The sequence below is a fragment of the Massilia puerhi genome (assembly GCF_009861485.1).
In genome coordinates this window covers 56505-114175 of record NZ_WOFW01000001.1, presented here as the reverse complement: position 1 = coordinate 114175, position 57671 = coordinate 56505, and the positions used below count along the sequence as shown (strand labels likewise).

Here is a 57671-nt window from a genome sequence, read left to right as displayed (position 1 = left end):
CTGTCCATGGTCGAGCGTCACCAGCTGGCGCCGGTGGTCGCCGCGGATTCGGCGCGCGTGGCTGGCGCCATGGATGCGGCCGCCACGCCGGATGACGGCGCGCGCCAGGCCGTCGAGGTATTTGAGCGGATGCAGCTGGGCCTGGCCCGGATAGCACACCGCGGGGCCGGTGTCGTAGCCGAGTCCCGGCACACCCTTGACCAGCTCGGCCTGCACCCCGGCGCGCGCCGCGGCATCGCACTCGCGTTGCAACAGCGGCTGGCCACCCGCGTCCTGTGCGACCAGGTAGCCATCCAGGTGTTCGAACTCGCAGGCGATGCCTTCGCGGCGCACGATGGACTCGACCGTCTGCAGGGCGTGGGCATAGCTACCGGCCACCAGGCGCGTCTGCGCATGGCCGAAACGCCGCTCGATGCCGTGGTACCACTCGTCGGGCGGAAAGAAATGGGCGGCGCTGCGGCCGGTCTCGCCGGCGCCGACGCCAAGCGCATCGATGACGGCCACGTCCTTGTCTTGCAGCGCCAGCAGGTAGGCGGCGGTGAGGCCGGCGATGCCGGCGCCGATCACGCACACCTCGGCCTCTTGCGCGCCCACGAGGGAAGGGAACACGGGCACGGTCGCGGTGTCCATCCAGATCGACGTCGAACTGCCGTTGGTCGCGCCGCGCATGCTGAGCCTCCCGCTGAGGAACGTGTCGATTCGCGCAATTGCAAAAGCCAGTCTAGCGCGCCGACACAAAGGGGGGAGCACGATGTGGCGCCGATGCCGCATCGAATGGCATTTCAGTTGGCAGGCATGCGCTACGCTACTTTTATGGCGTAGTATCAATCTTTATTGCATATTGGAATTAAAATGAAGCCGCTGTCCATGCCCGTGGAATCCCTGCTTCCCAGCGCCATGAAGCTGTCCGAGTTGATCGGCACGCTCAGTTACGCCCTCGACATCACGGAAGGCCAGCCGGCCGGCCATTGCGTACGCTGTTGCTGGATCGGCATGCATATCGGGCGCGCGGCCGGCCTGTCGGAGCAGGCATTGTGGGAGCTGTACTATGCGCTGCTACTCAAAGACCTCGGCTGCAGCAGCAATGCGGCGCGCATCTGCGAGCTCTATCTCACCGATGACCTGGATTTCAAGCGCGGTTTCAAGACCGTGGGCGACAGCTTGCCGCAGGTGCTGGGCTTCGTCCTCAAGCATACCGGGCTCAAGGCCGGACTGGCGGAACGCTTCCGCAGCGTGATGACGATCCTGCGCGACGGTCCTGCCATCGCCCAGGACCTGATCGCTACGCGCTGCCAGCGCGGGGCGGATATCGCGCGCCTGCTGCGCTTTCCCGAAGGCGTGGCGCAAGGCATCTATTCGCTCGACGAGCATTTCAATGGCAAGGGCAAACCGGCCCAGCTGGCCGGCGAAGCCATCCCCGTCATTGCCCGTATTGCCCTGCTGGCCCAGGTGATCGATGTGTTCCACACCGCCGAAGGGCGCGCGGCGGCACTGCGCGAAGCGAGCGCCCGGGCCGGCGCCTGGTTCGATCCGCGCCTGGTGGCGGCGTTCGAGGCGGTGGCGCGGGACGACGCGTTCTGGCATACCCTGGCCAGCCCCGGGATCGACCGCGCCGTCCTGGCGCTCGAGCCGGCCGGCCACGAGGTTGCGCTCGACGAAGACTACCTGGACGATATCGCCGCCGCCTTCGGCCAGGTGGTCGATGCCAAGAGTCCCTATACCAGTGGCCACAGCGGCAGGGTGGCGCTGTACACCGACATGATCGGTGAAGCGCTCGGCCTGTCGCCGCAGCGACGCCGCTGGCTCAAGCGCGGCGCCCTGCTGCACGACGTCGGCAAGCTGGGCGTGAGCAACAGTGTGCTGGACAAGGCAGGCTCGCTCGACCGCAGCGAGTGGGATGCGGTACGCCAGCACGCCGAGTACACCGAGACCATTCTTGGCCGCATTACCGCGTTTGCGGAACTGGCGGCGATCGCCGGCGCCCACCACGAGCGGCTCGATGGCGGCGGCTATCCGCGCGGCCTGGCGGCCGAAGAAATTCGCCTGGAAACCCGCATCATCACGACCGCCGACATCTTCGACGCCATCACCGCGGAGCGTCCGTATCGCGGCGCCATCCCGATTCCCCAAGCGCTCGAGATGATGGAAAAAACGGTCGGCACCGCGCTCGACCCGGACTGCTTCGACGCGCTCAGGCGCGCCGTGGCGAAAGTGCCATTCCCCGCCAACTGATCCTGTTTTATCGCTGTCACCGATGCCTGCCACATGCGGCAGGCACGGTCGCGCGCGCGTGTCGCATTGCCACATGCAGATGTCGCCTTCATGAAAAATTGCAGATTGGATAGCAAGATTTGACAAACATGGCGTTCACGATGCCTCCAGAATGGGTTCATAAATAAATACCAAGAGACGCCCGGACGTCCAGCAAGTCGACAGCAAGGGTGTGTGGAACAACCAACCTGGTTTTGGAGAGACGTATGAACGAGTTGAAGGCACGGCAGTACCAGCGCACCGCGATCGCGGCGGCGGTGGCAGGGGTGGCGATGTCGATGGGGCAGGCGCAGGCCCAGGCGCCGTTGCAGGAGCAGCCGGTCGCCGGACCGCAGACGGTGGTCGTGACCGGCGTACGCGCCGCGCTCGAGCAGTCGCTGCGCCAGAAGCGCAACGCCGACGCCGTGGTCGAGGTGGTGACCGCCGAGGACATCGGCAAGATGCCCGACAAGAACGTGGCCGACGCCATCCAGCGCCTGCCGGGCGTGAATACCCAATCCTCGGCCGGCGGCGAAGGTGGCTTCGGCGAGAACGACCGCGTCAGCCTGCGCGGCACCAGCCCCAGCCTGCAGCAGACCCTGTTCAACGGCCATGCGATCAGCACCGGCGACTGGTTCGTGCTCAACCAGATCGGCGGCAACGTCGGCCGCTCCAGCAGTTTCTCGCTGCTGCCGTCGGAGCTGGTCGGCTCGATCGTGGTCCAGAAAAGCCCCACCGCCGACCTGGTCGAAGGCGGCGTCTCGGGCGCCATCAACGTCATCACGCGCCGTCCGCTCGACTTCAAGCAGCAGCTGACGGTCGAGGCCTCGGTGCAGGCCAACTACAACGACCTGTCGAGCAAGACCGAGCCGCACCTGTCGGGCCTGGTGAGCTGGAAGAACGCCAGCAATACCGCCGGCATCCTGATCCAGGGCTTTTCCGAGAAAGCCGCGGTGCGCCGCGACGGCCAGGAAATCCTGGGCTATACCCCGATCAGCGCGACCAGCGCGGCCGCCATCGCCAACCCGGCACTGGCCGGCGTGGTGGTGCCGACCTTTATCGGCGCGGCCCTGTTCGAGCAGACCAAGAAACGCGAGGGCGGCGCCTTCGACATCGAGGTGCGTCCCAACCGCGACCTGACCCTCGACCTGAACGGCTTCTATTCCAAGCTCGAAGCGCCGCACCAGAACACCAACTCGCTGGCCGCGCCGGCCAACTCGATCAATAGCCTGGGCCTGATTCCCGGCAATCCGGTGGTGCGCAACAACACCCTGGTGGGCGCCTCCTTCACCCGCAACGCCGGCGAGGTCGACAACATCTACCGTCCGGATGCGGGTGGCGAATCGTGGTACCTCGACTTCAATGGCAAGTGGCGCGTCAGCGAGCGCTTCAGCCTATCGGGCAAGGTCGGCAAGACCCATGGCGTGGGCTGGGACCGCGACGACGTCTATTACCAGAACAACGTCGATGGCGGCATGACCTATGCGCTCAACGGCCTGGCGCCGGCCTCGGTGAGCTACCCGGGCGGCAACACCGCCGTGCCCGGCTCGACGGCCTGGGCCGGCGGCGGCGAATCGCAGTCGGTGGACCGCGAAGAATACGCCCAGCTCGACGGCGAGCTGCGCCTGGATAACCCGACCTTCCATACCGTCCGTTTCGGCGCGCGCTGGACCGACCACAAACGCACCGCCGAGCATCCGCTGGAAACCCGTCCCGGCCCGACCGGCTTTACCAACCCGCAACCGGCCTGGAACGGCCAGATGTATCCCGACGATTTCGGCAGCGACATCGGCGGCTACAGCGGCATCCCTTACTTCAAGTACGACGGCGCGGCGCTCGGCGCCTGGGGCGCGATCCCCGGCAACCGCCTGCTCGATTATGTGCTGCGGCATAACTGGATGAACGAATTCGAGGTGGCCGAGAAGACCGCGGCGCTGTACGGCATGGTCGACTTCGGCGGCGACGACTGGAGCGGCAATATCGGCCTGCGCGCGATCGAGACGCGCCAGCGCACGGTGGTGAACCTGCCGGGCGGCCCGACCCCGATCACCGGCTCGGCCTTCGGTCCCTACACGCCGACCACCTTCGAGCGCACCTACCGCGACTACCTGCCAAGCGCCAACCTGAAGTACAACCTGACGCCCGACCTGACCTTGCGCACCGCGCTGGCCAAGACCATCGCGCGCCCCGACTACAGCGCGCTGGGCGGCTCGGTCTCGCTCAACGACGATGCCTTGAGTGGCAGCGGCGGCAATGTCAACCTGGACCCGGTGCGCTCGACCAACTTCGACATCGGCGCCGAGTGGTATTACGCACCGAAGGCGCTGCTGTCGGCCGGCCTGTTCTACATGGACCTGCGCTCGATCGTGGCCCAGGGCACCTCGACCGGCAGCTACTACAACAACAAGCGCGAGACCTTCACCGAGTACCAGATCACGTCGCCCTACAACACCAGCGGCAAGAACAAGGGCGTGGAACTGAGCTGGCAGCAGCCTTTCCTGGACAACTTCGGCATGCTGGTCAACTACACCTATGCCGACGGTGAACTCGATGACGGCGGCGAGCTGCTCAACTCCTCGAAGAACACCTATAACGTGACCGGTTACTTCGAGAACGAGCGCTTCTCGGCGCGCCTGGCGTATAACTGGCGCTCGAAGTACAAGGCCGGCGTGGACCGTGGCGCCAGCCAGCACGTGGACGACATGCCGTCGCTGGCGGCGTCGGTCAATGTCAAGTTGACCGACAAGCTGACCCTGACCTTCGATGCGCTGAACCTCACCAACGAAACCATCAAGATGTACGCCGAGAACGAGGACCGGCCGCGCGCCTTCTACTCGAACGGCCGTACCTTCTACCTCGGCCTGCGCGGCAAGCTGTGATCGACCGGGAAGGCGGCAATGGCCGCCTTCCCGCCTGGAACAAGACCCCGAATTTCATCCCCATTATGGAACGTCCCAGCGGCGGCCCGGCGATCTCGATCGCCTGGGAATGCCTGAGCAACTTCACGCGCGACGACGCGTTCACGGCGCGGCTCACGCTGCGCAATAGCGGCCCGGCGCCCATCGCGCCCGGCTGGACCCTGTGCTTCAATACCTGCCGCAAGATCCTGCCCGAGACCGTCAGCGCGGGCTTTGCTGTCGCCCACCTGAACGGCGACCTGTTCGGCCTGAGCATGCCATCAAGCGCCGCCTGGCTGCCGGGCCAGGAATACGTCGTCGTCTACGAAGCCCTGCACTGGGCGATCAGCATCACCGATGCGCCGCTCGGCTTCTACCTGCTCGACGCCCACGGCCGCGCCTTCGACCTGGGCGACCCGGCGATTGCCCCGTTCACCAGACCCGAGCAGCGCCACCGCATGCAGGGCGACCTGCTGCCGACGGCCGATGCGGCCTGGCGCTTCGGACAGAACGCGGCCCTGTCGCTGTTGAGCCAGGACCAGGTCGGCCGCATCACGCCACGCCCGATCAGGGCGCGTTTCGACGCGCGCCAGTGCTGGCTGGGGCGGTCCACGGCGGTGGCAAGCAGCACAGGACTCGACAACGAGACCGCATTCCTGCATGCGCTCCTGGCGCCACTGCCGGAAACTGCAGGCAGCACCCGGATCGTGCTCGAGACCGATCCCGCAATGGCGCCCGAAGCCTATCTGCTGGAGATCGCACCCGACCGGGTACTGGTGCGCGGCGCCGGCGCCCACGGCGTATTCAACGGCCTGCAAAGCCTGGCCCAGCTGCTGGCGCCAGACGGCGCACTGCCGTGCGGACGGGTGGAAGACGCGCCGCGCTTCGCCTACCGCGGCATGATGCTCGACGTGGCGCGCCATTTTTCCAGCGTCGACACCGTGCTGCGCCTGCTCGACTGCATGGCGCGCTACAAGCTCAATCGCTTCCACTTTCACCTGACCGACGACGAAGGCTGGCGCCTGGCGATCGGCGCGCTGCCCGAACTGACCGAGATCGGCGCGCGCCGTGGCGTGGCGGCGCCGGGCGAGCCGCCGTGCCTGCCGCCGTCCTTCGGTTCTGGCGCCGATACCCGCTCGCCCGCCGGCAGCGGCTTCTACACGGCGGACGAATTCGTGACCATCCTGCGCCACGCGCAGGCGTTGCACATCGAGGTGATCCCCGAATTCAATATGCCGGGCCATGCGCGCGCGGCAGTCGAGGCGATGCGGGTGCGCCATGCGCGCCTGTGCGCCGCCGGCGATCCCGAGGGCGCCGCCGAATACCTGTTGAGCGATCCTGACGACGCCTCGACCTATGAATCGGTGCAGCTGTGGCATGACAATGTGATGTGCATCGCGCTGCCCTCGGTCGAGCGCTTCATCGACACCGTGGTGGGCGAGGTCGCGGCGTTGTACCGCAAGGCCGGCGTGCCGCTGCGCGTGCTGCACACGGGCGGCGACGAGGTGCCGGTCGGCGCCTGGCTCGGCTCGCCCATCTGCCAGGCGCGCATGCGCGCACATGGCTGGCATGAAGCGCGCCAGTTGCGCGACGATTTCCAGGCGCGCTGCCGGGCGATCCTGGCGCGCCACGGCATCGCTTTTACCGGCTGGGAAGAGACCGCGCTGGCCGCGAACCCGGCCACTGCCACCCACGGAGAACAGGTCTATGTCTGGAACAACGGCTGGGGCTCGGGCCAGGAAGACTGCGCCAACCGCCTGGCCAATGCCGGCTACCAGGTGGTGTTGTCCAACGCCGCCAGCCTGTACTTCGACTTCGCCTATGCCAAGCATCCGCAGGAGCCGGGCTACTACTGGGCCGGCTTCGTCGACACCCGGGATCCGTTCGGATTGACGCCGCTCGACAAGCCGCTGCTGCCGGCGCACGACGCGATGGGCCGCGCGCCGGGCGCCGCGCAGGTGGCGGCCCTGGCGCCGCTCGACGCCGATGGCCGCGGGCGCATCGCGGGCCTGCAGGGGCAGTTGTGGGGCGAGAATGCCAGCAGCCGGGAACGGGTCGAATATTTGACGATGCCGCGCCTGATCGGCCTGGCCGAGCGGGCCTGGAGCCCGGACCCCGCATGGACGCAGCCCGCCGAACTGGCGCGCGACTGGAACGAATTCGCCAACCGCCTCGGCCAGCGCGAGCTGGCGCGCCTGGACCGCCTGCCCGAACCATGGCGCTACCGCCTGCCGCCGCCCGGCGCGGTGGTGTGCGACGGCGTGCTGCATGCGAATGTCGACCTGCCGGGCCTGGCCCTGCATTACACTCTCGATGGGAGCGAGCCCGGCGCCCACAGTCCGCGCTACACGGCGCCGGTGACGCTGGCCGGCAGCCGCAGCGTCAAGCTGGCCAGTCTCGATACCCGGGGCCGCGCCAGCCGCATCGTCACCCTGAACCTGGAACTGCCATGACCGCCCTGAACGACGCCCCGGCCGCCGCGCTCAAGCGCCGCCATCCGCTCAGCTGGGTCCCGACCCTGTACCTGGCCCAGGGCCTGCCGTTCTACGCGGTGGCCCTGGTGGCGGGCCAGATGCTCAAGAGCATGGGCGTGCCGAACGACCAGATCGCGCGCTGGACCGGCCTTCTTGGACTGGCCTGGGCCTTCAAGGCGCTGTGGAGCCCGTTCATGGAACTGGCCCCCAGCCGGCGCCTGGCGGTGGTCGCCTGCCAGCTGATCGGCGGCGCCTGCCTGGCCCTGGTGGCGCTGGCGCTGCAACTGCCGATGTGGTTTGCGCTGTGCATCGCGCTGCTGGCGATCGTCTCGCTGGCCTCGAGTACCCACGACATCGTCGCCGACGGCATCTATATCGCCAGCCTCGATGCGCGCGAGCAGGCCGCCTATGCCGGCTGGCAGGGCGCCTTCTTCAATGCGGCCAAGTTCATTTCGCTCGGCGGCCTGCTGATCCTGGCCGGCGCACTGGAACAGCGGCTCGGCATCGAGGCCGCCTGGACCACCGTGTTCCTGCTGCTGGGCGGCCTGATGGCGCTGCTCGGGCTGTACCATATCCGCGCGCTGCCGGCCACGCCGCGCGTTGGCACGGCAGGGCACAGCCTGGCCGGCATCGGCGCCACCCTGGCCGACGTCATCAAGACCTTTTTTGCCAAGCCGGGCATCTGGATGGCGATCCTGTTCATCATCCTGTTCCGCGCCGGCGAAGGGCAGATCCAGTCGATCGGCCCGCTGTTCCTGCGCGATGCGCGCGCGGTCGGCGGCCTGGGCCTCACCACCGCCGAAGTGGGCTGGGCCTACGGCACCGTCGGCACCGCCGCCTTTTTGATCGGCAGTATCGCCGGCGGCTATTTCACGGCCTGGTTGAGCCTCAAGCGCGCCTTGCCGATCCTGATCCTGGCCATGAACCTGCCCAATGCCGCCTTCTGGTACCTGAGCCACGCGCAACCGGAATCGATGGCGCTGATCGTGGCCCTGCTGGGGATCGAGATGTTCGGCTACGGCTTCGGCTTCGTGGGCGTGATCCTGTTCATCATGCAGGTGGTAGCCAGCGGCCGCTACCAGGCGGCCCACTATGCGCTGGGCACCGGCTTCATGCAGCTTGGCTTCGTGCTGTTCCGCACCATCAGCGGCGATATCCAGCAGGCGCTGGGCTACCGCGATTTCTTCCTGTGGGTGCTGCTGGCCAGCGTGCCGGTGCTGGTGCTGAGCAGGTTCATGCGGCTGGAGAGCCAGGCTAGCGCTTCTTGACCGGCAGCGCCAGCCAGCCCTGCCAGCCGCCGTCGCCATCGCGCTCGACCTGCTGGATATGGGGCCGGGTGGCGTCCAGCCGCCACACTGACTGGTGTTCGAGCCAGTCTTCGTACATGGCCCGAAAGCGTGGCCATTCGCCATGGAAGTCGAGGCAGGCATAGCTCCCGGCTGGCAGCAGGCGCAGGCCAAGCGTCGGGTCGTCGCCCGGCGCGGCTGCGCCAAAGCCGAAGTCGTAGCAGTATTCGCGCTCGCCGGTAAAGCCGGGATCCTCGTCGAACACGCCATACCAGGGCGCGCCGCGCGCGAGCCCCTCGCGTTCGCGCTCGCAGATGAAGGCATTGCAGGCCAGCGACAGCGTGGCCCCCGACTGGCCGAAGAAGCGCTGGTAGCGCAGGCTCACCGCGGGCAGGTTGCGCACGGCGACGCGGGCGGCGACGCTGCCCGGTGCGGGCGGGCAGTAGGGCGCCTGCAGGGCGGCCAGGTTGCTCGGCTCGGCCACGAAGAAACTGACGTCGCTCTCGCGCCCGACCTGGGCGTCCATGTAGGCGCGCCAGCCGCCGTCGCGCCACTCCTTGGCCGACATCGCGAACTGCTGGCGGAATGCCTTGGCGAAGGCGGCGTTGGACGGAAACCCGCAGTCCTGGGCGATGCGCCCGACCGGCACGTCCGGCTCGTGGCGCAGCAGGTGGGCGGCGCGGCGCAGGCGGCGCTTGCGCTGGTATTCGACCGCCGAGAAGCCGGTGAGTTCACGGAAGATGCGGTCGAAGTGGTAGCTCGAATAGCTGGCCGAGGCGGCCAGGCTGCCCAGGGCCAGCGGATCGCCCACCGAATCGAGCATCAGGTCCATCACCTCGTACAGGCGCGAATCGCGCGCGCCGGCACGGGTGCGCGATGGGGGAGATGCGGCGGAAAGGGCGTGAGCGGACATCGCATAATGTCATTACAAAACTGAATGAATTATGCGGCCAAACGCGCTGCCGTGGCGAATTGTGTGTGTCCGTGACAACAACGCGTCGCCTGGACGCTTTCAGCCGCCCCACGGCTGGTAGGCGATGCCCTGGCCGATCAGCGGCGCCACCGCGTCGACGTTTTCGGCGCTCTCGCTGAACGCCGCCAGCACGGTGGCCAGGTCGGCGCGCTGCGAATCGAGCACGTCGACCCAGAAGTCGAAGCCGCCCTGTTCCGGCGCCCGGTCCAGGATATGGTTGTAGAGCAGGGTGACGATGGCGGCGTTGTTTGGCGCCGGGCCGTAGATGTCGCGAAATTCGCTGGAAGCGATGAACCATTCGGCGACGCCATGCAGCGTCATGCCGCGGTCGAAAGCAGCGATCCAGTAGCCGAGGCCGCCTTCATCGGGCGTGCGGTCGAAGGCGGCGCGGTACAGGCGGTAGGCCTGGGCCGCGACGCCGTCGATGTCGAGGGCGATGCCACCATCGGCGAACGCCAGGCGTTCGACGCCATCGAGCTGGTCGGTGCCGCCGTAGGCTGCGGCGTCGTCCTGCACCACCCACTTGCCGGCCGCGGCGCCCTGGCTGACCGCATATTCCTCGCGCAGGCGGAAATAGCGTGCCGTGTCGAGACCGGCGCCACCAGACAACTGGTCGTCGCCGGCATCGCCCACCAGCACATCGTCGCCGGCGCCGCCAAGCAGGCGGTCGTCCAGCCAGCTGCCGAGCAGCACGTCGTTGCCGCCGGTACCGGCCAGGTCGAGCGGCATCGTCGAGCCGTTTGGATCGACGCGGCCGCTGAAGTTATCGAGGGTGAGCGCGCTGCGCAAGACATCCTTGAAGGTCAGGATGTCGCGGTAGGCGTTGGCGTCGCCCGCTTCGCTGTTCAGGCGGCCCTGCAGGATGGTGTCGGCGCCGCGCTGGACCAGGCGCAGGTTGCCGTCGGCCGCGAACGGATTGCGGCCGTTGGCCTGCAGCAGCGGCAGCACGTCGAGCATATCGCCGCCGGCGCCAGCTGCGAAGTCGGTGATGGTGTACGCGCCGAAGGTGGAAAACATCAAGGCCTGGTAAGTGTCGCGGCCCGCGCCGCCCTCGGCCGTGACCTGCACCGCGCCGCCGCCCAGGTGGACCGCGATCAAGTCGTCGCCGGCGCCGCCGCGCACCTGCACCGTGCCGCTGGCGGGCTGGCTGCGGCTGCTGTGGACGTCGAGGCGGTCATTGCCGTCGCCGCCATCGAGCAGGACATCGCCGCCGGTAGCCGTCAGGTAGTCGTTGCCGGCGTCGCCATACAGGCGCGCAATGCCGGTGTCGGCGGCCACCAGCTGGTCGTCGCCATCGCCGCCGCGCAGGATGTTATTGCCGGAATAATCGTACAGGAAGTCATTGCCTGCGCCGCCTTCGAGTACGTCGTTGCCCAGGCCGCCGTCGAGGGTATCGTTGCCGGCGCCGCCGCGCAGCAGGTCGTCGAGCCGGCCGCCGGTGATCCGCTCGGCGCCGGGACCGCCGTCGATGGTCTGGCCACGCGACGAGCCGTCCGGGTGGCTGCCTTCGTTGAAGTTGTCCGAGGTGAAGGCGGCAAGCGTCGTGTTGTCGAGCACCACCTGGGTGGTATAGGCGCCGGGGCCAGCCGCGCCATCGCGGTCGATCTGCAGCAGCACCCGGCTCCCGTCCTGCACCAGGCGCGCGTGGCCGCTGCCGAACGGATTGAGGTCGGTCGGGGCGAAGAACGAGAACAGATCCAGCACATCGCCCTTGGCGCCGGTCTGGAAATCGCGGATCGTCACCAGCGCGCCCGCTTCGGTGTATTGCGCGAAGCCGTAACGGTCGCTGCCCGCGCCACCCGTGACCGAGATGGCGCGCGGCGCCCGCTGGTTCGAGAACCACAGGCTGTCGTTGCCGTCGCCGGCGTCGATCTCGAGCAGCGGCGCGCCGACCGGATCGACGCCGGCCGTGACGTGGATCTGGTCGTTGCCGCTGCCGCCCAGCACGCGCCGCACCGCGCTGCCGGCGACATGGAGGCTGTCGTCGCCGGCGCCGCCGTCGAGCAGCGATCCCGTACCACCGAACCAGGCGCCGTCGTCATACAGGTAATCCTTGCCGGCGCCGCCGCGCAGGACATTATTGCCATGCGAATCGCGCAGCTCGTCGTCGCCGTCGCCGCCGTCGAGCGTGTCGTCGCCTTCGCCGCCATCGAGCCTGTCGTTGCCGAAGCCGCCCTGCAGCAGGTCGTTGCCGGTGCCCCCCAGCAGCGTGTCGTTGCCGTCGCCGCCGCGCAGGGTGTCGTTGCCGGCGCGCCCTTCGATCCGGTCATTGCCGCCCAGGCCCTCGATGACGTCGTCCAGCGTATCGCCCACCAGCACGTCGTCGCCGGCGCTGCCCACCAGGGTGGCCCCCTGGCTGCTGCCATTCGGGTTGTAGCCGTTGACGAAGTGCGCGCCGCTCAGCGCGGCCAGCGGCATATTGGCCAGTACCGCCGCCATCATCGGCGCGTGCGCGCTGCCGGCCGCGCCGTCGCGGTCGATGGTCAGGTGCACGTCGGCGCCCGACTGGTAGGCGTTCAGGTAGCCGGCCGGGCCGAAGGCGTTGCCAGTCAGGTCGCTCGGCAGCAGGGCCGTGAAGTCGAGCCGGTCGCCGGCGCCGAGATCGGTGATCGTCAGGTTGATGCCAATGGCGTGGAACTGGTACAGGTCGGCGCCGGCGCCGCCCGTGGCGCGCAGCGCGACGGTCGGCGGCGTCACGTCCAAGCGCAGGGTGTCGTTGCCGCTGCCGCCATCGAGCGTCACGGTGCGCGCCGCATGGTTGTTGCTGTGAATGAAGAATGTGTCGTCGCCGGCGCCACCGAGCAGGGTGTCGCTGCCGTTGCCGCCGAACAGGCGGTCGTTGTCGTCTCCGCCATCGAGCAGGTTGCTGCCATACGACACGCTGCGCAGCTCGTCCTGGCCGCGGCCGCCGCGCAGGATGTCGTTGCCGTCGCCGCCTTCGAGCAGGTCGTCGCCGTCGCCGCCCTCGAGCACGTCGTCGCCGGCGCCACCGACCAGCTGGTCGTTGCCGCCAAGGCCGGCCAGGGTGTCGTCGAGAGCGCCGCCGACCAGCCGGTCATTGCCGGCGCTGCCGGTCAGGGTCATGCCCTTGGTGCTGCCGCGCGGATCGTAGCCGTCGACGAAGTTGGCGCCCGTGAGCTGGTCTGCTTGCACGCCGCGCAAGGTGGCGACATTCAGGTAGGCGCCGGCGTCGAGCCGCTGCAGCAGGGTGTCGGCACCGGAAGCGAGCAGGCGCAACTGGCCGCTGGCGAAGGGATTGCCGGTGTAGCCGAAGTCATTCAGGTAGCGGATGTCGATCTGGTCGCCGCCAGCGCCAGTGGTGAAATCGGTGATCGCCACCTGGACGCCGGCCGCCGGGTCGCTGGCGCGGCGCAACACATAGACATCGCTGCCGGCGCCGCCAGTGATCATGGCCGTGGCCTTGGAGCGGCCGAACAGATTGATGTCGATGCGGTCGTTGCCGGCGCCGGCATCGACGATGGTGGTGGCGCCGTCGAGCGTAAAGAAGCTCAGTTCGATCAGATCGTCCTGCGCCGTACCGGTGATGGAGGTGGAAGAGAGAGGTGCTGCGGCAGGGGCGGCGGACATGGCGTACGGGTCACAAAAGAGGAGCTCCACTATTGCCGATTGTAATGACGCCGTCTAGCGAAAATAGCGGGTCATGCAAAAGGATTAAGATTGATGTAAACACGCAGGAATTCCTGCTGCGCTGCAATATCTAATTAAATCACTTAAAATGATCTATTACTTGAATCACAACGACGTCTACGCGTCTTAGTTGTCACGGAGAAGACATGCAGACAGTGCTCTCGGCAGGTTTCATCCTTGCCATCGTTCTATGGGGCGTGATGTCGCCCGCCACCATGGGGTCGGTGTTCGATACCGCCCTCGCTTCGATCACCCGCAACTTCGGCTGGCTGTATCTGTGGATCGTGCTGGGGATGGTCGTGTTTGCCGTGGTGCTGGCCTTCAGCCGCTACGGCGACCTCAAGCTGGGCGACGACGACGACGAGCCCGAGTTCTCGATCGGCAGCTGGTTCTCGATGCTGTTCGCGGCCGGCATGGGCATCGGCCTGGTGTTCTTCGGCGTGGCCGAGCCGATCTCGCACTATATGGATGCGCCGCCCGGCACCGTCTCGGCCACGCCAGAGGCGGCCGGCGTGGCGATGCGCTTTACGTTCTTCCACTGGGGCGTGCACCCGTGGGCCGTGTACAGCGCGGTGGCGCTGGCGATCGCCTTCTTCCAGTACCGCAGGGGCGGCAGCGCCCTGGTCAGCAGCAGCATCAGCGCGCTGCCCTGGAAGGGCTTTGCGCGCATGTCGGGCCTGTTCAACGGACTGGCGGTGGTGGCCACGGCGTTCGGCGTGGCCGGTTCGCTGGGCGTCGGCGCGCTGCAGATCAATAGTGGCCTGAACAAGGTGTTCGGACTGCAGGTCAGCGATCCAGCCCAGATCGGCATCATCCTGGTCGCCACCGCCATGTTCCTGGCCTCGGCGATCAGCGGCGTGGGGCGCGGCGTCAAGCTGCTGTCGAACGTGAACATGATCATGGCCGGACTGCTGGCGCTGGTGGTGTTCCTGGTCGGCCCGACGGTCGCCATCATCGATACCTTCACCAGCACCCTGGGCAACTACGCGACCGAGTTCGTGCGCATGAGCCTGCGCGCCACGCCATTTCGCGACAGCACCTGGGTCGGCGCCTGGACCATCTTCTACTGGGCCTGGTGGATCTCGTGGTCGCCATTCGTCGGCCTGTTCATCGCGCGCGTCTCGCGCGGGCGCACGATCCGCGAATTCATCGTCGGCACCATGCTGGCGCCGTCGCTGGCCGCCTTCGTCTGGTTCTCGATCTTCGGCGGCACCGCGCTGCACATGGAGATCTGGCAGCACATCCCGATCTCGGACGCGGTGCGCGCCGACACCTCGACCGCGCTGTTCGCGCTGTTCGATGCGCTGCCGTTCGGGACCATCATGTCGGCCGTGGCCACCGTGCTGGTGCTGATCTTCTTCGTCACCTCGGGCGACTCGGCGGTGCTGGTGCTGGGCATGATGAGCAGCGGCGGCAATCCCGACCCGTCCAACAAGTCCAAGCTGATGTGGGGCGCCCTGGTGGCCGGCATCGCGATCAGCCTGTTGCTGGCCGGCGGCCTGAAGGCAGTGCAGACGGCGACCATCGTGTTCGCCCTGCCGTTCACGGTGGTGATCGTGCTGATGATGGTGTCGCTGTGGCGCGCCGTGGGCGAGGACTGGACGGCGCACGAAAAGCGCGAACGCGAACTGCGCCGCCGCATGCGCCAGATGGTCGAGAAATAAGGATGGAAAAGCGCGCCCCAGGACGGGGCGCGCGGACGTGTTACGTCGCCAGTGCGCGCAGCACGAGGCCGGTGATATAGGCGCAGTAGGTGCCGAGCGCGTAGCCGATCACCGCCAGCAGCACCCCTACCGGGGCCAGCGCCGGATGGAAGGCGCTGGCCACCACCGGCGCCGACGCCGCGCCGCCGATATTGGCTTGCGAGCCGACCGCCATGAAGAACAGCGGCGCCCGGATCAGCTTGGCCACCAGCAGCATCAGGCCGCCGTGCACCGCCATCCAGATCAGGCCCAGCAGGAACAACCATGGGCGGTCGAGCAGGGCGTTCAGGTCCATGTGCATGCCGATGGTGGCCACCAGGATGTACAGCATGGCCGAGCCGATGGTCGAGGCGCCAGCGCCTTCGAGCTTGCGGGCCCGCGTAAAGCTCAGCACCAGGCCGATGGTGGTGGCATACACCACGATCCAGAAGAAGCTGGACGTCAGGCTGTAGTCCTGCAGCCGCCATTCGGCCGGCAGGCTCGAGATCCAGGCCACGGTGGGGCCGGTCAGCGCATGCGACAGGCCGGTCGCACCCAGGCCCACGGCCAGCACCACCATGACGTCGGTGAGCGTGGGGATGCGCGCGTGCTCGGCCTTGTAATGCTCGATGCTGTCCTTGAGCGCGGTGATGGCCGAAACATCGGCGCCGGTCCAGCGGTCGAAGGCCTGGGCCCGGCCGGCCAGGAACAGCAGCACCGCCATCCACAGGCTGGCGACCAGCACGTCGACCGCGACGAACTGGCCGAACAGGGTCGCATCGACCTCGAACACTTCCTTCATCGCGGCCTGGTTGGCGCCGCCGCCGATCCAGGCGCCGGTGATGGTGGTCATGCCGCGCCAGGTGTCGCCGGCCACGGTCTCGGGATGGATGAAGTCCATCGCGACGAAGGACACGATGGCGCCCAGCATCACTCCCACGGTGCCAGTGAGGAACATGACGATGGCCTTGGGACCGAGGCGCAGCACGGCGCCGAAGTCGATCGCCACGCACAGCAGCACCAGCGCGGTTGGCAGCAGGTAGTCGCGCGCCATCGGATACAGGGCCGAGGCATTGCCGTCGATGATGCCGGCGGTGTTGAGCAGCGCCGGAATGAGGTAGCACAGCAGCAGCGCCGGCACATAGGTATAGAACCTGCTCCAGGCGCCGGTTTTTTGGGAAGAGGTCCAGAACACGGCGCCGAGGATGACGGCCAGCATGCCGAGCACGACGGCATCGTTGGTGACGAGCGGAGAGACAGTTTGCATCGGAGGTCCAGGTAGAGGGGTGGGTCGAGCGTCCCGCCGCCATGGCTGGACGCGGTAATTCTACCTATTAATTGATAAAAATCATGTACTTACGGCAACGGCCGTAGCAACCAGGAGGGTCGGTTTGGCATTGGTAACAAAACATCACTACTACAACTATTTTTTGGCAGCACTTGCTAGTGCAACGTTCTGTGCGGCGCCCGCGCTGGCGCAAAGCCAGGTGCAGATGTATGGCAGCCTCGACATCGGCATCAAGAAGCGTAGCGGCAGTCCGATGGGAGTCGGGCGCGGCTTTAACAACTGGCTGGGCTGGCGCGGCAGCGAACGCCTGGATGGCGGCCTGGAGGCGACCTTCGTGGCCGAGATGCGTTTCAACCTCGACGACGGCAGCCAGGAGCGGCCGAACAACCTGATGCAGGGCGAAACCACGCTGGGCCTGCGCAGCGAGGCGCTGGGCAGCGTGCGCCTGGGCCGGGCCATGACCCCGCTGTGGTGGGAGATCTGGAAATACGACCCGTGGATCAACAGCGGCGAGAACGCCTCGATGTTCGCCTACCAGACCGGCAGCTATACCAGCGACGGCGTGCGCGACCTCGAGAACGGCTACGCGAATTTCTCGCGCTTCGAGAACGCCGTGTTCTACACCAGCCCGACCGTCGGCGGCTGGCACGTGCATGCGGCGGCCGAGGCCGAGCGCGACCCGCTCGATGTGCGCCGTCCGGCCGGGGTATCGTTCAACTATGCGCAGGGCGGCGTGCTGGGGCACCTCGCGCTCGAGCGCAATGCGAACGACGACCGTATCGGCGTCGTTTCGGTGTCCTGGGAAACCGGCAAGCTGCGCCTGATGGCGTCCAGCGCGCGCCACCTGCCGCGCATCGGCGCGGCCGAAAAGGTGGCGATGGTCGCGGCCAACTACCGGGTCGGCGCCGTCACCTGGCGCACCGGCTACGGCCGCAACTTCCTGCTCGGCCACGACAAGCTGGGTGTCGGCGCGATCCACCACCTGTCGCCGCGCACCGGCCTGTATGCCGATGTGTACCGCGAGCGCGCCGTGGCCGACGCCAATGGCGCGGCGGTCGGCATCATGCACACCTTCTGAGGCGGGCGCGCCGGCTGCCTGAAGTATGGTGCAATCGGCTCCTCATCCAGCGAGCAGGAGTCGAACATGACAGGCACGTTCAAGGCGGGCGACAAGGTGGCATGGAAGTCCTCGCAAGGCACGGTCAAGGGCAAGGTCAAGAAGAAGCTGACCGCGCCCACCGACATCAAGGGCCACCACGTGGCGGCGTCGAAGGACAATCCGGAATACCTGGTGGCCAGCGACAAGACCGGGGCCGAGGCGGCCCATAAACCGGGTTCGCTCAAGAAGGCTTAAGATTCGCTTCACCTTGGCGCGGCATGCTCGGCGGCGGGTCGTTTACGCCATACTGGCGTTCCCCTGTTGCCGGACTACCGCATGCGCATCCTGTTGGTCGAAGACGATATCTCCCTTGGCGAAACCATCCAGGCCTGGCTGCGCCTGGACGAGCACGCGGTGGACTGGGTCCAGCGCGGCGACTCGGCGCAGACTGCGCTGCTGACCCACCATTACGACTGCGTCCTGCTCGACCGCGGCCTGCCCGGGCTGTCGGGCGATGCGCTGCTGGCGCAGTTGCGCCAGGCCGGCAATGGCGTGCCGGTGATTTTGATCACCGCCTTCAATGCCTTGGCCGACCGGGTCGAGGGCCTCGACCTGGGCGCCGACGACTACCTGGTCAAGCCGTTCGAGCTCGAAGAGATGTCGGCCCGCATCCGGGCCGCGGTGCGGCGCGGCGCCAACCAGGTCAGCAATGTGCTGGCGCATGGCGACATCGTACTGAACCTCGATACCAAGGGCGCGAGCCTGGCCGGGCAGGCGGTCGCGCTGACCGCGCGCGAATACAATGTGCTGTACGCGCTGCTGCTGCGCAAGAACGCGATCGTGACCCGGGCCCAGATCGAGGAAACCCTGTACGGCTGGGGCGACGAGGTGGAAAGCAATGCGATCGAGGTGTATATCCACAACCTGCGCAAGAAGTTCGGCGGCGACAGCATCGTCACCGTGCGCGGCCTGGGCTACCGGCTCAAGAACGATGGCGAATAAGGCCGGGGATGCGCCATGGTCGCTGCGGCGCCGCCTGCTGGCCGCGATCGTGGCCGCCAGCACCGTATTGTGGCTGGCCAGCCTGGGCATCGTCACCGTGATCGCCTGGCAGGAAACCAACGAGGTGTTCGACGACGCGCTCGAGGAATCGGGCTATATGATCATGGCCGCCACCACCGACTGGAACGAACGCGGCCTGCTGCCGCAGGGCGGGGCGAACGGCGCGCATGGCCGCAAGGTCGACATGCAATACCAGATCGTGGTCGACGGCCGCGTGATCGGGCGTACCGGCGACGCGCCGACCCGGCCGTATGTGTCCAACTTCGACGACGACCACGGTTTCGCCGAGGCGCTGGCCGGCGGCGAGCGCTGGCGCGTGTTCGTGGTGCGCGACGAAGCGCGCAACTTCGAGGTGCAGGTCGGCCAGCAGGTCGAGAAGCGCTTCGATATTCTCGAGGAACTGGCCGAGTCGCTGTGGCTGCCCGTGCTGGGCTTCTTGCTGCTGCTGGCGCTGGCGTGCTGGATCCTGACCGGGCGCGTGTTGAAACCGCTGCGCCGGACCGCCGCCAGCATCGCGGCCAAGACCCCGAGCGACCTGACGCTGGTCGACACCGCCGGCCAGGCGCGCGAAGTGCTGCCGATCGTGCAGGCCCTGAACGGTGTGCTGGGACGGCTCGACGCGGCCCTGCAGGCCGAGCGCCGCTTCACCGCCGACGCCGCCCACGAGCTGCGCACGCCGCTGGCGGGCCTGCACATGCACGTGCAGCTGCTGCAGCGCCAGCATCCCGCGCTGGCGTCGCCCTTCCACAAGCTGCGCCAGGACATCGCGCGCCTGACGGCGCTGGTCGACAGCCTGTTGACCCTGGCGCGCCTGGACCCGTTGGCGCGCGAACAGCTGGTGCGCCAGCCGGTGCCGCTCGCGCCCCTGTTCGAGCGCGTGGCCGCCATGCATGCGCAAGAGGCGGCCGCGCGCGGCATCGCGCTGGCGCCGCGCTGCGAGGTGAACGAGGTGCAGGCCGATCCGCAGATGCTCGAGATCGTGCTGCGCAACCTGGTCGACAATGCGCTGCGCTACTGCCCGGACGGCAGCCGGATCGAGCTCGAGGCCGTGCCGCACGCGGGCGGCGTGCGTATCGCGGTGCGCGACGACGGTCCCGGCGTCGATGCCGACAGCCGCCGGCGCCTGACCGAGCGCTTCTTCCGCGTGCTGGGGCAGGGACAGCAGGGCAGCGGACTGGGACTGTCGATCGTCCAGCGCATCGCCGACCTGCACGGCATCGCGCTCGCGTTCGGGCCGGGGATCGACGGCCGTGGCCTGGGTGTGACGCTGGATTTGCCGCCTGAAGACTTCTTAAGATCGGTTTAATGTCCGACCGTTGTAATGCGTCTGTGCCTGCCAGCGAGTGCAGGCAATTCCGACAGACCACTACCGAGGACCGACCATGAAACGCTTTTATCAATTCTCCTGCATCGCCGCACTGCTCGCCGGTTCGGCCGTCGCCGTCGCACAGAATGGCGCCACCACGACCGTGGCGCCGGCCGCCAAGCCCGCACCATCGGGTTATACCGGTCCATCGGGCGCGCCCTTGATGACGGCCAAGGACTTGCTGGCCAAGGGCAAGGACGACCAGTACGTGCGCCTGAAAGGCAAGCTGACCAGCCACAAGGGCGACGAAGACTACGAGTTCACCGATGCCAGCGGCAAGATCATGGTCGAGATCGATTCTGACCGTTTCCCGCAGGGCGTGACGGTCGACCACAACACCCTGGTCGAGCTGACCGGCGAGTTCGACAAGGAGATGTTCGGCGAATCGAAGCTCGACGTCGAGCAGATCAAGGTTGTCAGCAACTAAGCCGCGCGCTGGGCGGCGTCGGCGATAATGGCGGTTTGACCGCCACGCCGCGCCGCCCATGTACTTCGACTATGCCGACCTGACCAGCCGTTTCGACGCCGGCACCCTGCAGCGCGGAGAAGATTACGCGCGCCGGGGCAAGGTGAGGACGGCGCGCCGCGACGGCGACAAGCTCCTCGGCGAAGTCGGCGGCAGTGGCGGCGAGCTGTACCGCCAGACCATCCGTTTCAGTACCGATCGCGGCGGCATCGCCTTCCAGGGCAGTTGCAGCTGTCCGATGAGCTACAACTGCAAGCACGTGGTGGCGGTGCTGCTGGCCGACCTCGAACGGCATCGCCACGAGATGGCGCAATCGCCGGCGGCCATCGCGGCGCGTGCCGAAACCTGGCTGCAGCAAATCGCGTCGTTGTCCCAGGCGCCGCCGCTAACCGCCGCCGTCACCGAAGGCGTCTCCTTCAAGCTGGCCTGGGTGCTGGCGCCCGATGCGGCCGGCGGCGCGCCGCGCCTGCATCTGCGCCGCGCGCGCCTGCGCAGGAATGGCGACATCAGCGGCACCACGCCGATCCACGATGTGCACGCCTTGCTGCGCGCGCTGCCGGCAGCACGCGACCCCGGCGACGAAGAACTGCTGCGGCAATTCGCGGCGCTGCAGGCGGGCGGCCTGGTGGCGAGCGATGCCGAGGCATCGGGACCATTCGCCGCACGCCTGCTGATCCGCCTGTGCGCCGATGAAAGGCTGCTGCTGGCATGGTCCGACGACGACCTGCGGCGTGGCAAGCTGGTCTACCTGCGTCCCGGCCCGCAGCGCGCGGCCACGCTCGGCTGGCGCTCCTTTGTCGATGACGACGCCATCCGGCTCGACTGGTTGTCCCAGGATGGCGTTTCCCTGGTAGTCCTGCCGACCGCGCCGCCCCTGTACATCGATGACTACATGCTGGGAGAGCTGACGCTGCCAGCGTCGCTGGCGGCGCTGCCGCCGGCCACGCTCGTCAAACTGGTCGCCCAGGCGCCACGCCTGCAGCCCGAGCAGCGCGCCGGCCTGGCCGCGCGCCTGGCCGAGCTGGGCCTGGAGCACCTGGTGCCCCCGCCGCAGGCCATCGCCACCCGGCGCCGCGACGACATCGCCCCGACGCCGTGCCTGCTGCTCGACAGCATGGAAGCCGGCTGGCGCCGCGACCATGAATGGCACGACCACGCCCTGCTGTATTTCGAGTATGCCGGCCAGTCCACCCTGGATGTCGACGAACCGGTGCTGCGCTCCGTGCAGGACGGCGTGGTCCACCTCATCGAACGCGACCAGGCCGCCGAAACCGCCGCTGGCGCGGTCCTGGCCGGACTGGGCTTCCATACGCCGCCGCCTGGCTCGCCCCTGAACGACTTGCCGGGCGTGCTGACCCTGGCCGACGAAGCCGCCTGGGTCGTGTTCGCGCGGCGCGACATCCCGCGCCTGCGCGCGGCCGGCTGGCAGATCGAGATGGAAGGCGATTACCGCTTCGACCTGGCCGAGGTCGACGACTGGTACGCCGAACTCGATGAAGAAGGCGAGGGTGGCAATGCCTGGTTCTCGCTCGAACTGGGCATTGTCGTCGACGGCGAGCGTCATGCACTGTTGCCGCTGCTGGTACAGATGGTGCGCGCCGCACCGCGCACATTCGACGCGGCCGCGCTGGCCGCGCGTGCCGACGACGACGATCTGCTGGTCGAACTGACGAACTTCGAGCGCGTCGCCTTGCCGTGGGGCCGGGTCAAGCCGATCCTGGCCACCTTGGGCGAGCTATACTTCGGCGAGCGCCTGGGCGATGGTGTGCGCCTGCCGGTGATGGACGCGGCGCGCCTGGCCGAACTGGAGCGCGCCGCCCGGCTGCGCTGGCTGGGCGGCGAGCGCCTGCGCGCCTTGGGCCGCAAGCTCGATACCTTCGGCGGCATCGCGCAGGTCGCGCCGCCGGCCGGCCTGCAGGCCGCGCTGCGGCCGTACCAGCTCGGCGGCCTGGCCTGGCTGCAGTTCCTGCGCGAATACGGCTTCGGCGGCATCCTGGCCGACGACATGGGGCTCGGCAAGACGGTCCAGACCCTGGCCCACATCCTGCTCGAGAAAGAAGCCGGCCGCCTCGACGCCCCGGCGCTGGTGGTGGCGCCGACCAGCCTGATGCCCAACTGGCAGGCCGAAGCCGCGCGCTTCGCGCCGGGCCTGCGGGTGCTGCTCCTGCATGGCAAGGAGCGCGCGGCGCAGTTCGACGCCATTCCTCATGCCGACCTGGTCCTGACCACCTATGCCTTGCTGGGCCGCGACGAAGACGCGCTGCGCCGGCACCGCTACCACCTGCTGATCCTGGACGAAGCGCAGTACATCAAGAACAGCCGCACCAAGGCTTCCCAGACCGCGCGCCTGCTCGAGGTCCGCCATCGCCTGTGCCTGACCGGCACGCCGGTCCAGAATCACCTGGGCGAACTCTGGTCGCAGTTCAACTTCCTGATGCCGGGCCTGCTGGGCGACGAAAAAACCTTCAAGGCGCAGTACCGCAGGCCGATCGAGCAGGAGAACGATGCACTGCGCAAGGACTTGCTGGTGCGCCGCGTTCGCCCTTTCATGCTGCGCCGGACCAAGGACAAGGTGGCCACCGAACTGCCGCCCAAGACCGAGATCATGCTGCCGGTCGAGCTCGGCGGCGCGCAGCGCGACCTGTATGAAACGGTGCGGGTGGCGATGGACCGCAAGGTGCGCGCCGAGATCGACCGCAAGGGCCTGGCGCGCAGTCATATCGTGATCCTCGAGGCCTTGCTCAAGCTGCGCCAGGTGTGCTGCGATCCGCGCCTGGTCGAGCCGGCCAACGCGACCGGCTCGGCCAAGCTCGAGACACTGCTGGACCTGCTCGACACCTTGATGAGCGAAGGCCGCAAGGTGCTGGTGTTCTCGCAGTTCACCAGCATGCTGGCCCTGATCGGCGCCGCCCTGCGCGACCGCGACATCGACTTCGTCGAACTCACCGGCAGCACGCTCGACCGCGCCGCGCCGGTCGCCGCCTTCCAGCAGGGCCAGGTCGGCGTGTTCCTGATCAGCCTGAAGGCCGGCGGGGTGGGGCTGAACCTGACCGCGGCCGATACCGTGATCCACTACGACCCCTGGTGGAACCCGGCCAGCGAAAACCAGGCCACTGACCGCGCCTGGCGCATCGGCCAGCAGCAGCCGGTATTCGTCTACAAGCTGATCGCGCGCGGCACGCTGGAAGAAAAAATCCAGGAGATGCAACGGCGTAAAGGTGAACTGGCCAATGCGGTGCTGTCGGACGAAGGCGAGAGCGAGCTGGCCCCTGGCCTGGGGGCGGACGACTTGCGCGCCATTTTTTCGCTGGCGGCGCCGGGCAAGGACGCCTGACTCAGTCCTGCACCACGGTCACGCGCGCAAAGCGCAGGTTCTCGAACACCTTGATGCGCCCGGTCAGCGGCCACCAGTCGTACAGGAAGATCTGCGCCGGCCGCCACATCGCCACCCAGCCGATGATGGTCAGGCTTTCGCGCGCGATCCTGGCGAAGTGGCCACTGGAAAAGGTCTCGATGGCCGCCGCCAGCAGCAGGCAGCTGACCACGAAGGCCAGGCCGATCACCAGGCTGGTGCGGCCCTGGCGCAGCAGCTGCGTCAGTTCGCCGCGCACCAGTTCCACCTTGTAGCCGTAGTAGTTATGGATCGCGTCGGCGACGATGTCGCTCGCCTGTCCGACTGGCGGCAATTGCTCGACCTGGATGTTGAGGTGCAGGCGGCTGGCGGGCGGCAGCGACAGCGCCCAGTTCTCGATATACGCTTCGCAGGCGTGGTCCAGATCCTTGTTCAGGAAAGGCGCGGGGTCGAGCGAGTTGAACAGTTGCTGCAGTTCGCGTACGCGCAGGTCCAGCGTATGGGTCGGTTGTTCGTTGATGTGCATGCGGCAAGCGTAGCGCAGCGCATCCCGGGCGGCAACTTATCCACGTACACGCTGCGGAAAGCATTCCGCCAGCCAGTCGATGAACACGCGCAGCCGATGCGTCAGGTGGCGGTTTTGCGGATAGACCACGTGGAAGGGAAAGCCGGGTGGGCGCCAGTCGGCGAGGATCTCGACCAGCGTGCCGTCGCGCAGATGCTTGCCGGCGCAATAGCCGAGGGTCTGGACAATGCCAAGTCCGGCCACGGCGGCGGCAAGGTGGGCGTTGCTTTCATTGATGCCGATGCGGTGTTCGACCTTGATTTCCATGCTCTCGCCACCGCGCGCGAACCTGAACGGCAGGGCGCGGCCATTGGTGGTGAGCACATAGCTGACCAGGCGGTGACCGTTTTTCAGTTCGTCCGGATAGGCAGGCGTGCCGAACTGCCGCAAATAGGCCGGCGCCGCGCAGGTCACCATCGTGGCGTGGCCGAGGCCGCGCGCCACCAGCGAGGAATCGCCCAGCTGGCCGCCGCGGATCACGCAGTCGACGTTGTCGGCAATCAGGTCCGCGGCCCGGTCCGAGACGCCCAGTTCGATCCGGATATCGGGATAGCGCGCCAGGAATTCGGGCAGCGCCGGCAGCAGGACGTCGCTGGCGGTCGACGAGCCGATGTCCACACGCAGCTGACCGCGCGGCTTGGTCCGCGCGATATCGAAGGCCGTGTCGATTTCTTCGAGGTCGGACAGGATGCGCGCCGTCTTCTCGTAGTACTCGCGGCCCTCGGGCGTGACCGTGACGCGGCGCGTCGTGCGCTGCAGCAGCCGCGCGTCCAGGTGGGTTTCCAGTTCGCGCACCAGCTTGCTCAAGGTGGCGTTCGGCATATTCAGCGAATCGGCGGCGCGGGTAAAGCTCCCGGCCTCGACGACACGGCCAAAGGCGCGCAAGGCAAGTAGTTGGTCCATGGCGGTATTTAAAGGCGCGATTATTATCTCTGTACGTAAATAATGTATTTCATCTTTCAGGATTTATCAATAAACGGATGGGGACTACAGTGCATTCATGCCTTCGCTACCCGACAGGCAAGACTCGAACCCCCACCACTGAAAGGACTTACCATGACCACCCAACTGAACGGCAAGATCGCCCTCATCACCGGCGGCACCACCGGCATCGGCCTGGCGACGGCGCAGGAATTCGCGGCCCAGGGCGCGCGCGTCTACATCACCGGCCGGCGCCAGGCCGAGCTCGACGCGGCGGTCGCCGCCATCGGCCCGGCGGCAATCGGCATTCGCGCCGATGCGGCCAGCCTGGCCGATCTGGATACCGTGTATGCGCAGATCGCACGCGATACGGGCCGCATCGACATCCTGTTCGCCAATGCCGGCGGCGGCGACATGCTGCCGCTCGGCGCCATCACCGAAGAACACGTCGACCGCATCTTCGGCACCAATGTGCGCGGCCTGCTGTTCACCGTGCAAAAGGCCTTGCCGCTGCTGGTCGACGGCGGTTCGATCATCCTGACCGCATCGACCACCTCGGTCCAGGGCACGGCCGGTTTCAGTGTCTACAGCGCCAGCAAGGCGGCGGTGCGCAACTTCGCCCGGTCGTGGGCCATGGACCTGAAAGAGCGCGCCATCCGCGTCAATGTCATCAGCCCCGGCCCGATCCGTACGCCGGGACTGGGCGGCCTGGTCGACGATGCCAACCGCCAGGGGCTGTTCGACCACCTGGCCGCGCAAGTGCCGATGGGTCGCCTGGGCGAGCCGGAAGAAATCGGCAAGGCCGTGACCTTCCTGGCCTCGAGCGCCGCCAGCTATATCAACGGCATCGAGCTGTTCGTCGATGGCGGCATGGTCCAGGTCTGAATGGTGCTGAAAAAAAGGCCCGCCGGTAAGGGCGGGCCTGGAGCGAACAAAGCGCCTGATTACGCCGATTTTTCCTGGTGCGCGTCAAGCTGCGCGCGTAATTCCTGGCCGTTCGAATGCGTATAGTCCTTGTTGACCTCAAGCTTGATCAGCGCCTTGATCTGCGGATCGATCTTATCGCGCAGCACGCCGAGGAACTCGGGGGAGGCCGCCACGACCAGATGCTGGAAACGGCCGGCCTGGTGCGCCTGCAGCAGATAGCCCGAAATATCCTTGGCAAATTTTTGCGCCTCGTGTTCGGATGGCGTGACGGCGGGCTGGTAATCGTTGCCTGGTGCGCCGGCCGGGGCCGCATGTTCAAATCCACCGCCCTGGCCGCCGCCGATATTGTGGCCGCTATTGTGAGCCGAGCGCGGGCTCATCTTGTCGGTGACGGTGTCCAGCACGCGCTGCTGGGCGGCGGGATTGACCAGGTTGTCCACCTCTTGCAATGCTTGCCCTTTTTCGGCGTCGGAAAAAATGCGCGCACGGCCCGCATTGGCTGCGATGGTCCAGGTTGTTGGCATAGTACCCCCTGTAAAAATGGTGTGATGGTGATCGCCTGCAGCGCCGGCCCGAACGACGTTGAGCCAGAAACTCTGCATGGCGACAAGTGATGATTCAGTATAGCCCTGCATGAAAATAGCTGGCGCACCGCGTTCCATGCCGTGCGCGCCTTGCGCTGTTGAAACAAGCAGAGGATCAATTTCTCTCAGGTGTGGTGTAGCTAACCGACCGTACCGTTCGTGCGCGGCATGATGAAGTCATCATCAACAAGCATTCAAAGGGAGTTCATCATGGGTAAATATTTCTTGGGTTGGCTGCTGGGTATTCCTGCTATCGTGCTCGTTATTTTGTATTTCATCTTCGGCTAATCGATGTGCCGTGCCAACGATAAACGCCACCTCACGGTGGCGTTTGTCGTTGCGGGCGGCGTGAGCATCATGCGGCGCGACGCACCTGCTCCGGTGTGTCTTCCACGGCCAGCTGGGCCGCCGCGATCGCCTGCAGGGCTCCCGCCATGCGCGCCTCGATGCCCAGTTCGCGCGCGATGGGATCGAAGGCGCCGAGCAGGCGCGGATCGCGTCCCGTGACCTGGCCGAAGATGGTCGCCGCCTCGAGGTAGTAGCCGTGCACGCTGCCGTGATAGGCATCCGGCGCCCACAGGTTGACCTCTCCCGGCGCGAGCGCCCGATAGGGATTGGTGCACGCCACGCCGAGCGCGATCGCGCGGTTCCACGCCTGGCCAACCGGTATCACCCCGGTGATCGGGTGCGAGGCGGCGGCCGCCGCGTCGCAGGCATGGCGCACATCCAGCGCCATTCGGTCGATCTGCTCCCCATGCCAGGCGCCGCCGGCGAGCCAGGTCTGGTCGGCGCGCGACCAGGTCGCCGTCAGGCGCACATCGACCGCCGGATTCTGCCGGTGCAGGGCCTGGGCCAGCAATCCGCTGAACCGGATCAGCTTGGCGGGATTGCCGGGATCGTCTTCATCGAGCGTGCTATAGCCTTGCAATAGTACGATGTCCCACGGTTTGACGATGGTCGCATGCCGGGTGTCGTGGTGAAAATCGAGGCCCTTGCCGCCTTCGGTTTCCAGGCTCACGTCGTAACGCAGGCCGACGGCGTCGGTCATCGCCTTGAACAGCGCCGGTACGCCACCGAGACCGGTGCCATTGAGGTCGCTGACCGTGTGCGGGCGGAAGTCCTGGACCAGCGGCGCGGCGCCTGCGGGATCGCCGTAGGTGAAGCTGTTGCCGACGAAGAGAATCTTCGTTGCAGATGAAGGTTGTTGGCGGGCCATTGGAGCGCGGATGGGAAAGGAATGGCTTATCTTCCGTGCCCCTTCGGGGCTTGGCAAGCGACTTATTCAAGCAAGCAAATGCGATTCCTGTCGGGCCAGCATGCTAGTCTTGCCATTCGTCCAATAACAACCTGGAATCCAATGAACGCCATTCTTCCCGTCCTCGCCATCGCGACCCTGGTCGCCGGCTGCGCCGCCACCCCAACGCCTGTCGACTCGCGCGACCAGTTCATGGCCACCCTGCAGGGCATGTGCGGCCAGCGCTTCGAAGGCGCGCAGTCGTATGCGGCCGACCCGAACAATGAATTCGTGGGCAAGAAAATCTCGACCCAGGTCAATTGCAGCCCGACCGAGATCCGCATGCCGGTGCAGGTCGGCGAAGACCGTTCGCGTACCTGGATCTTCACCCGCCCGCAGGCCGGGCTGGAACTGCGCCACGATCACCGCCACGCCGACGGCACGCCAGACAAGGTGACGATGTATGGCGGCATGGCCAAGGAGGGCGGCAGCGCGCGTTCCCAGGCCTTCCTGGCCGATAAATACACCGCCGACCTGGTCCCCGGTGCAGAGACCAATATATGGACCGTGAGCCTCAGCGAAGACGGCAAGACCTTGACCTACCGCCTCGAGCGCCACGCCAAGCCGCGCGCCGAATTCGTGCTGCAGCGCGTGCCGGGATAAGCCGGCGCGGGCACTTGCCGGTCTGGACAGTAGCATGTTGCAGTGCGCAACGTTGCGACGTGATAATTTGCAAATAGCTATACTCGGTGGGTCGGCGACGTCGTCCCATCCTGAAGGAGCTTCATGCAGTTCAGATCGGCACAACTATCCATGCGTTTCATCGTCCCGCTGGCCCTGGTGCTGGCGCTGTTCGGCTACTTCGCGATTCCATGGATGGAAAGTCTCACCGTGCGCTGGTTCGTACGGGATCTCGATACGCGTTCCCAGCTGGTGTCGAGCACGCTTCAACAGCCGCTGCTCAACTACCTCGCGGACGACGATTCCGCGCGCATCAATGACGCGTTCAGCCGCGCGATCCAGGACGAGCGCCTGTATGCGCTCGCCTTCTGCAATCCCGCCGGAACGCTGCTGTACCAGACCGATACCTACCCGGCCTCGCTCGGCTGCCGCCAGGGCGCCGATGGCGAGGATGCCAATCCCGTGGTGCGCCTGCCGCGCGGCCCGGTGCACGTCTCGAGCCGCGAGCTGAGCCAGGATGGCGTCGTCGCCGGCCGCCTGGTGCTGGTGCAGGACATGAGCTTCATCGAGCGCCGCAGCGAAGACACCAAGAAATACATCGTCGGCCTGTTCGTGGTACTGGCCGGCGCCATCTCCCTGATCACGGTGCTGATCGCGCACCTGAGCTGGCATGGCTGGCTCAATGGCGTGCGCGAGATGCTGCGCGGCGAACTGTCGCCGCGTGCGCCGGGCCCGATGCCGCCCGAGATCGCGCCGCTGGCCAGCGAGCTGCGCGCCCTGCTCAACGAGTACAACCGCGAGCTGCAGGGCAGCGGCGTCGAGTCGCAGACCTGGGGCGCCGACACCCTCAAGACCCTGCTCAACCAGGACCTGGCGGGCGACGAGATCCTGGTGGTCTCGAACCGCGAACCGTACATCCACGTGAACACGCCCGATGGCGTCAAGGTGCAGCGCCCGGCCAGCGGCCTGGTGACCGCGGTCGAAGCCGTGATGCGCGCCTGTTCCGGCACCTGGATCGCGCACGGCGCCGGCTCGGCCGACCGCGCCACGGTCGACGCCAGCGACCACGTGCCGGTGCCGCCCGAGCATCCGAGCTATACCCTGCGCCGGGTCTGGCTGTCGAAAGAAGAAGAGCAGGGCTATTACTACGGCTTTGCCAACGAAGGCCTGTGGCCGCTGTGCCATATCGCCCACGTGCGGCCGGTGTTCCGTTCATCGGACTGGGCCGAATACGTCCGGGTCAACCAGCGCTTCGCCGACGCCGTGGTGCAGGAAGCGCGTTCCGACAACCCGGTGGTGCTGGTCCAGGATTACCACTTCGCCCTGCTGCCGCGCATGGTGCGCGCGGTGCTGCCGAAAGCGACCATCATCACCTTCTGGCATATCCCCTGGCCCAATCCGGAGTCGTTCGGCATCTGCCCGTGGCGCGAAGAGATCCTCGACGGCATGTTGGGCAGCACCATCCTGGGCTTCCATACGCCGTTCCACCGCAAGAACTTCCTCGATACGGTGGACCGCTATCTCGAGACCCGCATCGAGAACGAGGCCTCGACCGTCAGCTACGGCAACGAGCTGACCCAGGTGAAACCGTATCCGATCTCGATCGCCTGGCCCGAGCCGGTGCCGGGCGAGTGCGATGTGGCGGCCTGCCGCGCCCGGATCCGCCAGTCGCTGGCGCTGCCGCCCGACCAGTTGCTGGGCATCGGCGTCGACCGCCTCGATTACACCAAGGGCATCGTCGAGCGCTTCCAGGCGGTCGAGCGCATGCTCGAACTGCATCCCGACATGATCGGCAAGTTCACCTTCGTGCAGATCGCGGCGCCGACCCGCTCCTCGCTCGACGAATACCAGAATTTCGAGGCACGGGTGCGGGCGCTGGCCCAGCGCGTCAACCAGCGCTTTTCCAACGGGAGCTACCTGCCCATCATCCTCAAGACCGAGCACCACGAACAGGCCCAGTTGCGCGAATACTTCCGCGCTTCCGAGGTGTGCAGCGTGACCAGCCTGCACGACGGCATGAACCTGGTGGCCAAGGAATTCATCGCCGCGCGCGACGACGAGCAGGGTGTGCTGATCCTGAGCCAGTTCACCGGCGCCGCGCGCGAGCTGCACGAGGCGCTGATCGTCAACCCTTACCATATCGAAGAAGGCGCCGAAGCCCTGTACCGCGCGCTGCGCATGCCGGCCGACGAACAGCGCGAGCGGATGCGCAGCATGCGCCTGCGGGTGCGCGACTTCAATGTCTATCGCTGGGCCGGCCGCATGCTGCAGGACGCGGCCCGCCTGCGCCAGCGCGAGCGGGTGCGCTCGCGCATCAATACACTGAGCCAGAACCGGGTACGAAAGGGGGATGCATGACGACACAAGACGAACAGGCGGCGCTGGCGCTGCTGGACACTCCCGATTGCGCGCTGTTCCTCGATTTCGACGGCACGCTGGTGGACATCGCGCCGCGGCCCGACGAGGTCGTGGTCACGCCCGAACTGCTGGCCGCGCTCGGCGCGCTGCAGGGGCGCCTGGCGGGGCGGCTGGCCATCGTGTCCGGCCGTCCGATCGCCGAGCTCGACCGGATGCTGGCGCCGCTGGTGCTGCCGGCCGCCGGCGTGCACGGCATGGAGCGGCGCGGGGCCGATGGCGTGCTGCGCCAGTTGCCTGCGCCTGATTTCACGGAGGTGCGCACCCAGGCCCACGCCCTGGCCGCGCGCCACCCCGGCCTGTGGGTCGAGGAAAAGCATGGCGCGCTGGCCCTGCACTACCGGCAGGCGCCGGAACTGCAGGCGCTGTGTGTCGAGGCCATGGAAGCCGCCGTGCGCACCAGCCTGGGCTTGCTGCTCATGGAGGGCAAGATGATCGTCGAGATCAAGGCCGCGGGCGTGAGCAAGGGTACGGCGATCCGCGATTTTCTCACCGAGGCGCCATTCATCGGCTTTCGACCCTTGTTCATCGGCGACGATACCACCGACGAGGCCGGTTTTGATCATGTAGAACGCGTCGGCGGGATCGGCCTCAAGGTCGGTCCCGGCTCGACCGTGGCCAGCAGCCGCATCGCGTCGAGCCAGGCCGTGCGCGAGCTGCTTGCGCGGGCGGCCGTCACGTCAACCATTGGAAAGGATCCAGCATGAACGATGTTTCCCAACACCCGGGTTCGACCGCAGTGCACGAAGCGCCGGGCTCCCTCGATTGCGGCGTGGTCGGCAATTGCGCCTTCAGCGCCATGATCGACCGCATGGGCCGGATGGTGTGGTGCTGCCTGCCGCGCTTCGACGGCGATCCGGTCTTTAACGCCTTGCTCGACCCGAGCGAGAACGGCGGCCTGTGGAGCATCGAGCTCGAGGATGTCGCGCGCAGCGAGCAGGTCTACGAGCCGAACACGGCGGTGCTGCGCACGCGCCTGTACGACGGCGCCGGCAACGGCATCGAGATCACCGATTTCGCACCGCGCTTCCTGAGCCGCGACCGCATGTTCCGCCCGCTGATGCTGGTGCGCCGCGTGAAACCGCTGGGCGCCGGCGTGCGCGTGCGGGTCAAGCTGCGGCCGCGTTTCGACTACGGCGCCAAGGTGCCCGAGGTGACCCAGGGCAGCCACCATATCCGCTACGTCGGCCCGGACCAGACCCTGCGCCTGAATACCGATACCTCGCTCAGCTATGTGCTGGCCGAATCGTTCTTCCTGCTCGACCGGCCGATGAACTTCATGCTGGGGCCGGACGAGACCCTGGCCGACGGCATCCAGGACACCGCCCACCGCTTCGAGAAGGAAACCATCGCCTACTGGCGTACCTGGTCGCGCCGCCTGGCGCTGCCGCTCGAATGGCAGGACGTCGTGATCCGGGCCGCCATCACCCTGAAACTGTCGCTGTACGAAGACACCGGCGCCATCATCGCCGCCATGACCACCAGCATCCCGGAAGCGCCCGGCAGCGAGCGCAACTGGGATTACCGCTTCTGCTGGCTGCGCGACGCCTTCTTCGTGATCCGGGCCCTGAACAGCCTGTCCGAGGTCGGCACCATGGAAGACTACCTGCGCTGGCTGAGCAATGTGGTGGCGCGCGCCAAGGGCGGGCATATCCAGCCGCTGTACGGCATCGGGCTCGAGGAGCAACTGCCGGAGTCGATCGTCGACCACTTGCCGGGCTACCGCAACCACCGCCCGGTACGCATCGGCAACCAGGCGCAGGAACACTTCCAGCACGATGTGTACGGCAATATCGTGCTCGGCGCGGCCCAGGCCTTTTTCGATCATCGCCTGTTCCGGCGCGCCGGCCACGCCGAATTCCGCCAGCTCGAAGCGGTGGGCGAGCAGGCTTTCCGGGTCTGGGCCGAGCCGGACGCCGGCATGTGGGAACTGCGCACGCGGGCCCGCGTGCACACCTCGTCGGTGCTGATGAACTGGGCCGCCTGCGACCGCCTGGCCAAGATCGCCGAAGAGCTGGAACTGCCGGATCGCGCCGCCTACTGGGCCGAACGCGCCGAGCTGATTCGCAATCGCCTGCTGACCGAAGCCTGGAGCGAAGAGCGCCAGGCCTTCGCCGAGAGCCTGGGCGGACGCGACCTCGACGCCAGCGTGCTGCTGATGGCCGAGATCAATTTTATCGACCCCAAGGATCCGCGCTTCGTCGCCACCGTCGACGCGCTGGAAAAATCCCTGTGCGATGGCCCCTATATGCGGCGCTATGAAGCGCCGGATGACTTCGGCGTGCCCGAGACGGCCTTCAATATCTGTACCTTCTGGCGCATCGATGCGCTGGCGCGGATCGGACGCACCAAGGAAGCACGCGAGGTATTCGAAGCCATGCTGGCGGCGCGCAACCACCTGGGGCTGCTATCGGAAGATACGCACCCGGTCACCGGCGAGATGTGGGGTAATTTCCCGCAGACTTATTCGATGGTGGGGCTGATCAACTGCGCCATGCGCCTGTCGAAGTCATGGAATAGCGTCGTCTAGCGTGAACAAAAGTTCAATAACGCAACTCGCAAAAAGTTGCGTTATTAACTACGAAATCTTATTATTTTACTTTTAACGAATGCGTTAGTATCGCAGGTGCGCTGACGCCTGCGGCCCGTCAATTGGGCGCGGAAGGGGTGAAAAAGGCTTGCCAACAGGAACGCACGATTGAAATTTCAACCAGATTGCTTGAGGTATAATTTCCTGCTTAAAAAATTATCCATCAGGAAACAGTCGCCGCTCCCTTGGGGATTGCGCAAGCGTGTTGTCCGGATCGACCCGTCCCACGTACATGGTAGTAATAATATAGATGACTATAAAAGTTCTTACCGTTTTCGGAACGCGGCCGGAAGCAATCAAGATGGCTTCCGTCGTGCGCGCCCTGTCCGCATCTCCCGATGTCGAGGTCAAGGTCTGTGTCACTGCCCAACACCGGCAGATGCTGGACCAGGTACTGGACCTGTTTTCGCTGACACCCGACTTTGACCTGAACCTCATGACGCCGGGGCAAGACCTGTCGGACATCACGTCGAAGGTGCTCATCGGCATGCGCGGCGTGCTGCGCGAGTGGCGTCCGGATTACGTGTTTGTTCACGGCGATACTACCACGACATTCGCGACCAGCCTCGCCGCGTATTACGAGAGGATACCTGTCGGCCATGTGGAAGCAGGTCTGCGTACCGGGAACATCTACTCGCCCTGGCCCGAAGAAGTCAACCGCTGCCTCACCGGCGTGATCGCCAGCCTGCATTTCGCACCGACCGGGCACGCCCAGCAGAACCTGCTGGCCGAAGGCGTACCGGCGGCGAACATCTGCGTGACGGGCAATACCGTGGTCGATGCCTTGCTCGACGTGGTGGCCCGCCTGGAAACCGATACCGCGTTGAGACGCGAGATGGAAGCCCAGTTCAGCTTCCTCGATAGCAAAAAGAAACTGATCCTGGTAACCGGCCATCGGCGCGAGAATTTCGGCAGCGGTTTCGAGAATATCTGCCGGGCGCTCGATGAAGTCAGCCGCATGCCGGACGTCGAGGTGCTGTATCCGGTGCACCTGAATCCGAATGTGCAGGAGCCGGTGCAGCGTATCCTCAAGGACAATCCGAACGTGCACCTGATCGATCCGGTCAGCTATCTGCCTTTCGTCTACCTGATGAACCGCGCGACGATCCTGCTGACCGATTCCGGCGGCATCCAGGAAGAAGCGCCATCGCTCGGCAAACCGGTGCTGGTCATGCGCGACACCACCGAGCGCCCCGAAGCCGTGGCGGCGGGCACGGTGCGGCTGGTCGGCACCGGCGTCGAGTCGATCGTCGGCGGCATCCGCACGCTCCTGAACGACCCGGCTGAATACCAGCGCATGAGTTCGGCCACCAATCCCTACGGCGACGGCACCGCCGCGACCCGCATCCTCAACTTTTTAAGAGAAAAACATGAGCAGCACGTTTGATACCATTTCGATGATCGGTCTGGGTTACATTGGTCTCCCGACCGCTGCGATGTTTGCGTCCCGTAAGAAGAATGTCATCGGCATCGACATCAACCAGGATGCGGTCGATACCATCAACAGCGGCCAGACCCATATCGTCGAGCCCGACCTCGACATGATCGTCGCCGCCGCCGTTAACCAGGGCTACCTGAAGGCCTCGACCACGGTGCAGCCGGCCGACGCCTTCCTGATCGCGGTGCCCACGCCGTTCCGCGGCAACCATGAACCCGACGTCAGCTATGTCGAGGCGGCGGCGCGCTCGATCGCGCCGGTGCTCAAGAAGGGCGACCTGGTGATCCTGGAGTCGACCTCGCCGGTGGGCACCACCGAAAGCCTGGCCAAATGGCTGGCCGAAGAGCGTCCCGACCTCAAGATTCCACTGGGCCCGAACGACGAAGCCGACATCAACCTGGCCTACTGCCCCGAGCGCGTGTTGCCCGGCAAGGTGATCCACGAGCTGGTGTCGAACGACCGCATCATCGGCGGCATCACCAAGGCCTGCTCCGAGCGCGCCATCGCGCTGTACCAGACCTTCGTGCAGGGCGAGTGCATCGAAACCAATTCGCGCACCGCCGAGATGTGCAAGCTGACCGAGAACTCGTTCCGCGACGTGAACATCGCCTTCGCCAATGAGCTGTCGGTCATCTGCGGCAAGCTCGGCATCGATGTGTGGGAACTGATCGCGCTGGCCAACCGCCACCCGCGTGTCAACGTGCTGCGTCCGGGCCCGGGCGTGGGCGGCCATTGCATCGCGGTCGACCCATGGTTCATCGTGCACAGCGCGCCTGAACAGGCAAAGCTGATCCGCGCGGCGCGCGAAGTGAACGACTACAAGCCGCACTGGGTGCTCGAGAAGGTGCGCGAAGAAGTCGACGCCTACCTGGCCGCCAACCCGGAGCGCAAGGAGTCGGACGTCACCATCGCCTGCTTCGGCCTGGCCTTCAAGCCCGATATCGACGACCTGCGTGAAAGCCCGGCGCTCGACATCGCCGCCGAGATCGCGAAAACCCACAATAGCCGCGTGATCGTGGTCGAGCCGAATATCTCGGCCCTGCCGGCCAGCCTCGACAAGGGCGAACTGCGCACCCCGCAGGATGCGCTGGCGCGTTCGCAGATCGTGGTCATGCTGGTCAACCACAAGCCGTTCCTGGCGCTCAAGGAATCGCTGTTCGCCGACAAGGTGATCATCGATACCTGCGGCTACCTCAGCGCGACCGGCCGTTAAGCGGCAAGGAATGTAATATGCGTGTCCTCCACGTCCTGGATCATTCGATTCCGCTGCACAGCGGCTATACCTTCCGCACCCGATCGATCCTGCGCGAACAGCGCGCGCTGGGCTGGGAGACCTTCCATGTGACGGGTTCCAAGCAGAACGCGGGCGCGCTGCGCGAAGAAACGGTCGATGGCCTGCACTTTTACCGCACGCCGCTGGCCGGCGGGCCGCTATCGAAACTGCCGGTGCTGAACCAGATGGAGGTGATCGACGGCCTGGAGCGGCGCCTGGCCGAGATCATCCCGCAGATCAAGCCGGACGTGCTGCACGCGCATTCGCCGTCGCTCAATGCGATCGCGGCTCTGCGCGCCGGCAAGAAATTCGGCATCCCCGTGGTGTACGAGGTGCGCGCCTTCTGGGAAGACGCCGCGGTCGACCACGGCACCGCCAGCGAGGGTGGCCTGCGCTACCGCCTGACGCGCGCGCTGGAAACCCATGCGCTCAAGCGCGCCGACGCCGTCACCACCATCTGCGAAGGCCTGCGCCGCGACATCGTGGCGCGCGGCATCCCGGCCGACAAGATCACGGTGATCCCGAATGCCGTCGACATCGACAAGTTCGCCGTCGGCGGCGTGGCCGACCAGGACCTCAAGGCCAGGCTCGGGCTGCATGGCGCGCGCCTGATCGGCTTCATCGGTTCCTTCTACGCCTACGAGGGCCTGGACATCCTGCTGCGCGCGGTGCCGGCCTTGACTTCGACGCGGCCCGACCTGCGTGTCTTGCTGGTGGGCGGCGGTCCGGAAGACGCGCGCCTGCGCCAGCTGGCCAAGGACCTGGGCATCGTCGACAAGGTGGTGTTTACCGGCCGGGTGCCGCACGAGCAGGTGCAGACGTATTACGACCTGCTCGACGTCCTGGTCTATCCGCGCCTGTCGATGCGCCTGACCGACCTGGTCACGCCGCTCAAGCCGCTCGAGGCGATGGCCCAGGGCCGGGTGCTGGCCGCGTCCGACGTCGGCGGCCACCTCGAGCTGATCGTCGACGGCAAGACCGGCGTACTGTTCAAGGCCGACGATCCGCAGGCGCTGGCCGACAAGGTCGGCGCCCTGGCCGATGCCCAGGCCGACTGGCCGGCGCTGCGCGCGGCCGGCCGCCAGTTCGTGGAAAGCGAGCGTAACTGGAAAGCCAGCGTCAGCCGCTACAAGAACATCTACGGCCGCCTGACGGGCGCTGCGGCTTGATGAAGATCCTGACCTTCAGCACGCTGTTCCCCAACCGCGAAAAGCCGGGTCACGGCATTTTTGTCGAAACCCGGCTGCGCCACCTGGTCGCCAGCGGCCAGGTCGAGGCGCGGGTGGTGGCGCCGGCGCCGTGGTTTCCGTCGCAGAATCCGCGCTTCGGCCAGTATGCGCGCCAGGCCAGGGTGCCGCGCAGCGAGGTGCGTCACGGCATCCAGGTCGCGCATCCGCCGTATCTGGTCGTGCCCAAGATCGGCATGAACCTGGCGCCGGCGCTGCTGTTCCAGTCGGCCAAGGGCACGATCGCGCGCATGATCGACGAAGGTTTCGACTTCGACCTGATCGACGCCCATTATTTTTATCCGGACGGCGTGGCGGCAGCCATGCTGGCGCGCTACTTCAACAAGCCCTTCGTGATCACGGCGCGCGGTTCGGACATCACGCTCTTCCCCCAATTCGCGCTGCCGCGCAAGATGATCCATTGGGCCGCCAGCCGCGCCGACGGCATCATCACCGTCGCCAATGCGCTGCGCGAGGAAGTGATCGGCCTGGGCATCGACCCGGCGCGCGTGGTCGCGCTGCGCAATGGCGTCGACCTGCAATTGTTCCGCCCGCCGGAACAGCGCCAGGAAAAACCGTTCACCCTGGTGACCGTGGGCCACCTGGTGCCGGTCAAGGCCCAGGAGCTGAGCATCGGCGCCTTGCCGCTGCTGCCGGGCGTGCGCCTGGTGATCGCCGGCGACGGCCCGAACCGCGCGATGCTCGAGAACCTGACGCGCGAACTGAAACTCGACGACCGCGTCACCTTCCTGGGCGCCGTCTCGCAGCAGGAGTTGCGCACGCAGTATGGCGCCGCCGATGCGATGGTGCTGTCGTCCAGCCGCGAAGGCTGGGCCAATGTGCTGCTCGAATCGATGGCCTGCGGCACGCCGGTGGTGGCCAGCCGCGTGTACGGCACGCCCGAAGTCGTGGCGGCGCCTGAAGCCGGCGTGTTGATGGACGAGCGCACCCCGCAAGGCGTGGCCGACGCCGTCAACCGCCTGCGCGCCAACTATCCCGAGCGTGCCGCCGTGCGCCGCTACGCCGAACGCTTCAGCTGGGACGACACCACGGCCGGCCAGTTGCGGCTGTTCCGCTCCATTCTCAAGCAGGGCGAGTCGCTGGCCCTGGCCTGATCCTTACCCGCCGTCATGGACGGGTCATATTTCACGATTACATTCGCCTGCATAGCGTGACCCAAGGGGCGTGTGCATGGCGTGGAACGATTCGATAGTCAGGGCGGCGTTGACCGGCGCCGGGAAGTGCGCGTCGTGAGGGAGGGCGACTTGCAACGCAGTATCGCCGGCAAGACGATCGTCGTGCTCAGCGTTCCTGCCGGCGCCGGCCATACCCGCGTCGCCGAAGCGATCCGCGCCCGCGCCGCGGCCGACCATGGCGAGGTCAAGGTGATCCACCTGGACGCGATGGCCTTCGCCACGCCGCGCCTGCGCAAGGTGTACACCGATCTCTACCTGCTGCTGATCGGCCGCGTGCCCGGCCTGTGGCGCCACGTGTACCGGCTGACCGACCAGGCGCGCGCGGACGGACTGTTCAACCGCCTGCGGCGCTGGATCGAACGGCGCGACTGCCGGCAGCTGGCCGACCAGATCGCCGCGCTGGCGCCGGACGCCATCGTCTGCACCCACTTCCAGCCGGCCGAGATCCTGTCGCAACAGATCGCGGCCGGCGCTCTGGACTGCCCGCTGTGGGTGCAGGTAACCGACTTCGACCTGCACCGCATGTGGATCCATCCGCACGTGGTCGGCTATTTCGCCGCCAGCGACGAGGTGGCGTTTCGCATGCGCGAGCAGGGCATTGCCGCGCACGCGATCCACGTCGCCGGCATCCCCACCATGCCGGCCTTCTCGCTGCAGCACGATCGCACCGAATGCGCGCGTGCGATCGGCCTGGATCCCGCGCTCAAGACCATCCTGCTGATGGGTGGCGGCGCCGGGCTCGGTGGCTTGAGCCGGGTGGCGGACAAGCTCCTGTCGATTTCCGGCCACTTCCAGCTGATCGCGCTGGCCGGCAGGAACGCGGCCGAGCTGGCGGCCCTGCAGCGCCTTGCCGTGCGCCATCCGGGCCGGCTGGTGGCGCAAGGCTACACCGATCGGGTCGAGCGCCTGATGGCCTGCGCCGACCTGGTGGTGACCAAGCCCGGCGGCGCCACCAGCGCCGAATGCCTGGCGATGGGCCTGCCCATGATCGTCAATGCGCCGATTCCCGGACAGGAAGAGCACAACGCGAACTATCTGCTCGAACACGGCGTGGCGCTCAAGGCGACCGACCTGTCGACGCTGGAATACCGGATCCGCTACCTGCTGGCGCATCCTGCCAAGTTGCACGAGATGGCCGCGCGCGCGCGGGCGCTGGGCAGGCCGCACGCCGCCTTGCAGGTGCTGGAAACCGTGCTGGTCCAATGCAAGAACAAGAGTGAAGAGGCTTATGGTTGAGTTGTCGGAAGCTGGCCGGGTGGTTTCGATGGTGGGCGCGGTCCTGGTGGCGGCCTACCTGTTCGCGCGGGTCGAGGTGGAGATCGAGGGCGAGGCCGGCTGGGCGGCGAACCTGCCGACCTGGCGCATCGAGCAGCACCCGCTGCTCGACATCTTCATGGGCGGGCGCGCGCTGACCGGCTACCACTTGTGGATGTTCGCCTTCATCGGGCTGATCTTCCACTTCCCGCTGTTCTTCATGGGGCAGTGGTCGCTCAAGCTCGAGGCCTGCGTGGCGGCCTCGATCATGCTGTTCTGGATCGTCGAGGACTACCTGTGGTTCGTCATCAACCCGGCCTTCGGCTGGCGCCGCTTCAAGCGGGAACTCGTGCCCTGGCATAAGCACTGGGCGCTGGGCGCCCCGGTCGACTACTGGATATTCGGCGCCATCAGCCTGCTGCTGTTCTGGTACGGATCCTGAACCAGCACGCCCAGGTCGAGCGCATGCCGGATGCGGCAGCACAGTTCGGCCGAGGTGCGTGAAATCAGTTCGTGCGGGATATCGAACTTGGTGGTCAGGCGGTCGTGGTCTTCGAAGCCGTAGGAGACCATGAAGGGGTGCATGCCGGTGCCGATCGCGGCCTCGAAATCCTTGTGCTCGTCGCCGCAAATATAGGCGCGCGCCGGGTTGACGCCGAACTGTTCGCGGGTGGCGCGAAACTGCGCGGTCTTTTTTTCCTTGAGCGGGATATGGACCAAAAAATCCAGCTCGGCGATATCGATCTCGTGGCGCAGGAACAGCTGGCGCAGGGTTTCCAGCGGCTCGATGGTGACGTTGCGGGTGACGATGCCGACCGTGATGTCGGGCGCGGCGATCAGTTCGCGCAGCAGGTCGGGGATGCCCTCGTACAGCCTGGCCTCCTGGCGGTAGATGTCGGTCAGGGTGTCGATCAGCTGGGCGCGGCTGTTCTTGCGAAGGTTTTTGCGGATAATCGACGGGAATTCCTTCAGGCCACCCATGTACTTGAGCAGCTTGTGCCGTTTCTGGAACCGGGTCTCATCCCCGATCATCAGGCCGTGGTGGGCGAATGCGGCTTCGATGGCCGAGAAGGCATCGATGGTCGTGCCGTCCGCGTCGAGGATCAGGAGCTTCTTGTCGCTTTTGTACATGGTGGCCTCGCTTTACGGTGCTGGTTGACCGATCCGGCGTGAACACGTGCCGGAGCTCGCTGTTGACCATCATCGGGCCGTGGAATGACAGGCGTGTGACAAAACGGCAGCGGGCACGCCGTTAGCGCGGCGCTACTGGCGCAGGCAGGTTCGGTGACGTTTTTCCGACACATCAACGTCACGCGAACCTGGTTTCGGTTCAAGCCCTGGCGGCTGGCTTCAGGCGGAAGCTCACGCCCATGCGATTGAACGCGTTCATGGCGGCGATGGCGATCGTCAGGTCGGCCAGGTCGCGGGCGTTGAATGCGCTCGATGCCGCGGCGTAGGCTTCGTCCGAGACGTGGGTTTCGCTGACGCGGGTCACTTCTTCGGCCCAGGCCAGGGCCGCGCGTTCCTGGTCCGAGAACAGGTAGGCGGCTTCGTGCCAGACCGGCACCAGCACCAGCTTGTCGACCGACATGCCTTCCTTGACGAGGTCGCGCGAGTGCAGGTCGATGCAATGGGCGCAGCCGTTGATTTGCGAGACGCGCAGGAAGACCAGGTGAATCAGCAGGGAGGGCAGCTTGGTGTTCTTCGTGACGTAGTGATGGACGCCGCTCAGGGCTTGCGCGCCCTCGGGCGAGGCCTGGAACCAGTTTTCGCGTTGCATGGTCTTGTATCCTTGAAGTTGGTTGAACTGACTGGACGAGTGACGGGGCGGGTTTGTGACATGGCCTGGACATTCAATCGGCCAAGGCATTTTTTCTCGAATCGGTACACTGGCCCGTATCGAAGACAACACCGGGACCAGGATGCGCTATATGGATTTCAGTACATGGCAGGGCGCGATGACGACCATCATCGGGCTTGCGGTGTTTACCTTGCTGGGGGTGGGGATTCGGATCCTCATGATGCAGACCATCCAGCAGCGGCGCGAGCGCATGAACCGCCAGATCAACGAGCGCCTGAAAACCCTGATCGCCGCATACCGGACGCTCGGCGGCTCGTTCACCGGGCAACTGACGGTCGATCCGACGCATCTGCGCGATGTGCGCGAGCGGGCCCAGTCGGGCGACGAGGGGGCGGGCGAGGGGGCGGCCAGCTCGGATCGCTCGCGCCGTATCCGCGACGCGGTCGAAGCGGCGCTGTCGGATATCCTGCTGCTCGGTACCGAAGAGCACTGCCGGCTGGCGGCGCAGGCGGCGTCCGACCTGGCGGCGGGGCGGCCGATCCATACGGCGCAGCTGGTGGTCAGCCTGCGTACTTTCATTCGCACGGCGCTCGATCTCGATCCGATGCCCGATGAGCTCATGATTCCGTTACAGGGACCGACGCGCACCCAGGGCGGCGCCGGGCGTGGCAAGGGGGACGCTGGGGGCGGGGGCAATCGTGGCGCTGGCGGCGCCGATGCCGGAGGGGGCGGTTCGGGTATGGGGACTGCGGCGATGATGGGGCGCAGGGACGGTGGGCCGGAGGCTTGAGCGCGAGGCTTATTTCTGGCCGTGCATGCGCTCCGGATGAATGACCAGTCGCTTTGCCAGGTCGTCCAGGACTTTGCTGTGGTACAGGTCCATGCATTTCAAGAAGTCGAACCGAACGCCCTTGATCTCCGATTCGACGAGCGGATTGCTGTAATCCCGCGCCAGGTAGTTATCCACCAGCGACTTGACTGCATCCGGACTCTCTTCCATATCGTAGTAAGTCCAATCCCGTAACGCACTGATACTGCTCCCGGCATCGGTGGAGACGCTGGCGTCGTTCCGGTACGCCTGCGTCAAGCAGCTTGCCAGCACCATGTCCTTGTAATTCTGCGTATGTGTGCGGGTGACAGCCTGGGGCGATGTGATGGCACGCTGCGTGGCATGGGCCCAGGGTGACAACAACATGAAGGCAATCATTACCAGGTAATAGGTCGGCCTCATGCAAGCTCCGAAAATGTGTAGGGTCCAGCCAGATCATGCGTCGCAGTAGCGCGCAGGGGATTTGAACGCGTGGACGGCAGAGCCGTCCACCCTACGCTTGTTGAAATCATAGGGGTCATGGCGGGAACCGGCATTGATCCGGTCCAGACATTGTCAGCCCGACCTCAAGCCTCGCCCGCCAACGGCAACGGCGTCACCGTCACCCGCACATCGAGCTGCTGCTTGCCGCCCCCGAGCACGATGCCGCGCATCGGCGTGACGTCGCTGAAGTCGCGGCCCCAGCCCAGCGTGATGTGTTCGTGCTGCACCAGGCAGCGGTTGGTGGGATCGAAGTCGATCCAGCCCAGGGTCGGGCAGAACACCGACACCCAGGCATGCGAGGCGTCGGCGCCGATCAGGCGCGGCTTGCCCTCTGGCGGGTGGGTCAGGATGTAGCCGCTCACGTAGCGCGCCGGCAGGCCGATGCTGCGCAGGCAGCCGATCATCAGCTGGGCGAAATCCTGGCACACGCCGCGCCGGCCGCGCAGCACCTGCTCGAGCGGGGTGGAGATGTCGGTCGCCTTGCTGTCGAACTCGAAGTCCTCGAAGATCCGGTGCGTCAGGTCGAGCGCCGCATCGAGTTGCGGCCGGCCGGGCGTGAAACTCTGGCGCGCATAGGCCTCGAGTTCGGGGAACCAGGCCACATGGGGCGAGGCGTACAGGTAGCGGCAGGCTTCGAGCGTCGGCGCGCTCTTTTCCTTGCCCATCATGTCGCGCACGGTTTCCCACGGCAGCGTGCCGGCGATCTGCGCCAGGGTATAACGCGCGCGCAGCGAGACCGTCGATTCGGCATGCACCAGCAGGCTGTCATGCGGCAGCGTGAGCGCCACGTGGCGCACGCAGTTGCCGAAGAAATCGGTGCCGTCGCGGCTCTCGTTGACCACCGGGTCGAACCAGATCAGGTGCGAGTCGGTACGCTGGCAGGCGAACGAGCGCGGCGTCAGGTGCAGGTATTGCTGCGACAAGGCCACCGTGCTGCTGTATGTGTAGCGCGTTTCGTGCACCACCCGATAGCGCGCGCAGACCTCGGCGCACCCCGTCCAATCGTTCATGAGGTACGGTTCCTTTGACGGCCGTTGTCGGTATAGCTGAAGAACTGCACGCTGATCTGCTCGGACAGGGCGGCGCTGGCCAGCCCGATCCGGTGCAGCAGGTCGCCCAGCAGCGCATTGCCATGATTGAGTTCGCGGTCCGGGTCGAGCGCCATCAGCTCTTGCTTTAACTGCGCCAGTTGCTGTTCACCGCAGTCGCCCTTGCGGTGCGCGATCTTGGTGAGCGTGCCCAGGATGCCGTTGAGCTGGAATACGATCGAGCGCGGATTGGTTTCGTCGAGCAGCAGCAGGTCGAGTACCGGCAGCCATTCGGGCTGGGCGCGGTAGCGGGTACGGTAGGTGATGCTGCTGTCGGACAGTTCGAGCAGCCAGTCGAGATTACCGTTGGCATCCATCGCCAGGGCGCGCTGCAGCACGACGCTCTGGAACTGCAGCCGTTCCAGGCGGCGCCCGACCGACATGAAACGCCAGCCCAGGTCGCGCGTCATGCCGTCGAGCGCGAAGCCCGACAGCGTCATCAGCGCGGCGGCGGCATCGTCCAGGATCGTCATGACGCCCGATTGCGATGGCCTCTCGCCGACGAGCGTGGTTGGCTGCACCATCCGGTTCAGCGCGCGCCAGTTGTCGGCCGAGAAGCGTTCGTGCAGCTGGCCGGCGATACGGTGCAACTGCTGCTGCTGGCGCGCCAGGCCGGGCACCGTGGGCGAGACCACCGCCAACAGCAGGGCTGACTCGAGCTCGGCATCGGTGAAGATGGGGCCGGCCGCGCTGGGGTCGGCCGCGGCGGGTCGACTGCCCTCGTCGATCAGCCCGAACCAGATGCACAGCGCCTCGACGGTCGGCCATTCTGCGCCGCGCTGGTCGAACCGGTCGTTGAACAGGAACTGGAGCGCGACCCGCAGCAGGCGGCAGATATTGTCGCTGCGTTCGGCATGGCGCCCGAACCACAGCAGGTTCTCGGCGACCCGGCTCGACAGGTTGGTGTCTTCGCGCACCAGGTCGCGGCCGGTGATGCGGCGTTGCTGCGGGCGATGCACTTCGGCCCGGGCCCGGGCCTGGACCCAGGTATCCTTGCTGGCGCCGCCCATCTGCATGGTCAGCACGCGCGCATCCGGGCCGGTGGCGACCCGGGTCAGGCCGCCCGGCATCACGACATAGCCGTTCGGGGTGGCGCAGGCGAACACCCGCAGGCCGACGGCGCGCGCCTGCAGGCCGGGCGCGCTGCTGTCTTTCCACACAGGCGCCTGCGACAGCCGCACCAGTTCCTGGGCGACGTAGTGATCGGGATTGGCGCGCAGCCGGGCGATGAAGGCCGCGCGCGCCTCGCCATCGAGGTCCTGGCCGAACACCGCCGCTTGCGGCAGTTGTGAAAAACTCGGCTTGATGACCAGGCGATCGAGCTTGGCGATGACGGTGTCGAGCGCCGCCGGCTCGCCGCACCACCAGGTGGCCACCGAGGGCATCTTGAGCGGCTCGCCCAGCAAACGCTTGGACAGCGCCGGCAGGAAGCCGAGCAGGGCGCCCGATTCGAGCAGGCTCGAACCGAGGCTGTTCGCGACCAGCACATTGCCGCGCATGGCGGCCTGGGTCAGCCCGGCCACGCCCAGCATCGCATTGTGCGGCGCGCCCGATAATTCGAGCGGGTCGCAGGCTTCGTCGTCGACCCGGCGCATGATCACATGCACCCGGTGCAGGCCGGCCAGGGTCTTGAGATAGACCACGCCGTCGCGCACCGTCAGGTCGCCGCCCTCGACCAGCGGCAGGCCCAGGTAGCGCGCCAGGTAGGATTGCTCGGTATAGCTTTCGGTGCGCGGGCCTGGGGTGAGCAGAACGATCAGCGGCGCCTCGCCTTCGCGCAGCGGCGCCGGGTTGTCGCCGCTGGCCGCGCACATGCGGCCCCAATGCACCAGGCTGTCGTGCATGGTGCGGAAGAACCGGGACAGCGGCTGCACCTTCAGTTTGCGCAGCAGGTCGGGGAAGGTGGGCGCGATGATCGAACGGTTCTCGAGTGCGTAGCCGGCGCCCAGCGGCGCCTGGGTGCGGTCGGCCATCACCCACCAGCGGCCGTCGGGCGCGCGCGCCAGGTCGACCGCGTATAAATGCAGGGCGACGTCGTCATGGTGGCGCATGCCGTGGCAAGGCCGCAGGAAGCCGGCATGGCCGTGGACCAGCGCCGACGGCAGCAGGCCCTCGGCCAGCATCTCCTGTTTGCCGTAGACGTCGCCCAGGATCCGGTTGAGCAGGGTGGCGCGCTGGATCACGGCCGCCTCGATCACGCTCCATTCCTCGTGCGGCAGGATCAGCGGCAAGACGTTCAGGTCCCACGGCCGCTGCTTGCCGTGGAGGTCGGCCGTGACGTTGTAGCTGACCCCGTTCTCGCGCACCTGGCGCTGCACCATCTCCAGGCGCTGGCGCATCATGGCTGGTGCTTCGTGCTCCAGGTTGGCGAGCATCGCGCGCCAGTGCGCGCGCGGCGCCTTGGCCGCGTCGAGCATTTCATCGAAACCATCCGGCGCGGCCAGATAATGGGCTAGTAACTGATTGGGCATGAAATTCGCTGGTCGTTCGGTATGAAACTGTAGGTCAAACCGGCTGCCAGCGCAAATCGAGCGTCATCGGGAAGCCCGGATTCGGGTCTTCCTTGCGCACCGTGAACGGGCCCGGGGTGTGACCGTGAGGCCAGAAACGCGCCATCCGGCGCGCCTCGGCGGCGTTGGCATTGACCGGCGAGCCGGTTTCATTGCGCCCGCCCGGATGCACCACGTGATAGGTGCAGCCGCCGATCGAACGGCCATTCCAGGTGTCGACCAGGTCGAAAGTGAGAGGGGCCTGCACCCGGATGCTCGGGTGCAGCGCCGACCACGGGCTCCAGGCGCGAAAGCGCACGCCGGCCACGTACTCGCCCGGAACCCCGGTCGGGTGCAGCGGCAGCAGGCGCCCATTGCAGGCCACCACGTGGCGGCCGTCGGTCAGGCCGGAGACCTTCAGCTGCATGCGCTCGACCGACGAATCGACATAGCGCGCGGTACCGCCGGCCGAGACTTCCTCGCCCAGCACATTCCATGGCTCGATCGCCTGGCGCAATTCCATCTCGACGCCCTCGTAGGTGACGGTGCCGAAGCGCGGGAAACGGAACTCGATGAAAGGCTCGAACCAATGGTCCTCGAAGGCATAGCCGGCCGCGCGCAGGTCGCGCGCGACGTCGCGCATATCCTGGGCCACGAAGTGCGGCAGCATCCAGCGATCGTGCAGCGCGGTGCCCCAGTGGACCAGCTTGGCCTGGCAGGGTTGCTTCCAGAAGCGCGCCACCAGCGCGCGCAGCAGCAGCATTTGCAATAGGCTCATGCGTTCGTGGGGCGGCATCTCGAAGGCGCGGAATTCCACCAGGCCCAGGCGGCCGGTAGGGCCGTCCGGCGAATACAGCTTGTCGATCGAGAACTCGGAGCGGTGGGTGTTCCCGGTCAGGTCGACCAGCAGGTTGCGCAGCAGGCGGTCGACCATCCACGGCTTGTCGCCCGGGTGCAGGGTGGGCAGTACCTGGTCCATTTGCTGGAACGCGATCGCCAGCTCGTACAGATTGTCGTCGCGCGCTTCATCGACCCGCGGCGCCTGGCTGGTCGGCCCGATGAAGGTGCCCGAGAACAGGTAGGACAGGGCCGGGTGGATCTGCCAGTAGGTGATCAGGCTCTTGAGCAGGTCGGGCCGGCGCAGCATCGGGCTGTCTTCGGCCGTGGCGCCGCCCAGGGTGGCGTGGTTGCCGCCGCCGGTACCGGTATGGCGGCCATCGTGCATGAATTTCTCGGTGCCCAGGCGGGTCAGGCGCGCTTCCTGGTACAGGGTCGTGACGTTGTGTACCAATTCGTTCCAGCTGGCGGCCGGATGAATATTGACTTCGATGACGCCAGGGTCGGGCGTCACGCTGAGCAGCTTGATGCGCGCATCGCGCGGCGGCGCATAGCCTTCCAGGCGCAGCTTCATCTTCAGCTTGGCGGCCGTGGCCTCGACCGCCGCGACCAGCGCCAGGTAATCCTCGATGCGCTTTTGCGGCGGCATGAAGATATACAGGCGCCCGGCGCGCACTTCGACGCACAGCGCGGTGTGGATCACGTCGCGCGCGGCCGGCTCGGGTGCGGCGGCGGCCGGCTTGGCGGCCTTGTCCGCACCTTTGCCGGCGGCCAGGCCGAGGGTCGGGCGCTTGTCCTTTTTCACGGCCGGCAGGGCGCCGCGCGCGGCGAACGGGTCGACATCGAAGCCGGGATCGCGTTCTTCGGGCAGCACCCATGGCAGCGTGGCCAGCGGCAGGCGCAGGCCGATCGGCGAGTCGCCTTCGATCAGGTACAGGTGTTCGCGCCGCAGCGGCCAGCGCGAGGTGCGCCAGCTGCTGCCGAGCATCGTGGCCGGGTCGAACTCGCGCGCTTGCAGCGGCAGCACATAGCCGGCCACCGTGCCCAGCCCGCGTTCGAGCAGGCGCGCCAGCCGGCGCCGTTCCTCGGGCGCCTTGAGGTCGGCCTCGAGCGGGTCGAGGTTGCGCGGCAGCGCCTGTTCGCGCTGGGCCTGCAGCAACACGTCTTCATAGGCGGGAATCGCGCTGCCCGCGGGCAGGCCGAGCGCCTTGACCAGTTCCGCCACGAAGCGGCCGGCTTCGTCGCCGCCATAGCCGTCGTCGAGGTGTTCGTCCGAGAACAGGGACGGGTCGGACCACATCGGCTGGCCGTCGACGCGCCAGAAGATATTCAGCGCCCAGCGCGGCAGCGGCTCACCCGGATACCATTTGCCCTGGCCGTAATGCAGCATGCCGCCCGGCGCGAAGTGCTGCTTCAGGCGGTGCATCAGATTGCCCGCCAGCTCGCGCTTCTTGTCGCCGTGCGCCAGCGTGTTCCACTCCGGGCCATCCATATCGTCGATCGAGACGAAGGTGGGCTCGCCGCCCTGGGTCAGGCGCACGTCCTGGTTGACCAGGTCGGCGTCGACCTGCTGGCCCAGGCGGTCGATCTTTTGCCAGTCGGCCTCGGTGTAGGGCTTGGTCACGCGCGGATCCTCGTGGATGCGGGTGACTTTCATTTCGTGGACGAAGGTGACTTCGGCCTTGTCGCTGAATCCGGTCACCGGCGCGGCCGAGGCCGGCATCGCGGTGCAGGCGAGCGGAATATGGCCTTCGCCGGCCAGCATGCCCGAGGTCGGATCGAGCCCGATCCAGCCCGCGCCGGGGACGAACACCTCGGTCCATGCATGCAGGTCGGTGAAGTCTTCGAGCGGGCCGCTGGGGCCGTCGAGCGCGGCCTGGTCGGCGGTCAGCTGGATCAGGTAGCCGGACACGAAGCGCGCCGCCAGCCCCATCTCGCGCAGGATCTGCACCAGCAGCCAGCCGCTGTCGCGGCATGAGCCGGAGCGCTTTTGCAGGGTCTCTTCGGGCGTCTGCACACCTGGTTCCATCCGCAGCAGGTAGGCGATATCGCGCTGCAGGCGCTGGTTGATGGCGACCAGGAAGTCGTTCGTGCCCATTGGCTTGGCCAGCAGTTCGCGGTGCGTCGTTGCGACCCACTCCTTGAGCAGGGGACCCGGCGCCTCGGTCTGCAGATACGGACCCAGTTCCGTCCTGAGCGGGGCAGGATAGGAGAACGGAAAGACTTCCGCATATTGTTCGACGAAGAAATCGAATGGATTAATGACGGTCATGTCGGCCACCAGGTCGACCGTGAACTCGAGGACGTCGGTCTTTTCGGGGAACACGAAGCGGCCGATGTAATTGCCGTAAGGGTCTTGCTGCCAGTTGATGAAGTGCTGTTCCGGCTGCACCGACAGCGAATACGACAGGATCGGGGTGCGTGCGTGGGGCGCCGGGCGCAGGCGCACCTCATGCGGCGACAGGGCAACCTGGCGGTCGTAGCGGTAGCTGGTCTTGTGATGGAGCGCGATGCGGATAGCCATGCGGAATGCCTTTCGGGGGTGCGGCGCGGTCGAAGTGCACGCGACATATGGTGCGCAAAAATTGAGCGCGGTTCAGGAGTGTTTAAGCATGATTCGTACCCACAATATAATCGATTAATAAAATTGAAACGCACCGCTGGCACGTTTCTTGATAGTACTTGGGGACAGGAGGAATCGATGCCGAACTTTTATGATGAAATGTATTCCACTGCGGCAACCGTGCGGCCTCATTACGGCCCGTTTGCCGACTGGCTCGCGCAACAGCCGACCGGGCTGATCGAGCAGAAGCGGGCCGAGGCCGAGCTGAACTTCCAGCGCGTGGGAATCACCTTCGCCGTCTACGGCGACGACGCCGGCAAGGAACGGCTGATTCCCTTCGATATCATCCCGCGCGTGATCAACGCCGCCGAATGGGCGCGCCTGCAGACCGGCCTGGTGCAGCGCGTGACGGCATTGAACCGCTTCCTGCACGATGTCTATCATGACCAGGCCATCCTCAAGGCCGGCATCATTCCGCCCGAGCGAATCCTGAACAACGCCCAGTACCGGCCCGCCATGCAGGGCATCAAGCTGCCTTCCGACATCTACGCCCACATCGCCGGGGTCGACATCGTGCGCGCCGGCGAGGGCGAGTTCTACGTCCTGGAAGACAATCTGCGGGTGCCGTCGGGCGTGTCGTACATGCTGGAAAACCGCAAGATGATGATGCGCCTGTTCCCGGCGCTGTTCGCGCGTAACCGGGTAGCGCCGGTCGAGCACTATCCCGACCTGCTGCTCGACAACCTGCGCACCGTGGCGCCGCAGGGCAGCATCGACCCGACCGTGGTCGTGCTCACGCCGGGCATGCACAATTCGGCCTATTTCGAGCATGCATTCCTGGCCCAGCAGATGGGCGTGGCGCTGGTGCAGGGGCAAGACCTGTATGTCAGCGACGACACCGTCTATATGCGCACCACGCGCGGGCCCAAGCAGGTCGACGTCATCTACCGCCGCATCGACGACGACTATCTCGATCCGCGCGCCTTCCGTCCGGAGTCGACGCTGGGCGTGCCGGGCCTGCTCGACGCCGTGCGCGCCGGCCGGGTGACGCTCACTAATGCGATCGGCACCGGCGTGGCCGACGACAAGTCGATCTATCCGTATGTGCCGGACATGATCAAGTTCTATTTGAGCGAAGAGCCGATCCTGAACAACGTGCCCACCTACCAGTGCCGCAAGAAGGACGAACTGGCCTATACGCTGGCCAACCTGGCGGACCTGGTGGTCAAGGAAGTGCACGGCGCCGGCGGCTACGGCATGCTGGTCGGGCCGGCCTCGACCCAGGCCGAGATCGAGGCTTTCCGCGCGCGACTGCTGGCCAATCCGGAAGGCTATATTGCCCAGCCCACGCTGGCGCTGTCGGCCTGCCCGACCTTTGTCGAGTCGGGCATCGCGCCGCGCCATATCGACCTGCGGCCGTTTGTCCTGTCGGGCAAGAACGTGTCGATGGTGCCGGGTGGACTGACCCGGGTAGCGTTGCAGGAAGGATCGCTGGTAGTCAATTCGTCGCAGGGCGGCGGCACCAAAGATACCTGGATACTGGAGAACTAGCATGTTGAGCCGCACCGCCGATCATTTGTTCTGGATGGCCCGCTATACCGAACGGGCCGAAAATACCGCACGCATGCTCGATGTCCGGGTCCAGTATTCGCTGATGCCGCAGTCGGAGCGCGCCGAGCAGCAGGGCTGGCGCACCATGCTCGGGGTCTCTGAACTGAACCAGCAATTCGACGCCAAATACGCCACCTTGTCGCAAAAGGATGTGATCGACTTCATGGTGCGCGATCCGGACAACCTGTCCTCGATCACCAGCTGCCTGCGCGCGGCGCGCGAGAACGCCCGCGCCGTGCGCGGCACCCTGCCGACCGAGGTGTGGGAAACCGAGAACACCACTTGGCTGATGCTGCAGCAGCACCTCAAGAACCGCATGTTCGAGCATAGTCCCGGCCAGTTCCTGGAATGGGTCAAGTACCGCTCGCACCTGTCGCGCGGGGTCACGCTGGGCACCATGTTCCAGGACGAGGCCTTCAATTTCATCCGCATGGGTACCTTCCTGGAACGGGCCGACAATACGGCGCGCATCCTGGACGTCAAGTTCAGGTTCCTGGCGTCCGACACGATCCAGGCCGGGGCCCAGGGCGAATTCTATTACCTGGCGGCGCTGCTGCGCTCGGTATCGGCATTCGAGACCTATCGCAAGGTGTATCGCGACGCCATCACGCCGAAACGGGTGGCGGCGCTCCTGATCCTGCAAGAGAAAATGCCGCGTTCGCTGGTGGCCTGCATGTGCGCCGTCGTGGCCAATCTGCAGGACGTGCGCAACGACCTGTCGCGGGACACCGAGCGCCAGGCGCAGGAACTGCACGCCATGCTGCAAACGGTGTCGATCGGCGCCATTCTGGACGAAGGCCTGCACGAATTCCTGACGCGCTTCCTGGTGGCGGTCGAAGAGCTGGGCAATGGCATCAGTCGCGATTTCCTGCTGCCGGCGGAGTCGGTGCCGGCGCCGGCCCCGACCCAGACGCAGACGCAAACCCAGACCCAAACCCAGACCCAAACCCAGACCCAAACCCAGACCCAGACCCAGACTGGTTAGGCCGACGCACCAATATATGGCGCGCCGCACTGTTGTGACGAGAATGCCGGCGTTCGCGTCATGACGGTGCATGGCGCGCCTCGTTAAAACAGCGTCCGGTGCGCGGCCGGCCGGCGCTTACGCCTTGTTCGTCTTTATCTGCGCACGCACCACCTTGTGCACGAATTCCAGCTTTTCCAGTACCGGCGTACTGAGCTTGAATGGGTAGGAATCCGGCATGCCGATGCTGCGGTTCAGGCTGTTGAGCACATAGGTCAGCGCGAACCAGTCGTGCAGGGTATCGTCGAACGATTCCGCCTTCATGGGCAAGGTGATGCTGTCGAGCGCCGGTTCGTCGGCCTTGCGCGGCTTGAGCGCCAGGCCGCAGGCATGCGCCGTTTCGAGCGTATCGATCATGTGCAGGTAATGGGCCCAGGTCTCGGCCCAGTCTTCCCACGGGTGCGAACTGGCGTAGCTGCTGACAAAATTCGACTCCCAGTCGGCGGCTGGGCCTGCGTCGTAGTGGCGCTTGAGCGCTTCGCCATAATCCTGGCGCTCGTCGCCGAACAGGGCGCGAAAGTCGTCGATCCAGTCACTCTCGGCCACCAGCCGGTCGAAATAATAATGTCCGCTCTCGTGGCGGAAGTGTCCCAGCAGCGTGCGATAGCGCTCGTGCATCTGTTCGCGCGTGCGCTCGCGCTCGGCCGGGTCGGCTTCGGCGATATTCAGGGTGATCAGGCCGTTGTCGTGGCCGGTCATCACGCACCCGTCGCTCACGCTGTCTTCCAGGAACTGGAAGGCCAGGCCGGTCTCGGGTTCGGTTTCCTTCGAGGCCGGGGTCAGGTTCAGCATCGCCAGCGAAAACAGCAGGCGGCGCTTGGCGGTTTCGAGGCGCGACCACAGGATGTGGTTTTTTTCGGTCGACAGCGCCGGAATGACGACGGTCAGCTGGCACGATTCGCACAAATCGTGCGGGTCGTCGGCGGGCAGCATCCAGTTGCAGACATTGTGCTGCACATAATTGCTGCATTGCTTGTACAGCTTGCCCTTGTCGACCGGGTTCAGGCTGCGCCAGAGATTGTCCTCGGCCTGCTCGAAGCTGTTGATGCTGCGGGTTGCGGGCTGGTAGCCCAGGGTGCTGTCGCAGTTAAAACATAGCGTGTTCTCGAAAAATACCTGTTGTGAACACTTGTCGCAATGAAAGGTTTTCATGACATGAATGGTGAGTGGGAGGGATCGACATAGGATGAATAATTTAACAGTAAATATGGTCGCGTTCGTTACATGTAAGACAACGCCTCATAGCCTGTGCTGGTGTCGGCAAGATGTGCGATCGATGCCACAGCATTCATTGGCGTAGCGCAGAGGCGTGCAGGTTCCAGTGCCGGCGCCGATCGTGCGCGCCGGGTACGGCGCATGATCGAGTCCGTCGCCCGGCACAGTGGCATCGCGATCCGGGCCTGGTCCAACCTCACTGGAGTCAACATGGTTTTTGTTCGAACAATCCTGCTGCTGATAATGCTGGCATGCGCGCAGTTGGCGCCAGCGGCCACCCCTGCCGGCTACCGCGTCATCCATCTTGGTCCTGGCACGGTCGCGACCTACCCGGCCATCAACGCCGCCGGGCAGGTGGCGTTCACCCTGGTGAGCGCAGGCCGCACCTCGGGCTATTTCTACGATGGCAGGTCGACGCACGATATCGGCTCACTGGGCGGCGCGGCCAGCTATGCAAACGGCCTGAACGAGGCCGGGCAGGTCGTGGGCACGTCGGTCAATCGCGACGGCATCGAAAACGCCTTCGTCTGGCGCGCCGGCAGCGGCATGCTCGGCATCCTGCCGGCGTCCGACGGCGGCCGCTCGTATGGCTGGGCGATCAACAACCGGGGCGTGGTGACCGGCTCGTACGGCGACACCGGACGAGCGTTCCGCTGGAGCCTGGCGGGCGGCCTGGAAGACCTGGGCGTGACCCCGGCCTTTCCCGAGCCCGCATCAGGCCGCGTGCTCAACGATGCCGGCCTGATCGCCGGCGTGACCACCATCGACGACGAGATCACGCGCGTATTCGCCTGGACGCGCGCGAGCGGCGTGATCGACATCGACACGCTCGGCAGCGTCGAATCGACGCCCGTCGCGGTCGGGGCAGGGGGCGAAGTGGCGGGCAACCGGCTCGCATCCTGGGACGATGGCGGCGATCGCCCCTTCCTGTGGACGCGCGCGAGCGGCATGCTGGACCTGGGGATCGGGCGCGGCACTACGGCCTGGGTCAACGCGATGACGCCTGGCCTGCATATCGCGGGCGGAATCGGATTTGCCGATGGACGCCAGCGCGCGATGTCGTGGACGCGCCGCGGCGGCATGCGCGAACTGGGCACCCTGGGCGGCCGGACCTCGGTCGCGCGCGCCGTCAATGCCCGGGGCCAGGTGGTCGGCTTCGCCGAGAACAGGGCCGGGGCCATGCGCGCCTTCGTCTGGAGCGCCGGCGCCGGCATGCGCGACCTGAACCGCCTGCTGCGCCATGCGCCGCCGACGCTGGCGCTGGAGCATGCGCTGGCGATCAATGACCGGGGGGAGATCGTGGCCAGTTCGAATGCTGGCCTGGTGCTGCTCACGCCCGAGCGCGGGCGCCGCGGCGGGCATGCGGTCGGGCCGATCGTGGCGCCGCGCACGGTGGCGGTTGGCGCGCCGCTACGGGCTTCGGTATCGTTCGTCGATGGCGACCGGGTCGGCACGCGCGGCGTCGACTGGGCCTGGGGCGATGGCAGCGCGGCCCCGGCGCGCAGGATCGAGGAACGCGCCGGCGTGGCCAGCGCCAGCGCCAGCCACGGTTTCGCGGCGCCAGGGCGCTACACGGTGACGGCCACGGTGCTCGACCGTCAGGGTCGGCGCACCGTGGTCAGCCGCGAGGTCGAGGTGACCGCGCCCTAGTGGCTCAGCTTTTCTTCTGGGCCGCGATCCAGCGGTCGGTCGCCGCTTCGAGCACGTCGAGCGGCACCGCGCCGTGCGACAGCACCTCGTTATGGAAGGCGCGCAGGTCGAACGACGAACCCAGGGTTTTCTCGGCGCGCGCACGCAGTTCGCGCAGCTTCAGTTCGCCGATCTTGTAGCTCAGGGCCTGGCCGGGAATCGCGATATAGCGTTCGACTTCCTGCACCGCGGTCACTTCGTTCTGCGGCACGTTGTCCCTGAAATAGGCGATTCCCTGCTCGCGCGTCCAGCCCTTGGAATGGATGCCGGTGTCGACCACCAGCCGCACGCCGCGCCAGATTTCGGCGGTCAGGCGGCCGACCCACTGCCAGGGATCGTTGTACATGCCGATTTCCTGGCCCAGCATCTCGCTGTACAGGCCCCAGCCTTCCGAGAAGGCGGTGTTGCCGCCGAAGCGGCGGAAGGCCGGCAGGCCGGTCGCTTCCTGCGCCAGGCTGCGCTCGAAATGGTGGCCCGGAATCGCCTCGTGCAAGAAGAAGGCGGTGGTCGTGAAGTTGGTGCGGGTCTCGGGCTTGTAGGCGTTGAAGTAGAACACGCCGGGACGCTTGCCATCGACCGAACCGCGCTGGTAAGAGGCCGGGGCCGCGCTCACTTCGCGGAACGCTTCGACCGGACGGATCTCGAACGGCGCCTTGGGCACGCGCGCGAACAGCTGGTCGACCTTGGCTTCGACGCGCGGACGCATCGCCTCGTAGGCGGCCTGGATGTCCTCGCGCGACTTGAAGCGCAGCTCGGGCGCGGTATTGAGGTGCTCGAAGAATTCCTTCAGCGTACCCTTGAACCCGACCTTGACCTTGGCCTCCTCGAACTGGGCGCGGATGCGCGCCACTTCGCGCAGGCCGATCTCGTGGATCTCGTCGGGGGTGAGCGGGGTGGTGGTCGAGCGGCGCGCCAGGAAGGCATACCACTCCTTGCCGCCGGGCAGGGAACCGATGCCGGCGCTATCGCGCCCGGCCGGCAGGTAGGTGCCCTGCATGAAGGCCAGCAGCTTGCGGTTGGCCGGCGCGAGTTGCTCGCGCACCATCTTGCCGTAGGCCTCGGTCAGGCGCGCCTTGTCGGCGGCGCTGAACGAGTCCGGGAATTTCTTCACCGGGCCCATATAGGTGCTGGTCGCCAGGTCGTCGCTGCCGACGTTTTCCAGCTGCGGCAAGACGCGGCTGATCAGCGCCTTGGGCATCACGATGCCCTGCTTGATCCCTTTCTGCATGTCGAGGATCGCATTGTCGACCGCCGGCGCGTAACCGGCTGCGCGCTTGAGCCAGTTGTCATAATCCTGCACGGTCTGGAATGGCTGCGCCGAAGCGCCCGAGCCCAGCTGGGCCATCAGCAGATGCAGGCCCGAGAACTGGTCCACCGGCACCAGGTCGGATGGGAAGCGCAGGCCGTCCAGGTCTTGCTGCAGGCGATAGCGCAGCAGGTCATAGCTGATGCGGTCTTCCGAGGGCAGCGGCGCCGGATCGAACTGGGCGCTGCGCGCCAGGTATTTTTCGGCCAGCGCGCGGGTCTGGGCCCGGTCTTCGGTGGACGAGACCACGCCGAAACGGTCGTTGTAGCGGTGCTCGCCATTGAAAGTGGCGGCGATCGGGTTCTCGCGCAGGTAGTCTTCCCAGTAGTCGGCATACAACTGGTTCATTTTTTCCGGCGACGCCGGCACTTTGACCTGGGCGATGGCGGGCAGGGCTGCGCACAGCAGGGTGCACAAAAACAGGGGGAGCGAGCGGGTCATGTCTTCTCTTGGTGGTCGAGGCCAAGCAAGAATAACATGTCGCAAAGGCAATGCGGAGAAGCTTGCAGCAACGAGCATGGGCCGTGGCGCTGGAACACCACGTGTATCCTGGCAAGGCGCTGGTGCTAGTGGTCACCGTACCGTTTGC

Annotated in this window: 42 protein-coding genes (1 of these 42 only partly in view); 26 read left to right on the top strand and 16 right to left on the bottom strand. The window is 66.3% G+C overall.

The features are described from left to right. Positions 1 to 669, bottom strand: the beginning of a protein-coding gene (locus tag GNT67_RS00500) for an FAD-dependent oxidoreductase (protein WP_159627570.1). 873 nt of this gene lie to the left of the window's left edge; the window shows 669 of its 1542 coding nt (coding positions 1-669); the start codon lies at positions 667 to 669; its stop codon lies beyond the left edge, outside the window. Positions 670 to 897: 228 nt separating this feature from the next. On the opposite strand from GNT67_RS00500, the gene GNT67_RS00495 reads away from it, so the two are divergent. The 4 genes from GNT67_RS00495 (at position 898) to GNT67_RS00480 (ending at position 8889) form a co-directional block, all read left to right on the top strand. Then, the gene (locus GNT67_RS00495; protein WP_370659214.1) at positions 898 to 2232 is read left to right on the top strand and encodes an HD-GYP domain-containing protein; all 1335 of its coding nucleotides are present in this window, start codon (positions 898 to 900) and stop codon (positions 2230 to 2232) included. Between the two features lie 245 nt (positions 2233 to 2477). Continuing rightward, positions 2478 to 5129 carry a TonB-dependent receptor gene (locus tag GNT67_RS00490; protein ID WP_159627566.1) on the top strand — a complete coding sequence of 884 codons (2652 nt, stop codon included), beginning with the start codon at positions 2478 to 2480 and terminating at the stop codon, positions 5127 to 5129. Positions 5130 to 5194: 65 nt separating this feature from the next. Next, complete coding sequence (locus tag GNT67_RS00485) at positions 5195 to 7600, top strand: family 20 glycosylhydrolase (RefSeq protein WP_159627564.1); 2406 nt, start codon at positions 5195 to 5197, stop codon at positions 7598 to 7600. Then, a complete protein-coding gene (locus tag GNT67_RS00480) occupies positions 7597 to 8889 on the top strand; it encodes an MFS transporter (RefSeq protein WP_159627562.1) in 1293 nt (430 codons plus the stop codon). Before GNT67_RS00485 ends, GNT67_RS00480 begins: the two co-directional genes overlap by 4 nt. Here GNT67_RS00480 and GNT67_RS00475 read toward each other — a convergent pair. Together GNT67_RS00475 and GNT67_RS03035 are read right to left on the bottom strand one after the other, a co-directional pair. Beyond that, positions 8876 to 9820, bottom strand: a complete 945-nt coding sequence (locus GNT67_RS00475) for an AraC family transcriptional regulator (protein ID WP_159627560.1) — start codon at positions 9818 to 9820, stop codon at positions 8876 to 8878. The genes GNT67_RS00480 and GNT67_RS00475 overlap by 14 nt on opposite strands. A 99-nt stretch (positions 9821 to 9919) precedes the next feature. After that, the gene (locus tag GNT67_RS03035) at positions 9920 to 13468 is read right to left on the bottom strand and encodes a DUF4214 domain-containing protein (protein WP_308637846.1); all 3549 of its coding nucleotides are present in this window, start codon (positions 13466 to 13468) and stop codon (positions 9920 to 9922) included. Positions 13469 to 13674: 206 nt separating this feature from the next. On the opposite strand from GNT67_RS03035, the gene GNT67_RS00450 reads away from it, so the two are divergent. Beyond that, complete coding sequence (locus GNT67_RS00450; RefSeq protein WP_159627558.1) at positions 13675 to 15192, top strand: BCCT family transporter; 1518 nt, start codon at positions 13675 to 13677, stop codon at positions 15190 to 15192. Positions 15193 to 15232: 40 nt separating this feature from the next. Here GNT67_RS00450 and GNT67_RS00445 read toward each other — a convergent pair whose 3' ends face one another. Further along, on the bottom strand, positions 15233 to 16477 hold the full coding sequence (locus GNT67_RS00445; protein WP_159627556.1) for a DUF819 family protein: 1245 nt from the start codon (positions 16475 to 16477) through the stop codon (positions 15233 to 15235). 124 nt (positions 16478 to 16601) lie between these two features. Between GNT67_RS00445 and GNT67_RS00440 the strand changes: the two genes are divergently transcribed. The 6 genes from GNT67_RS00440 (at position 16602) to GNT67_RS00415 (ending at position 23825) form a co-directional block, all read left to right on the top strand. Then, positions 16602 to 17576, top strand: coding sequence for a porin (locus tag GNT67_RS00440; RefSeq protein ID WP_159627554.1), 975 nt, complete (start codon positions 16602 to 16604; stop codon positions 17574 to 17576). Between the two features lie 66 nt (positions 17577 to 17642). Next, entirely contained in the window at positions 17643 to 17852 is a 210-nt protein-coding gene (locus tag GNT67_RS00435; RefSeq protein WP_159627552.1) for a hypervirulence associated TUDOR domain-containing protein, read from the top strand. An 81-nt stretch (positions 17853 to 17933) separates the two neighbouring features. Continuing rightward, the gene (locus GNT67_RS00430; protein WP_159627550.1) at positions 17934 to 18599 is read left to right on the top strand and encodes a response regulator; all 666 of its coding nucleotides are present in this window, start codon (positions 17934 to 17936) and stop codon (positions 18597 to 18599) included. After that, positions 18589 to 19965, top strand: coding sequence for an ATP-binding protein (locus tag GNT67_RS00425; protein ID WP_159627548.1), 1377 nt, complete (start codon positions 18589 to 18591; stop codon positions 19963 to 19965). The genes GNT67_RS00430 and GNT67_RS00425 overlap by 11 nt, the downstream gene beginning before the upstream one ends. A gap of 76 nt (positions 19966 to 20041) precedes the next feature. After that, positions 20042 to 20452, top strand: coding sequence for a YgiW/YdeI family stress tolerance OB fold protein (locus GNT67_RS00420; RefSeq protein WP_159627546.1), 411 nt, complete (start codon positions 20042 to 20044; stop codon positions 20450 to 20452). A gap of 58 nt (positions 20453 to 20510) precedes the next feature. After that, positions 20511 to 23825: a DEAD/DEAH box helicase gene (locus GNT67_RS00415; RefSeq protein WP_159627544.1), complete on the top strand. Its 3315-nt coding sequence runs from the start codon at positions 20511 to 20513 to the stop codon at positions 23823 to 23825. A 1-nt stretch (position 23826) separates the two neighbouring features. Here GNT67_RS00415 and GNT67_RS00410 read toward each other — a convergent pair whose 3' ends face one another. Then, positions 23827 to 24369 carry a hypothetical protein gene (locus GNT67_RS00410; protein ID WP_159627542.1) on the bottom strand — a complete coding sequence of 181 codons (543 nt, stop codon included), beginning with the start codon at positions 24367 to 24369 and terminating at the stop codon, positions 23827 to 23829. 36 nt (positions 24370 to 24405) lie between these two features. Then, on the bottom strand, positions 24406 to 25311 hold the full coding sequence (locus GNT67_RS00405) for a LysR family transcriptional regulator (protein ID WP_159627540.1): 906 nt from the start codon (positions 25309 to 25311) through the stop codon (positions 24406 to 24408). 153 nt (positions 25312 to 25464) lie between these two features. On the opposite strand from GNT67_RS00405, the gene GNT67_RS00400 reads away from it, so the two are divergent. After that, the gene (locus GNT67_RS00400; RefSeq protein ID WP_159627538.1) at positions 25465 to 26214 is read left to right on the top strand and encodes an SDR family NAD(P)-dependent oxidoreductase; all 750 of its coding nucleotides are present in this window, start codon (positions 25465 to 25467) and stop codon (positions 26212 to 26214) included. 59 nt (positions 26215 to 26273) lie between these two features. Here GNT67_RS00400 and GNT67_RS00395 read toward each other — a convergent pair whose 3' ends face one another. Both GNT67_RS00395 and GNT67_RS00390 read right to left on the bottom strand, forming a co-directional pair. Continuing rightward, positions 26274 to 26858, bottom strand: coding sequence for a host attachment protein (locus tag GNT67_RS00395; protein ID WP_229407864.1), 585 nt, complete (start codon positions 26856 to 26858; stop codon positions 26274 to 26276). A gap of 337 nt (positions 26859 to 27195) precedes the next feature. After that, complete coding sequence (locus tag GNT67_RS00390) at positions 27196 to 28056, bottom strand: PEP-CTERM sorting domain-containing protein (RefSeq protein WP_159627536.1); 861 nt, start codon at positions 28054 to 28056, stop codon at positions 27196 to 27198. A 141-nt stretch (positions 28057 to 28197) separates the two neighbouring features. On the opposite strand from GNT67_RS00390, the gene GNT67_RS00385 reads away from it, so the two are divergent. From GNT67_RS00385 to GNT67_RS00340, 10 genes are all read left to right on the top strand, one after another. After that, positions 28198 to 28737 (top strand): hypothetical protein, encoded by a 540-nt coding sequence (locus tag GNT67_RS00385; protein WP_159627534.1) that lies wholly within the window; start codon positions 28198 to 28200, stop codon positions 28735 to 28737. A gap of 123 nt (positions 28738 to 28860) precedes the next feature. After that, a complete protein-coding gene (locus GNT67_RS00380; protein ID WP_159627532.1) occupies positions 28861 to 31113 on the top strand; it encodes an alpha,alpha-trehalose-phosphate synthase (UDP-forming) in 2253 nt (750 codons plus the stop codon). Then, positions 31110 to 31877 carry a trehalose-phosphatase gene (gene otsB / locus GNT67_RS00375; RefSeq protein WP_159627530.1) on the top strand — a complete coding sequence of 256 codons (768 nt, stop codon included), beginning with the start codon at positions 31110 to 31112 and terminating at the stop codon, positions 31875 to 31877. The genes GNT67_RS00380 and otsB overlap by 4 nt, the downstream gene beginning before the upstream one ends. Beyond that, positions 31874 to 33700 (top strand): glycoside hydrolase family 15 protein, encoded by a 1827-nt coding sequence (locus GNT67_RS00370; protein ID WP_159627528.1) that lies wholly within the window; start codon positions 31874 to 31876, stop codon positions 33698 to 33700. The genes otsB and GNT67_RS00370 overlap by 4 nt, the downstream gene beginning before the upstream one ends. A gap of 310 nt (positions 33701 to 34010) precedes the next feature. After that, positions 34011 to 35147, top strand: a complete 1137-nt coding sequence (gene wecB / locus GNT67_RS00365) for a non-hydrolyzing UDP-N-acetylglucosamine 2-epimerase (protein ID WP_201447547.1) — start codon at positions 34011 to 34013, stop codon at positions 35145 to 35147. Beyond that, positions 35131 to 36411, top strand: coding sequence for a UDP-N-acetyl-D-mannosamine dehydrogenase (gene wecC, locus GNT67_RS00360; RefSeq protein WP_159627526.1), 1281 nt, complete (start codon positions 35131 to 35133; stop codon positions 36409 to 36411). Before wecB ends, wecC begins: the two co-directional genes overlap by 17 nt. Positions 36412 to 36428: 17 nt before the next feature. Beyond that, positions 36429 to 37640: a TIGR04063 family PEP-CTERM/XrtA system glycosyltransferase gene (locus tag GNT67_RS00355; RefSeq protein WP_159627524.1), complete on the top strand. Its 1212-nt coding sequence runs from the start codon at positions 36429 to 36431 to the stop codon at positions 37638 to 37640. Beyond that, entirely contained in the window at positions 37640 to 38812 is a 1173-nt protein-coding gene (locus GNT67_RS00350; protein ID WP_159627522.1) for a glycosyltransferase family 4 protein, read from the top strand. Before GNT67_RS00355 ends, GNT67_RS00350 begins: the two co-directional genes overlap by 1 nt. A gap of 162 nt (positions 38813 to 38974) precedes the next feature. Next, the gene (locus GNT67_RS00345; protein WP_441295123.1) at positions 38975 to 40129 is read left to right on the top strand and encodes an MGDG synthase family glycosyltransferase; all 1155 of its coding nucleotides are present in this window, start codon (positions 38975 to 38977) and stop codon (positions 40127 to 40129) included. Then, positions 40122 to 40589, top strand: coding sequence for a hypothetical protein (locus GNT67_RS00340; RefSeq protein WP_159627520.1), 468 nt, complete (start codon positions 40122 to 40124; stop codon positions 40587 to 40589). The genes GNT67_RS00345 and GNT67_RS00340 overlap by 8 nt, the downstream gene beginning before the upstream one ends. Here the strand turns inward: GNT67_RS00340 and GNT67_RS00335 are convergent. Both GNT67_RS00335 and GNT67_RS00330 read right to left on the bottom strand, forming a co-directional pair. After that, complete coding sequence (locus GNT67_RS00335; RefSeq protein WP_159627518.1) at positions 40538 to 41278, bottom strand: HAD family hydrolase; 741 nt, start codon at positions 41276 to 41278, stop codon at positions 40538 to 40540. The genes GNT67_RS00340 and GNT67_RS00335 overlap by 52 nt on opposite strands. A 199-nt stretch (positions 41279 to 41477) precedes the next feature. After that, positions 41478 to 41927 carry a carboxymuconolactone decarboxylase family protein gene (locus tag GNT67_RS00330; RefSeq protein ID WP_159627516.1) on the bottom strand — a complete coding sequence of 150 codons (450 nt, stop codon included), beginning with the start codon at positions 41925 to 41927 and terminating at the stop codon, positions 41478 to 41480. Between the two features lie 142 nt (positions 41928 to 42069). Between GNT67_RS00330 and GNT67_RS00325 the strand changes: the two genes are divergently transcribed. Beyond that, on the top strand, positions 42070 to 42738 hold the full coding sequence (locus GNT67_RS00325; protein WP_159627514.1) for a hypothetical protein: 669 nt from the start codon (positions 42070 to 42072) through the stop codon (positions 42736 to 42738). Between the two features lie 9 nt (positions 42739 to 42747). On the opposite strand, the gene GNT67_RS00320 is transcribed toward GNT67_RS00325, so the two are convergent. The 4 genes from GNT67_RS00320 to GNT67_RS00305 all read right to left on the bottom strand — a co-directional run bounded on the left by GNT67_RS00320 (position 42748) and on the right by GNT67_RS00305 (position 50198). After that, entirely contained in the window at positions 42748 to 43179 is a 432-nt protein-coding gene (locus GNT67_RS00320; RefSeq protein WP_159627512.1) for a type VI secretion system amidase immunity protein Tai4, read from the bottom strand. A 164-nt stretch (positions 43180 to 43343) separates the two neighbouring features. Beyond that, the gene (locus GNT67_RS00315) at positions 43344 to 44270 is read right to left on the bottom strand and encodes a transglutaminase family protein (protein WP_159627510.1); all 927 of its coding nucleotides are present in this window, start codon (positions 44268 to 44270) and stop codon (positions 43344 to 43346) included. Continuing rightward, positions 44267 to 46819: a circularly permuted type 2 ATP-grasp protein gene (locus tag GNT67_RS00310; protein ID WP_159627508.1), complete on the bottom strand. Its 2553-nt coding sequence runs from the start codon at positions 46817 to 46819 to the stop codon at positions 44267 to 44269. The genes GNT67_RS00315 and GNT67_RS00310 overlap by 4 nt, the downstream gene beginning before the upstream one ends. Positions 46820 to 46853: 34 nt before the next feature. After that, positions 46854 to 50198, bottom strand: coding sequence for a transglutaminase family protein (locus tag GNT67_RS00305; protein ID WP_159627506.1), 3345 nt, complete (start codon positions 50196 to 50198; stop codon positions 46854 to 46856). A gap of 177 nt (positions 50199 to 50375) precedes the next feature. On the opposite strand from GNT67_RS00305, the gene GNT67_RS00300 reads away from it, so the two are divergent. Next, the gene (locus GNT67_RS00300) at positions 50376 to 51788 is read left to right on the top strand and encodes a circularly permuted type 2 ATP-grasp protein (RefSeq protein WP_159627504.1); all 1413 of its coding nucleotides are present in this window, start codon (positions 50376 to 50378) and stop codon (positions 51786 to 51788) included. Between the two features lies 1 nt (position 51789). After that, the gene (locus GNT67_RS00295) at positions 51790 to 52833 is read left to right on the top strand and encodes an alpha-E domain-containing protein (protein WP_159627502.1); all 1044 of its coding nucleotides are present in this window, start codon (positions 51790 to 51792) and stop codon (positions 52831 to 52833) included. Between the two features lie 117 nt (positions 52834 to 52950). Here the strand turns inward: GNT67_RS00295 and GNT67_RS00290 are convergent, their stop codons facing one another. Then, positions 52951 to 54024: a zinc-binding metallopeptidase family protein gene (locus GNT67_RS00290; protein ID WP_159627500.1), complete on the bottom strand. Its 1074-nt coding sequence runs from the start codon at positions 54022 to 54024 to the stop codon at positions 52951 to 52953. A gap of 204 nt (positions 54025 to 54228) precedes the next feature. On the opposite strand from GNT67_RS00290, the gene GNT67_RS00285 reads away from it, so the two are divergent. Next, positions 54229 to 55737 carry a PKD domain-containing protein gene (locus GNT67_RS00285; protein WP_159627498.1) on the top strand — a complete coding sequence of 503 codons (1509 nt, stop codon included), beginning with the start codon at positions 54229 to 54231 and terminating at the stop codon, positions 55735 to 55737. Between the two features lie 4 nt (positions 55738 to 55741). On the opposite strand, the gene GNT67_RS00280 is transcribed toward GNT67_RS00285, so the two are convergent. Beyond that, entirely contained in the window at positions 55742 to 57523 is a 1782-nt protein-coding gene (locus GNT67_RS00280; protein WP_159627496.1) for a DUF885 domain-containing protein, read from the bottom strand. Positions 57524 to 57671: the final 148 nt, after the last annotated feature.

Bases quoted from the DNA above. Each gene is read 5' to 3' on its own strand.
- GNT67_RS00495 (WP_370659214.1), top strand. From the start codon at position 898: ATGAAGCTGTCCGAGTTGATCGGCACGCTCAGTTACGCCCTCGACATC.
- GNT67_RS00490 (WP_159627566.1), top strand. From the start codon at position 2,478: ATGAACGAGTTGAAGGCACGGCAGTACCAGCGCACCGCGATCGCGGCG.
- GNT67_RS00485 (WP_159627564.1), top strand. From the start codon at position 5,195: ATGGAACGTCCCAGCGGCGGCCCGGCGATCTCGATCGCCTGGGAATGC.
- GNT67_RS00480 (WP_159627562.1), top strand. From the start codon at position 7,597: ATGACCGCCCTGAACGACGCCCCGGCCGCCGCGCTCAAGCGCCGCCAT.
- GNT67_RS00475 (WP_159627560.1), bottom strand. From the start codon at position 9,820: ATGTCCGCTCACGCCCTTTCCGCCGCATCTCCCCCATCGCGCACCCGT.
- GNT67_RS03035 (WP_308637846.1), bottom strand. From the start codon at position 13,468: ATGTCCGCCGCCCCTGCCGCAGCACCTCTCTCTTCCACCTCCATCACC.
- GNT67_RS00450 (WP_159627558.1), top strand. From the start codon at position 13,675: ATGCAGACAGTGCTCTCGGCAGGTTTCATCCTTGCCATCGTTCTATGG.
- GNT67_RS00445 (WP_159627556.1), bottom strand. From the start codon at position 16,477: ATGCAAACTGTCTCTCCGCTCGTCACCAACGATGCCGTCGTGCTCGGC.
- GNT67_RS00435 (WP_159627552.1), top strand. From the start codon at position 17,643: ATGACAGGCACGTTCAAGGCGGGCGACAAGGTGGCATGGAAGTCCTCG.
- GNT67_RS00430 (WP_159627550.1), top strand. From the start codon at position 17,934: ATGCGCATCCTGTTGGTCGAAGACGATATCTCCCTTGGCGAAACCATC.
- GNT67_RS00425 (WP_159627548.1), top strand. From the start codon at position 18,589: ATGGCGAATAAGGCCGGGGATGCGCCATGGTCGCTGCGGCGCCGCCTG.
- GNT67_RS00420 (WP_159627546.1), top strand. From the start codon at position 20,042: ATGAAACGCTTTTATCAATTCTCCTGCATCGCCGCACTGCTCGCCGGT.
- GNT67_RS00415 (WP_159627544.1), top strand. From the start codon at position 20,511: ATGTACTTCGACTATGCCGACCTGACCAGCCGTTTCGACGCCGGCACC.
- GNT67_RS00410 (WP_159627542.1), bottom strand. From the start codon at position 24,369: ATGCACATCAACGAACAACCGACCCATACGCTGGACCTGCGCGTACGC.
- GNT67_RS00405 (WP_159627540.1), bottom strand. From the start codon at position 25,311: ATGGACCAACTACTTGCCTTGCGCGCCTTTGGCCGTGTCGTCGAGGCC.
- GNT67_RS00400 (WP_159627538.1), top strand. From the start codon at position 25,465: ATGACCACCCAACTGAACGGCAAGATCGCCCTCATCACCGGCGGCACC.
- GNT67_RS00395 (WP_229407864.1), bottom strand. From the start codon at position 26,858: ATGCAGAGTTTCTGGCTCAACGTCGTTCGGGCCGGCGCTGCAGGCGAT.
- GNT67_RS00390 (WP_159627536.1), bottom strand. From the start codon at position 28,056: ATGGCCCGCCAACAACCTTCATCTGCAACGAAGATTCTCTTCGTCGGC.
- GNT67_RS00385 (WP_159627534.1), top strand. From the start codon at position 28,198: ATGAACGCCATTCTTCCCGTCCTCGCCATCGCGACCCTGGTCGCCGGC.
- GNT67_RS00380 (WP_159627532.1), top strand. From the start codon at position 28,861: ATGCAGTTCAGATCGGCACAACTATCCATGCGTTTCATCGTCCCGCTG.
- otsB (WP_159627530.1), top strand. From the start codon at position 31,110: ATGACGACACAAGACGAACAGGCGGCGCTGGCGCTGCTGGACACTCCC.
- GNT67_RS00370 (WP_159627528.1), top strand. From the start codon at position 31,874: ATGAACGATGTTTCCCAACACCCGGGTTCGACCGCAGTGCACGAAGCG.
- wecB (WP_201447547.1), top strand. From the start codon at position 34,011: ATGACTATAAAAGTTCTTACCGTTTTCGGAACGCGGCCGGAAGCAATC.
- wecC (WP_159627526.1), top strand. From the start codon at position 35,131: ATGAGCAGCACGTTTGATACCATTTCGATGATCGGTCTGGGTTACATT.
- GNT67_RS00355 (WP_159627524.1), top strand. From the start codon at position 36,429: ATGCGTGTCCTCCACGTCCTGGATCATTCGATTCCGCTGCACAGCGGC.
- GNT67_RS00350 (WP_159627522.1), top strand. From the start codon at position 37,640: ATGAAGATCCTGACCTTCAGCACGCTGTTCCCCAACCGCGAAAAGCCG.
- GNT67_RS00340 (WP_159627520.1), top strand. From the start codon at position 40,122: ATGGTTGAGTTGTCGGAAGCTGGCCGGGTGGTTTCGATGGTGGGCGCG.
- GNT67_RS00335 (WP_159627518.1), bottom strand. From the start codon at position 41,278: ATGTACAAAAGCGACAAGAAGCTCCTGATCCTCGACGCGGACGGCACG.
- GNT67_RS00330 (WP_159627516.1), bottom strand. From the start codon at position 41,927: ATGCAACGCGAAAACTGGTTCCAGGCCTCGCCCGAGGGCGCGCAAGCC.
- GNT67_RS00325 (WP_159627514.1), top strand. From the start codon at position 42,070: ATGCGCTATATGGATTTCAGTACATGGCAGGGCGCGATGACGACCATC.
- GNT67_RS00320 (WP_159627512.1), bottom strand. From the start codon at position 43,179: ATGAGGCCGACCTATTACCTGGTAATGATTGCCTTCATGTTGTTGTCA.
- GNT67_RS00315 (WP_159627510.1), bottom strand. From the start codon at position 44,270: ATGAACGATTGGACGGGGTGCGCCGAGGTCTGCGCGCGCTATCGGGTG.
- GNT67_RS00310 (WP_159627508.1), bottom strand. From the start codon at position 46,819: ATGCCCAATCAGTTACTAGCCCATTATCTGGCCGCGCCGGATGGTTTC.
- GNT67_RS00305 (WP_159627506.1), bottom strand. From the start codon at position 50,198: ATGGCTATCCGCATCGCGCTCCATCACAAGACCAGCTACCGCTACGAC.
- GNT67_RS00300 (WP_159627504.1), top strand. From the start codon at position 50,376: ATGCCGAACTTTTATGATGAAATGTATTCCACTGCGGCAACCGTGCGG.
- GNT67_RS00295 (WP_159627502.1), top strand. From the start codon at position 51,790: ATGTTGAGCCGCACCGCCGATCATTTGTTCTGGATGGCCCGCTATACC.
- GNT67_RS00290 (WP_159627500.1), bottom strand. From the start codon at position 54,024: ATGAAAACCTTTCATTGCGACAAGTGTTCACAACAGGTATTTTTCGAG.
- GNT67_RS00285 (WP_159627498.1), top strand. From the start codon at position 54,229: ATGATCGAGTCCGTCGCCCGGCACAGTGGCATCGCGATCCGGGCCTGG.
- GNT67_RS00280 (WP_159627496.1), bottom strand. From the start codon at position 57,523: ATGACCCGCTCGCTCCCCCTGTTTTTGTGCACCCTGCTGTGCGCAGCC.